The sequence below is a fragment of the Acidobacteriota bacterium genome, assembly GCA_021161905.1.
Lineage (GTDB): Bacteria > Acidobacteriota > B3-B38 > Guanabaribacteriales > JAGGZT01 > JAGGZT01.
In genome coordinates this window covers 1-45,154 of record JAGGZT010000045.1, presented here as the reverse complement: position 1 = coordinate 45,154, position 45,154 = coordinate 1, and the positions used below count along the sequence as shown (strand labels likewise).

32 protein-coding genes are annotated in these 45,154 nt (G+C 51.2%); 12 read left to right on the top strand and 20 right to left on the bottom strand.

The genetic code is table 11. The features are described from left to right. The 10 genes from J7L64_06350 to J7L64_06305 form a co-directional block, all read right to left on the bottom strand. A partial coding sequence (locus tag J7L64_06350; GenBank protein MCD6451963.1) for an Hpt domain-containing protein occupies positions 1–1,282 on the bottom strand: 1,282 nt, incomplete at its 3' end. After that, entirely contained in the window at positions 1,283–1,909 is a 627-nt protein-coding gene (locus J7L64_06345; protein MCD6451962.1) for a chemotaxis protein CheC, read from the bottom strand. A gap of 14 nt (positions 1,910–1,923) precedes the next feature. Further along, positions 1,924–3,873 (bottom strand): chemotaxis protein CheA, encoded by a 1,950-nt coding sequence (locus J7L64_06340; protein MCD6451961.1) that lies wholly within the window; start codon positions 3,871–3,873, stop codon positions 1,924–1,926. A gap of 19 nt (positions 3,874–3,892) precedes the next feature. After that, positions 3,893–4,255: a response regulator gene (locus J7L64_06335; GenBank protein MCD6451960.1), complete on the bottom strand. Its 363-nt coding sequence runs from the start codon at positions 4,253–4,255 to the stop codon at positions 3,893–3,895. A gap of 31 nt (positions 4,256–4,286) precedes the next feature. Beyond that, a complete protein-coding gene (locus tag J7L64_06330) occupies positions 4,287–4,742 on the bottom strand; it encodes a chemotaxis protein CheW (GenBank protein MCD6451959.1) in 456 nt (151 codons plus the stop codon). Further along, on the bottom strand, positions 4,723–5,268 hold the full coding sequence (locus tag J7L64_06325; GenBank protein ID MCD6451958.1) for a purine-binding chemotaxis protein CheW: 546 nt from the start codon (positions 5,266–5,268) through the stop codon (positions 4,723–4,725). The genes J7L64_06330 and J7L64_06325 overlap by 20 nt, the downstream gene beginning before the upstream one ends. Beyond that, positions 5,261–6,334 carry a chemotaxis response regulator protein-glutamate methylesterase gene (locus J7L64_06320; GenBank protein ID MCD6451957.1) on the bottom strand — a complete coding sequence of 358 codons (1,074 nt, stop codon included), beginning with the start codon at positions 6,332–6,334 and terminating at the stop codon, positions 5,261–5,263. The genes J7L64_06325 and J7L64_06320 overlap by 8 nt, the downstream gene beginning before the upstream one ends. After that, a complete protein-coding gene (locus J7L64_06315; protein MCD6451956.1) occupies positions 6,331–6,813 on the bottom strand; it encodes a chemotaxis protein CheD in 483 nt (160 codons plus the stop codon). The genes J7L64_06320 and J7L64_06315 overlap by 4 nt, the downstream gene beginning before the upstream one ends. 20 nt (positions 6,814–6,833) lie before the next feature. Beyond that, positions 6,834–7,652, bottom strand: a complete 819-nt coding sequence (locus J7L64_06310) for a protein-glutamate O-methyltransferase CheR (protein MCD6451955.1) — start codon at positions 7,650–7,652, stop codon at positions 6,834–6,836. A 141-nt stretch (positions 7,653–7,793) separates the two neighbouring features. Then, positions 7,794–10,463 carry a TonB-dependent receptor gene (locus tag J7L64_06305; protein ID MCD6451954.1) on the bottom strand — a complete coding sequence of 890 codons (2,670 nt, stop codon included), beginning with the start codon at positions 10,461–10,463 and terminating at the stop codon, positions 7,794–7,796. Between the two features lie 374 nt (positions 10,464–10,837). Between J7L64_06305 and J7L64_06300 the strand changes: the two genes are divergently transcribed. Together J7L64_06300 and J7L64_06295 are read left to right on the top strand one after the other, a co-directional pair. Then, positions 10,838–13,240, top strand: a complete 2,403-nt coding sequence (locus J7L64_06300) for a sulfatase-like hydrolase/transferase (protein ID MCD6451953.1) — start codon at positions 10,838–10,840, stop codon at positions 13,238–13,240. Continuing rightward, complete coding sequence (locus J7L64_06295; protein ID MCD6451952.1) at positions 13,241–15,784, top strand: sulfatase-like hydrolase/transferase; 2,544 nt, start codon at positions 13,241–13,243, stop codon at positions 15,782–15,784. 4 nt (positions 15,785–15,788) lie between these two features. Here the strand turns inward: J7L64_06295 and J7L64_06290 are convergent, their stop codons facing one another. Then, the gene (locus tag J7L64_06290) at positions 15,789–17,924 is read right to left on the bottom strand and encodes a GWxTD domain-containing protein (GenBank protein ID MCD6451951.1); all 2,136 of its coding nucleotides are present in this window, start codon (positions 17,922–17,924) and stop codon (positions 15,789–15,791) included. A 346-nt stretch (positions 17,925–18,270) separates the two neighbouring features. On the opposite strand from J7L64_06290, the gene J7L64_06285 reads away from it, so the two are divergent. Further along, complete coding sequence (locus tag J7L64_06285) at positions 18,271–19,527, top strand: HEAT repeat domain-containing protein (protein ID MCD6451950.1); 1,257 nt, start codon at positions 18,271–18,273, stop codon at positions 19,525–19,527. Beyond that, complete coding sequence (locus tag J7L64_06280) at positions 19,524–23,924, top strand: hypothetical protein (protein MCD6451949.1); 4,401 nt, start codon at positions 19,524–19,526, stop codon at positions 23,922–23,924. Before J7L64_06285 ends, J7L64_06280 begins: the two co-directional genes overlap by 4 nt. A 192-nt stretch (positions 23,925–24,116) precedes the next feature. On the opposite strand, the gene J7L64_06275 is transcribed toward J7L64_06280, so the two are convergent. The 5 genes from J7L64_06275 to J7L64_06255 form a co-directional block, all read right to left on the bottom strand. After that, positions 24,117–25,433, bottom strand: coding sequence for an NADP-dependent malic enzyme (locus J7L64_06275; protein ID MCD6451948.1), 1,317 nt, complete (start codon positions 25,431–25,433; stop codon positions 24,117–24,119). 123 nt (positions 25,434–25,556) lie between these two features. Further along, the gene (locus tag J7L64_06270) at positions 25,557–27,944 is read right to left on the bottom strand and encodes an FAD-dependent oxidoreductase (GenBank protein MCD6451947.1); all 2,388 of its coding nucleotides are present in this window, start codon (positions 27,942–27,944) and stop codon (positions 25,557–25,559) included. Next, entirely contained in the window at positions 27,941–29,629 is a 1,689-nt protein-coding gene (locus J7L64_06265) for an FAD-dependent oxidoreductase (GenBank protein MCD6451946.1), read from the bottom strand. The genes J7L64_06270 and J7L64_06265 overlap by 4 nt, the downstream gene beginning before the upstream one ends. Positions 29,630–29,637: 8 nt before the next feature. Further along, on the bottom strand, positions 29,638–30,372 hold the full coding sequence (locus J7L64_06260) for a hypothetical protein (GenBank protein MCD6451945.1): 735 nt from the start codon (positions 30,370–30,372) through the stop codon (positions 29,638–29,640). Positions 30,373–30,664: 292 nt separating this feature from the next. Next, positions 30,665–30,853 (bottom strand): hypothetical protein, encoded by a 189-nt coding sequence (locus tag J7L64_06255; GenBank protein MCD6451944.1) that lies wholly within the window; start codon positions 30,851–30,853, stop codon positions 30,665–30,667. A 160-nt stretch (positions 30,854–31,013) separates the two neighbouring features. Here J7L64_06255 and J7L64_06250 point away from each other — a divergent pair, with 160 nt between their 5' ends. Next, positions 31,014–31,205, top strand: a complete 192-nt coding sequence (locus tag J7L64_06250) for a hypothetical protein (GenBank protein ID MCD6451943.1) — start codon at positions 31,014–31,016, stop codon at positions 31,203–31,205. 388 nt (positions 31,206–31,593) lie between these two features. Here J7L64_06250 and J7L64_06245 read toward each other — a convergent pair whose 3' ends face one another. Further along, positions 31,594–32,226 (bottom strand): histidine phosphatase family protein, encoded by a 633-nt coding sequence (locus J7L64_06245; GenBank protein MCD6451942.1) that lies wholly within the window; start codon positions 32,224–32,226, stop codon positions 31,594–31,596. Positions 32,227–32,369: 143 nt separating this feature from the next. Here J7L64_06245 and J7L64_06240 point away from each other — a divergent pair, with 143 nt between their 5' ends. The 3 genes from J7L64_06240 to J7L64_06230 all read left to right on the top strand — a co-directional run bounded on the left by J7L64_06240 (position 32,370) and on the right by J7L64_06230 (position 35,231). Beyond that, complete coding sequence (locus J7L64_06240) at positions 32,370–32,891, top strand: nitroreductase family protein (protein MCD6451941.1); 522 nt, start codon at positions 32,370–32,372, stop codon at positions 32,889–32,891. A 125-nt stretch (positions 32,892–33,016) separates the two neighbouring features. Next, on the top strand, positions 33,017–34,372 hold the full coding sequence (locus J7L64_06235) for a glycosyltransferase family 2 protein (protein ID MCD6451940.1): 1,356 nt from the start codon (positions 33,017–33,019) through the stop codon (positions 34,370–34,372). A 244-nt stretch (positions 34,373–34,616) separates the two neighbouring features. Continuing rightward, complete coding sequence (locus J7L64_06230) at positions 34,617–35,231, top strand: hypothetical protein (protein ID MCD6451939.1); 615 nt, start codon at positions 34,617–34,619, stop codon at positions 35,229–35,231. Here the strand turns inward: J7L64_06230 and J7L64_06225 are convergent. After that, complete coding sequence (locus tag J7L64_06225) at positions 35,228–37,216, bottom strand: S9 family peptidase (GenBank protein MCD6451938.1); 1,989 nt, start codon at positions 37,214–37,216, stop codon at positions 35,228–35,230. The genes J7L64_06230 and J7L64_06225 overlap by 4 nt on opposite strands. Before the next feature lies 1 nt (position 37,217). Next, complete coding sequence (locus tag J7L64_06220) at positions 37,218–38,384, bottom strand: MFS transporter (protein ID MCD6451937.1); 1,167 nt, start codon at positions 38,382–38,384, stop codon at positions 37,218–37,220. A gap of 171 nt (positions 38,385–38,555) precedes the next feature. Between J7L64_06220 and J7L64_06215 the strand changes: the two genes are divergently transcribed. From J7L64_06215 to J7L64_06200, 4 genes are all read left to right on the top strand, one after another. Next, positions 38,556–39,497, top strand: a complete 942-nt coding sequence (locus J7L64_06215) for a tetratricopeptide repeat protein (GenBank protein ID MCD6451936.1) — start codon at positions 38,556–38,558, stop codon at positions 39,495–39,497. 283 nt (positions 39,498–39,780) lie between these two features. Then, a complete protein-coding gene (locus J7L64_06210) occupies positions 39,781–40,071 on the top strand; it encodes a hypothetical protein (GenBank protein ID MCD6451935.1) in 291 nt (96 codons plus the stop codon). A 51-nt stretch (positions 40,072–40,122) separates the two neighbouring features. Further along, complete coding sequence (locus tag J7L64_06205) at positions 40,123–42,663, top strand: hypothetical protein (GenBank protein ID MCD6451934.1); 2,541 nt, start codon at positions 40,123–40,125, stop codon at positions 42,661–42,663. Between the two features lie 14 nt (positions 42,664–42,677). Continuing rightward, on the top strand, positions 42,678–44,780 hold the full coding sequence (locus tag J7L64_06200; protein ID MCD6451933.1) for a M28 family peptidase: 2,103 nt from the start codon (positions 42,678–42,680) through the stop codon (positions 44,778–44,780). A 13-nt stretch (positions 44,781–44,793) separates the two neighbouring features. Here J7L64_06200 and J7L64_06195 read toward each other — a convergent pair whose 3' ends face one another. Then, the gene (locus tag J7L64_06195; GenBank protein MCD6451932.1) at positions 44,794–45,129 is read right to left on the bottom strand and encodes a hypothetical protein; all 336 of its coding nucleotides are present in this window, start codon (positions 45,127–45,129) and stop codon (positions 44,794–44,796) included. Positions 45,130–45,154 lie beyond the last annotated feature (25 nt).

The following is a 45,154-nucleotide window of genomic DNA, read 5'->3' as shown; positions in this document are numbered from 1 at the left end:
GATCGATCCCCCTCCCATCATCTGCCACCTCGATGATGATCTTTCCCCCCTTGGGCTCCGCGGATAGGGTAATCCTCCCCCTCTCCGGCTTGCCCCGCTTCCTCCTCTCCTCTCCCTCCTCGATCCCATGATCGATGGCGTTCCTTATGAGGTGGATTAAAGGATCAGAGAGGCGCTCGATGAGCACCCCGTCCACCTCGGTCTCTCCTCCTTTAATAGCCACCTCCACCCTCTTATTGAGCTGGGAGGCGATCGCTCCTGCCTGCCGTTTCAACTTGGCAAATATCTGCGAGATGGGTATCATCCTCGCGGTCACCATCTGGTCGAAGAGGGAGGAGACCCTCCGCTCAAGTCGGAGGAGAACTTGCTCCATCTCCCTCACCTCTTGGGTAAAGCCAACCTTCTTGATGAGGGCGGAGAATCGGTCGCGAAGCTTCTCCTTCTCCACCATCAGCTCGCCCAGCCGATTGAGAAGCTCGTCAAGTCGGGCGATCTCCACTCGTATTGTCCTTGGGGCTCCTCGAAATATGGGCTCCCTTTTTCCAGGGATCAGGGGAAGGAGTTCAGAAGGGGCCTTTCCCCCAAGGGAAAGCTCCTTTGCCAGCTTTTCTACTGAATACTCGGAAGGGGCGGAGAGGAAGAGCTCCACCGCCATCCTCCCCCCGGTCAGCGCACTTGGCACCAGAGCTATCTTAACGAGGGGAGAAACCACCCTCTCCTCGACCAAGGTAAGGAAACTCCGCAATCTCTTTTGAGGGAACTCATATCGCGCCCGGAAAAGGAGCCTGCCCCGAGAAAGCTCAGTGGAAAGCCTTATCCTCTCTCCTTCAGTAAGGGGAGAAATGATCCGCTCATCTATTTGAGAAAGGGAGGAGGTATTGGGCTTGATCTTCTTTAGCTTCTTTATCTTGGCGGAGATCCGCTGGGGAAGGTCGCCCTCCTCCACCACCTTGCCTTTAGAAGCCCCCTCGAACATCCGAGAGAGGACATTCACCCCATCGAGGATGAGAGAGCGAACCCCCTCATCCAGTGCTTCGATCCTTCCCCGAGCAAGGGCGATAAGCCTTTCCATCAAGTGGCAGAGGTCACTTATCTCGGCAAACCCATGGCTCCCTGCTGTCCCCTTCAGTGTATGAAGTTCACGAAAGAGCTCCTCAATTATCTTTGAGAGGAGAGAAGGAGAAACTCCCTTCTCCCACTGGGAAAGGAGGGAGAGCAGACGGTCAAGGATCTCTTCCCCCTCAAGAAAAAAGGACCTATCCCCCCTCTTCTCCTCTCCCATCTACAACCCTTTGCCCACGATCTCCTCGAGCTTATTCACCAAGACCTCAAGGGAAGCCTTCTGGGGGATAAGGATAAGGTAAGCGAAAAATGGGGAACTCTCCCCCTGCATCTCGAACTTGGTCTTTATAAGGAGGAAGGTATCGTCCTCTTTCAAAAAACTGATATAGGTCGAGGTAAGGATGGCAGCTGCCTGGTCCACCACCAACATCGGGATGGAGGGGAGCACCCTCAGGCGGAGAAAATCGCCGAGGCCAGTAAGACAGGAGGAAACCACGATGTTACCCACCTCTTTCAATAGGGAGATGTTTATCTCATCATCAAAATTGGGACTCTCTTCCTTCTTAGCCAGCAGGTTAACCATCCTTAAAGCAGAGCGGTAGGGAAGCATAAACATCGCCGCTCCATCGATACCGCCATTTAGGATAAAGATAACCGCTGTCTCCACCTCCTCAGGATTGCCAATTGCCTCTACTATATGCTCCACAGTATAAAAACCCACCTGGGGAACCTCGATCATTATCTTCCGCTTAGCGAGGTTATAAAGAGCGGTAGCGGCATGACCAGCACCAATGGAGGCGACTTCCCTGATCGCATCGAGGTGGGTGGGACTAAATTTATCCTTCATCTAACCCTCCTTATTCATTTCTGGGGGGAAACTGCTAACGATATTAATTCCATCACATCGAAGAGAAGGACAACCTCCCCTCCCCCCAATATGGTGGTTCCGCAAAAACAGGGAAGAGCGGTCCTTAGTGGAGGCAACGGCTTGACCATCACCTCCTCCTGGGAGCCAAAGGAATCGATGGAAAAGGCTCCCTTTCTCCCTTCGGCACCGACTATCAGGATGAACCCTCCATCATCACTGCCAGCCGGGGGGATACCGAGGAGCTCCCTAAGCTCGAGCAGGGGAACCAACTCCCCCCGGTGGGATAGGAAATCCCGTCCCTTGGTCCTCTTTATATCTACATCAGAACGCTCTACCATCTCTTCGATATAGGAGAGGGGAATAAGGTAATTCTCACCCCCTATCGTTATCGGAAGAACCCGGGTAATAGCCAAGGTAAGAGGAAGAATAATGGTGAAACTCGTCCCCTTTCCCAATTCGCTCTTTATCAGGAAATCCCCTCCAAGGGACCTCACCTGCTTCATAACTACATCGAGACCCACACCACGACCAGAGACCTCAGTAGCCTCGGTCAAGGTGGAGAAACCGGGCTTGACGATGAGCATAAGTCGCTCCTTCTCGCTCATCCCGGCAAGCTCCTCCTCACTAACCAACCCCAGTTTAAGGGCAACCTCTCCCACCTGGTTAACATCAATCCCCCTTCCATCATCTGCCACCTCAATGTGGAAGAAGTTCCTCCTTCTCTCCGCAGAAAGCTTAACCGTCCCTTCCCTTGGCTTTCCCCTTTTTAACCGTTCCTCCGGTGGCTCTATCCCATGGCTTAACGCATTCCGCATCAAATGGACCAACGGCTCGGTGATCCTGTCCAGAAGCATCCGGTCCAGCTCCATCTCTCGACCCTCGAGCACCAACTGCACCTCCTTGCCCATAGCTCGGGAAGCCTCTCTGATGAATCGGGGGAAGAGATCGAACACCTGAGCAACAGGAACCATCCGTGCCTCCATCACCTCCTCCCTGATGGAAGAGGTAAGCCGGCTCAGATGAACCACCGCTTCCTCAAGCTCGGAAAGACCCCGCTCCCTCGCCAACCTGCTGATCCTCCCTTGGGCGATGGTAAGCTCACCAACCAGGTTCAGCAGGCTGTCCAACCGGCTCATATCCACCCTTATGGAAGTGGTCTCCTCATGGAAGAAGGGAAGGAAACCAGCCTCTTTCTCTTCTTCAGCTCTCTCTTCGGTAGAAGGCTCTTCAGGGAGCACTTCAACCACCCGAACCTCATCCAACTCGGGCACGGTGGAGAGAACCTCTTCTATTTCGCCCTTTTGGGAACCGGTAGCGATGACGATCTCGAAGGAAAGGTCGAACCCCCCCTTCATAAGCTCGGGGAGGGGATGAGAGGAGCTTACTATCTCACCAACCGACTTAAGGCGGGTGATCACCACCCCTGCCCTCGCCCCTTTAAGCGGAGCCTTGGGAGAGATGCGGACCGAGACCTGAAAGACCCTCCTCTCCTTCGCCTTAGAAGGAACTGCTTCATAACTCCTAACAGAATCAGGGGCAGCGGTTCCTTCCTCCCTTTCTCGAGTCAACCCCTCAATGAGAGGGGTAAGTCGAGAGAGGAAACTGCTGATATCGGGAGCCTTTTTCCCCTTAGCCTCTGCCTCGACCAGCGCTTGGAGAAGGTCGAAACCGGTAAAGAGCATCTCCACGATCTCCGGGGTGGGATCGGCTCTTCCTTCTCTGAGGAGAAGAAGGAGACTCTCCAGCTCATGGGTGAGCTGGACGATCGGCTGATAACCCATCGTCCCCGCCATTCCCTTGATGGTGTGCACCAGGCGGAAGATCTCGGAGATATTATCCCTCCTCCCTGGGTCCTTCTCCAGATCGAGAAGAAGGTTGTTCAGGGCTAAGAGATGCTCCCTCGTCTCCTCAAAAAACAGCTTTCGATACTTGGAGATATCCATCCCCTCCTACCCGCTCTGTCTATTTGACCACCTTGGAGAGGGTGTCGAGGATCTGCGCTGGCTGGAAGGGCTTCACAATGAAATCCTTTGCTCCTGCTTCGATCGCCTCAACAACCAACGCCTGCTGTCCCATCGCACTGCAAACGATGATATTCGCCTTGGGGTCCTCTGCTATTATCTTCTTTATCGCCTCTATCCCTCCCATATCGGGCATAATAAGGTCCATTATCACTACATCGGGTGAAAGCTCCTTGTATTTCTCGATCGCCTCGACACCACTCCCCGCCTCTCCCGCGATCTCGTAGCCGGCTTTGGCTAAAATATCCGAGATCAAGGTGCGGGTAAACATCGCATCATCAACAATTAAAACCCTTTTCCCCATCTCTCACCTCGCTAATTATGTCTTAAAATGGCTACGCCCCCTTGCTTGCTAAGGAACCGGGGAAGACCTCCCCGATAATAGCTGGAAGATCAAGAAGGAAAAGAAGCTCCCCTGAAACCCTGACCGCCCCTTTGATGAACTCTGGCTTCACCTCTTCAGGAAGCTTCGCCTTCTCTTCATGCACAATTTTATAGGAGGGAATCACATCAAGGACATCTTCGACGAGAAGCCCAAGCTGAAGCCCCGCTAAGGAGATAACCAAGCCCATCCTTGAAGCACCGGCGAGAAGCCCAAGCAGAACCGAGAGTTTCGCCAAAGGAAGTACCGTTCCTCGAAAATTAGCCAGTCCAGCAAGATAGGGAGGAGTGCCAGGGACACGATATACCCTCTCAAAGGAGATAACCTCTTGAACAAAATGACTCTCCACCATAAACTGCTCCCCTCCCGCAAGGAGCCTCATCATCAAATCACTTCTTTGCTCGACCACCTTTCTCTCCCTTTCTCCTCCTCTTCTTCCTCAGAGGCTCCTCTCCAGAAAGAAGCCCCTCTAAACCGAAGAGTTCCAATCTCTCCTCGGTGGTAAGCACCCGGCGGAGATCGAGAAGAACGAGATACCTCTCTCCCCGCTTAACCACACCAGTGAGGTAAGGGGCATCAAGCCCTGGGAAGATGGTAGGAGGCTTCTTTACCTCCGAAGACTTGATCTGAACCATATCCTTAGCCTCATCAACTACCATCCCCACCTTCTCCCCATTGATCCTCACCACCACGATCCGAGCCTCCTCTGCAGCTCCTCCCTCTCCTAGCCCAAACCTCTTTCTCAAATCGATCACCGGAATGAGAATGCCATCGTACTCCACCACCCCTTCGAGAAACTCCGGGGTATGAGGGATATTTGCCACAGGAAGCAAGGGAAGAATACGAGCCACCTCAGAGAGAGGAACAGCGAATTCCTGCTTCCCCACTCGATAACAAAGAAGAGCAATCTCGCCCTTTATCCCTCGCTCAGCCACCAGCAGCCTCCCTTCTCACCCCATAGCCGAGATGCCTGAGGATTGCACTATCTATCTCGTCGAGGGAAAGAATATGGGAGACAGCACCAAGTTCAATCGCTGATCGGGGCATACCGAAGATGAGAGCGGAATCCCGGCTCTGAGCGATGGTCATCCCCCCTTTCTCCTTTATGGCAAGAAGACCAGCAGCTCCATCACGACCCATACCGGTGAGAACTACCCCGATGGCACTAACCCCAAAAGCCTTCGCCAAAGAGGTAAACAGATGATCCGCTGCTGGCCTCACCCCCCAAAGGGGAGGCTCTGAAGAATAGCGGAGAAAACTTCTCTCTCCATCCCTTTCGATCAAAAGATGATACCCTCCCGGAGCCACATAACCATAACCCGGATGGATCTCCTCCCCGTCCTCCGCCTCTTTGATCTTCAACTTACAAACCGCGTCAAGCCGTTCGGCAAACTGCCGGGTGAAACCAGAAGGCATATGCTGGACGATGAACAAAGCCCCCGGGAGATCCTTAGGAAAGGTGGGGAGAAGATTCAATAACGCCTGAGGACCCCCAGTAGAAGCGGCGATACCGATACCGAAGAAACCACCCTTTCTTGCTCCAGGGGAGAGCTCTTTCTCTTTCTTCTTCTCAAGCGGGTGGATCTTTATCGCCTCCACCCCAGCTGCCAATCTTATCTTGGTGATGATCTCGTCCCTTATCTTCTCCAGATCGAATGAGACCTCTCCTGATGGCTTGGCTATAAAATCGACCGCACCGAGCTCCAACGCCCGGATGGTAGCCCGAGCCCCCTCAGTGGTATAGGCGGAGAGCATTATCACCGGAAGAGGATGGCGTCTCATCAGTCGAGAGAGGGTGGACAAACCATCGAGGACCGGCATCTCTACATCCAGGGTGATCACATCGGGAGCAAGCTCCGCCATCTTCTCCAAAGCAGCTTTACCGTTCGCTGCCCTCCCTACCACCTCGAGATCAGAGGTTGAATTTATGATGTCGGATATAAGCTCCCGCATAAACGGGGAATCATCCACCACCAATACCCTTATCTTCCTGCCACTCATATCTCCTTCTCACCTACCTTAAAGGAACGGACAAGAACCCTCCCTCCCTCAGGGAAGAAAAACACCGTTCTCCCATAATCTCCGCCCACATCCTCTCCCACGATGGGTATCCCCAGCTCTGAAAGAACCCGCCTACAGGCTTCGATGTTTCTTTTTCCTATCTCTTGGGATTCCTTTGAGGCAAGGAGCGAGAACATATTGGCTCCACCGACCAACTTCGCCCTCAATTTCTCCCTCCTTGCCCCTCCATCGAGGAGCTCGGCTAACAACTTAGGGATAGCGGTTTCAGGGAAACGGTAGGGATGCTTCTTCGCCGAATTGAGATTGCCGTTGGGGAGCATAATATGTGCCATCCCCCCTATCCCTTTTTCTTCATCATACATAATGACCGCCACACAGGAGCCAAGACCATAAGCGACCAATGGAGGTTTCTTCTTCGCTATACCATAATTACCAATCCCTACTACGAGCTTCTCCATCAATTACCCCTCCTCGCTATCTACCTAAAAGGACGGCTATAAACCCGTTCCCGAACATCTATAGGGGAGAAAAGCTTACGCGCCTCCCCAGAGAGCGCCTCCACCTTTCCCAGAACGAGCACCCCCCGGGGAACAAGGCTACCGAAGAAGCCAGAGAGGATGATATCCTGTGCCTCTTTGGTAAGGTAGATAAGTACATTTCTACATAGGATCAAATCTACCCTCTGAGGATAAGGATCGGCAAGAAGATCGAGCTTACGGAAGGTAACCATCTCCTTTATCTCCGGAGCAAGATGATAGCGTCCCTCCTCAAAAACAAAATACTTTTCCTTTATCCTCTCCGGCGTCTCATCCAGACTCGCTGGGGGGTATATACCCCTTCTCGCCGCCTCAAGGCTCTTCTTGCTTATATCAGTGCCCAAAATCCTGACATCGATCTTCTTAGGCAATAGCTCCTTGGCCATTATCGCCAAAGTATATGGCTCCTCTCCGGTAGCGGAACCAGCACTCCAGAAAAAAAGGCGGGGTAGCTTCCTCTCCTCCGCTAAAGCCCCAAGTCTTGGGAAAACCTCCCGCTCAAGGAGGGAAAAAAGCTCATAGTTGCGGAAGAACTTGGAAACATTAATAGTAAGCGCCTCCTCCAATAGAGGAAGCTCTGCCGGTTCCTTAGCAAGAAGCGCTGCATACTCCCGGTAGCTTCTCACCCCTCTTGCCCGAAGCCTGGTGGCTATCCGCCTCTTCAAGCACTTTGGCTTATAAAGGTTGCAATTGAACCCGATATACCTTCGGATCCTCTCCTTAAGTTCGGCAAAACCAGCCTCATCAACCACCACCTTCATCACTCGCAAAGGTCATAAAAAAACATAATTACCTTTTTTATTTTATCGAACAATGGCGATTATGTCAATCGCCTTTTACCTATAGAGGGGACAAAAAAAGAAAAGGGGGAGCGAAGCCGCTCCCCCGGAATATCTCGGGTCTTAGAAGATGTAGCGGACACCGAGCCTGAGCCGACGCGGATAGACCAGGTTGGTAGTCTCACCGAAGTAGGCGCCGGTGAGGGTATTAATACCGGTAACCCGATCGGAGTTGAACACATTGAAGAAGTCAGCAGAGATGCGGAGATTGCCCGGTCCGATGGCGACCTGCTTCTCGATCCTGAGGTCGAGGTTGTAGCCGGTATCAAGGGTGTGGGAACCACGCGGTTCGACATAGATGGTTCTCGTACCCTGGTTCAGCCCGGTAACCCGGAGCCTCCGTGTCCAGAAGGCACCGGTCCTCACATCGAAGTAGGCGCTCAGGTTGATCCCCCAAGGAGCGAAGTAGGTGGCGTTCACCTTCACCATCACCGTCCGGGTGAGGCCAGTGTTCCCGTCGTAGTTCTTGTTGTACCTGGGATCATAGTTCATATCATCCCACTCGGAGCCACCACCCCTTGCGGTAGTGATGTTCCCCTTCGCCCGGGAGATGGTGACCGAACCCATCATCAACCAGTTGTTGCTCATCCTCTTGTTGGCGACGATGATCAACCCATCGTACTTCCGATAGGCACCAGGAGCGTTCATCGTTATCCAGAACCGCTCGCTGGGGTCAATACAGTTATAAACGGTGACCTGCTGATCATCGGAAGTACCAGTAACCCCATCTTCGCCGGGATCAGTGATGGTCATCGCCTGGTAGTTATCGGGGATGCTCCGATCGACATCGGAGATGATGTTGTGCTCATAGCGATGGACATAGGTCACCCGCAGGGAAAGATCGGGGAGTAGCTGGCGCTCGAAGGAGAAGTTTATCTCATCGACATAGGGTTGTTTGATGTTGGGATCGATATCCCGGGTAAGAACATGGGGTATGTAGAGGAACTGTTGCCAATCAGCGCCATCCCAATAGTAGCCGTAGATGTCCTCAACATTAGTAGAAAGCGCATAGATGTAGTCGTTGAAGATGGGAGCGTAGTAGCGGAAGAAACCACCCTTCACCGCGCCTTTGCCATCGCCGAAGAGGTCATAGGCGAAGCCGAGCCTGGGCGCCGGGTTCTTGGTTACCATCAGCTTATCCCGGTTCTCACCGGGGAAACCAGCAGTATCATAGTCGAAGCGGATACCAAGGTTCAGGGTAAGCCGTTCCTTAATGGTCCAGGAATCCTGAGCGAAGAAGCTCCACCGAAGGACCCTCGGCTCGATATCGTACCTTCCACCCTCGTACATCAGATAGGGAGCACCATTCCAATCGAAATAGGCTTTACCCTCAGGGTAACCACCTCTGTCTCTCATCCAGCTCCGCTCGAACTCGGCACCGAACTTGAAGTCGTGGTTATCGCCCTTCAACAGGAAGTTGTCCGCAAAGTGGGTGAGCGAAGCGTTCACCTGGTCCCTTCTCCTATCAGCATAGTAGTAGTAGATAGCGTTAACAGAGTAATAGTTGGTGACGAGATCGTAGTGAGGATAACCGCTACCGTTTGGAGTGAGGTAATAGTACCCTTTGAAGGCACCATAGCGGACATCGAGCAGGGTGTTCTGGCTGAAGATGGAGGTCCAGGTAGCGTTCCAGGAGTTGGAGGGCGAATCCTCAGTAACGGTGGTCTCGGGCGGGTTATACCTACTGGCAGCACGACCGCTTACATCATAGATATCCCGTTCGTAGAAACCGGATACCTTGTTGTTCCGGTTGAGCTGATAGGTGCCCTTGATGAAGTAACGGGGGCTCCACTGCTCCCGCTGACTCCCCTCGACAGAGAGGATGGAGACCTTCTCGTAGTACTTCTCCGCAGAACCGAAGAACCAGAACTTGTTCTTTATAATAGGACCACCGACGGAAGCACTCGCCTCGTAGCGCTTACGGACGGTACGGGGCTCGAGGCTGGGATCGGTCCAGTTCGACCAGGTGAGGGCATCGGGGAGGTAATCATCACCCTCGAAGTAGCCGGTTAAGGTCCCATGGAACTCGTTACCACCGGACTTGGTGACGATGTTGAATACCTGCCCGGTGAACATCCCGTACTCGGCGTTCAAGCCGATACCAGCGAACTGCACCTCCTCGAACCAGTCGTAGTTGGGGAAGACCCAGCGGGTTCCACCCTCGGTATCGGTAACATCGACGCCATCGAGCTGATAGGAGCTGGCTGCGGAACCAGCACCACCAAAAGCACTGGTTCCACTAACGCCAGGCGCGTAGTCCTCCACATCAAGGGCGAAGGTAGGCCTCGGCAGGTTCTCAAGCAGGTTCTTACTAAGGGTTACGCTCGCCGACGACTCCTTCACATCGACCAGCGGGCTCTCCGCAGTAACGGTGATCGTCTCCGCCACCGCCGCCACCTTCAGGGTGAAGTTGACCGTGGTGGTAACACCAGCGTGGATCTCCACCCCTTTACGGATAACCGTCTGAAAGCCCTCGAGCTCTGCCTTCACCTCATATACGCCCGGTGGAAGCGAGGGGAAACGGTAAACGCCAGTAGAGTCAGTGGTAGCAGTAAGGTCCGGTGTGATCAAGGCTGGAGAATTGATGGTAATGGTCACACCAGGAAGAACAGCACCAGAGGTGTCTTTCACCACACCACGCAGGGTACCGGTGATCTTAGCCATCTGGCCATAGGCAACGGCGGAGAAAAGAAGCCCCACCGCCACCAGAACGACCAATAATTTGGCTTTCATAACTTCACATCCCTCCCTTTCTTAAAGGTTTTGGGTTAACATTAGATATCTTTTAACTGCTTCTCTACCCCCTTTCTTAAAATATTAATCCATCTCTATTATACAAACAAATTTCGTGCCACCAAGTAGCCAGAATCCCCTTTTTTTATCCTCTGGAAATACAAAACTTAAGGAACCTTCTTTCCTTCTCCTCCTTTCCTCTTCCCCCTTCAATCCAAAAATTTGGATAAAAAATCCAAAAATCCGAATCAAAAAGGGACCTCTCATAGAACAATTATATATTAAACTGTGATATCAACCTCAGTCAACCCCTTTTTGTCTCCTTGACTAAGTCCTTCCTTTTCTGATATATTAAAAAAATAAGGAGGCGATCAATGAAAAGGATTGTTTTACCTCTGGTAATCGGCTTCTTACTCTCCCCTTTTATCCTCGCTCAGGAGGAGAAAACACCTCCACCAAGATATAATCTCATTCTTATAACCATTGACACCCTGAGGGCAGACCACCTCGGCTGTTATGGATACCAAAAGATAAAAACCCCTAACATCGACAAACTCGCCTCCTCCGGAATCCGCTTCGCCCGAACCTACTGCCAGGTACCCATCACCCTTCCCTCCCATACCTCGATAATGACCGGAACCTACCCTTTCGTCCACCAAGTGAGGGATAACATTATTTACCATGCTTCTCCCTCTCTCATCACCTTAGCGGAAGTGCTAAAGAGACATAGCTACAAAACAGGAGCGGTGGTGGGTTCCTTCCTTCTCGATTCCGAATTCGGCTTGGACCAAGGATTTGATTATTACTACGACAATTTTAAAAGAACAGGAGGGGCTACCTATACCCATATCTTCTCGATGGAACGACCTGCTTCAGAGGTAGTGAAGAGGGGGTTATCCTTTATAAAGGAGAATCGGGAGAACCGCTTCTTCCTCTGGCTCCACCTTTTCGACCCTCACGCCCCTTATAACCCGCCTTCGCCCTACGATAAACTCTATAAAGACACCCCTTATGATGGGGAGATAGCCTATACCGATCACGAGCTGGGAAAACTCCTCTCTCAGCTCAAGGCGATGGGACTGAGGAGAAACACCCTGATCGTCCTAACCGCCGACCACGGGGAGATGCTTGGGGAGCATAAGGAGATCTACCACTGCTTCTTCGTCTATGAGGGGGCAATGCACATCCCCCTCATAATCTCTCTACCAGGCGTTCTCCCTCAGGGAAAAGTAGTCCCAGAACTGGTACGGAGCATTGACATCCTCCCCACCATCCTCGACTTCCTCGGAATAGACTACAGAAAGGAAACAGGGGCTCAGGGGATAAGTCTTCTTCCATTAATAAAAGGTAAGAAGATAAACCTCTCCTCGTATGGGGAGAGTTACTACCCTTGGCTCCACTTCGGCTGGGGGAAGCTCCGCTGCCTCATAAAAGGGAATTGGAAATATATTGAGGCGCCGAAGCCGGAGCTTTACAATCTGGCACTCGATCCAAAGGAGAAAAACAACCTCTTCACCAAGTATCGAGCGGTAGCAAGGAGGCTCTCTAATGAGCTCAAGAAGCTCACCGCGGGCTACGATGAGGGGGCAGGGGCGATAAGACTTGTTCCCGACGAGGAGACGCTCAAAAGGATGATCTCCTTGGGCTACATAAGTGGTACCGTGGTCCGAAAAAACCTAAAGAAAAAACAAGGACCATTAGCTGACCCAAAGGATAAGATTGAGGATTACAATCGATACGAGCGAAACCTCATCCTCGCGAGTAAGGAGTTAGGTAGGGGAGAGGCGAGGAAAGCACTAAAAAGGCTCCTTCCCCTTCTCAAGATAAACGAAAACAGCTTCGAGCTCAGATATTACTTAGGAAACGCCTACCGTCAACTGAAACAGTATAAGAGGGCACTTGAGCAGTACGCAATTGCCCTAAAGCTATCTCCGGGTTTCATCAATACCTATTACCAGATCGGGAGAACCTATGCCGAGATGGGGGACTTCGCCGAGGCGGTTCGGACGATAAAGAAGGGGCTCGCTATTTTCCCCAACTCCCACCTTCTCTATTTCAACCTGGGAGTGATCTATCGTAATAATGGAAAGCGAGAAGAAGCAATTGCCACCTTTAAAAAAGCGCTAACGCTTGCCCCAAACGACCCCGCCACCTTGGGCAACTTAGCCGATCTCCTCCTCGAAACGGGAAGAAAAAAAGAAGCGATCCCAATCCTCGAACGGGCGGTGGCGGTCGGCTTCAGAAAGGAGCTCGCTTTAGCCAACCTTGCTCGCCTTTATGATGAGGAAGGAAAACATAAATTAGCGGAAAAGAAACTGACTGAGCTACTGCATACCGCCCCCAACTCTCCCATCACCCACATAGAACTGGCAGAACATAAGAAAAGGATGAAGGACTACCCCGGGGCAAAGAAGGAACTTACACTCGCCTTGAAGCTCGATCCCGCTTCGGCAAGGGCGAGGGCACTTCTTTCCGAAATCAAAGAGATAATGAAGAAAAAGGAAGAAGGGTACATTAGGATCAGACTGATAAAGGTGAACGATCTTGCTCTGGCGGAAAAAATAAGGAAGGAACTGGCAGGGGGAAAAAGCTTTTCCTCACTCGCTCGGAGGTATTCGGTTGATCCATCGAGCGAAGAGGGAGGGGATATCGGCTTTATCGCACCAGAAGACCTCCTTCCCGAACTCTCGAAAGTCGCCTTCTCCCTAAAGGTGGGCGAGATAAGCGGAATAATCAAGGCAAGGGGGGCTTACTACCTCTTAAAGAGGGAGGAATAGATGAATCTGACGAAAAAACAGAGGAAATTCTTAAAGAAGAATTTCAAGAAGATGTCGGATGAGGAGCTCGCCTCCCACCTTGGCATCCCGAGGAAGAAGGTACGGAAAGCCCTTTCCGAGCTAAACCTCATCCGGGATAAAGAAAGCTCCCCGAAGAAAGAAAAAGCCGTAGTAGAAAAGAAAGAAAAAGCTTTCCCTATTCCCCGAAAAACCATCCTCATTCTCGCCGGGGGAGTAGCGCTGGTACTCCTCCTCATCTTCGCCATCCTCCCTTCTCTACCCGGAAAGTCGGGTATCTCTAAAAAGGAACTAAAGGGGCTCATTGGCTCTGTCGATCGGTCAAAGCTCAATGTCCTCCTCATCACTCTGGATACCACTCGAGCGGACCGACTGGCTTGTTACGGCTTCCCCGAAATAAAGACGCCAAACCTGGATAAACTGGCTGAGGAGGGGATATTATTTGAGGACGCCCACTGCGATGTCCCCTTAACCTTCCCTTCCCACACCTCTATAATGACCGGTACCTATACCCTCCACCATGGGATGAAGGATAACGGCTACTACTTCCTCCCAGATGAAGCGACCACCCTGGCTGAGATCCTGAAGGGGAAGGGGTACACTACCGGAGCGGTAATGGGTGCGTATGTCCTTGACTCCAAATGGGGGTTAGCTCAGGGGTTTGACTTCTACTATGATAGCTTCGATATTAAGAAGTTCAAGTCATTCAGCTTAGGGGATATTCAGCGGCGAGGGGATGAAGTTCTGAAACACGGCATCTCCTGGCTCGATAAAAATAAAGGGGAAAGGTTCTTCCTCTGGCTCCACTTCTACGACCCCCATACCCCATACGATCCTCCGGAGCCGTTCAAGAGCGAGTATATGGGAAGACCCTATATCGGAGAGATAGCCTACACCGATATGTTAGTGGGAAAGGCTATCGACTATCTCAAAAAGAACGATCTCCTCGACAAAACGATAATTGTAGTGGTAGGAGACCATGGGGAAAGCCTGGGAGAACATAAGGAGGCGACTCACGGCTTCTTCATCTACGAAGCGACCACCCATGTTCCCCTCATCTTTCGCTTCCCGGGGAGGAAATATCGAGGGGAAAGAATATCGGAGCTTGTGAGGACGATCGACATCACCCCCACCATCCTCAACGCTCTCGGTATCCCTATACCTAAAGAGATAGAGGGGAGAAGCCTTATCCCCCTAATGGTTGGAAAGAAAGCTAAAGGTACAATAACCGCCTACTCCGAAAGCTACTTTCCCAGATTCCATTACGGTTGGAGCGAATTGAAAGCGATCCAGACCCGAAGGTATAAATACATCGATGCTCCAAAGCCAGAGCTCTACGACCTTATCACCGATCCTATGGAGCTTAATAACCTCATCGAGGAGAAAAAGGATATTGCGAGAAAACTTAAGCTCACCCTGGAGACGGTGATCAAGCGTTACTCCCAAAAGGGAAAGGCAAAACGGGTGGAGCAACTTGATCCGGAAACAATCGCTCGACTTCGGGCACTTGGCTATGTCGGTGCTGGGGCACCGGTCGGCTCCTATGAAGGGAAGCCACCCGACCCCAAGGACAAGATCCACCTCTTCCGGGCAATGGGCATTGCCCGGGAATTCCTCAACAATAAAGAATACCAACTGGCAGAGGAAAAGCTTAAGGAGATAATAGCGGAGGATCCAAACATCGTCGATGCCCACTTCACCCTGGCGACGGTTTATAAGGACCTCGGGGAGATGGATAAAGCGATCGCGGAGTTCAAGGAGACATTAAAACTAAAACCCGACTATTCCATCGCCGTCTTCAACCTAGCAAACACCTATCGCCAAATGGGAAAACTGGATGAGGCGCTCGCCGGCTTCCTCCGACTCTCCCAACTCAATCCAAAGGAATATACCTCCTATGTCCAGATAGCGGATATCTATATGGAGAAGGGGGATCATCAGTCAGCCTATAAATATTTCGTAAAGGCACTTTCCCTGAAGGAGGAACTTCCTTTAGCCCACAATGGGCTTGGCGTCATTTACTACAAACGAGGGGATTTAGCACGGGCGGAGAAGGAGTTTAAAAGGGCGATCGAACTCGCCCCCAAGTTCCCCAAGGTCCACTTCAATTTGGCACAGCTCTATGAAGACAAAGGAGCCTACGAGGAGGCGAAGAAGGAATACGAGAAGGAGATAGAATATTATCCCGATAACTACAAAGCCCACTACAACTTAGGAAGATTGTTAGGGAAGCTCGGAGACAGGGAAGGAGAGATCGCAGAGCTTAAGAAATCTATTGAGCTATCCCCCGATTTGGCTGTGGGCTATCTCTTCCTCGCTAAAGCATACCTCGATAAAGGAGAAAACTTAAAGGAAGCGATATCCTTAGCCAAGAAGGGGCTCTCTCTCAACCCGCCCTCATCACTTGCTCCCTTAGGTCACTACATATTAGCGGATATCTACAATCGCTTGGGAAGATACGAAGAGGCTCGCCGTGAGGTAGCCCTCGCTCGTAAACTGGAAACGGGAGGAGGAAGCAATCGGTAAAAAGCTAACCGCTATTTAGTTTCTTCTTTATCTCTTCCAGCTTCTTTGTAATCAGTGGTTGATTAGCTTTCTTCTTCAGGGAAAGTTCAAATATCTCCTTTGCCTTTTTAAGGTTTCCCGATTTTTGATACACCTCTCCTAATTGATTAAGCAAACCAACCGGAGCATCCCTGCCCTTTACCATCCGCGCCCGTTCGTAATAGCGGATGGCATCATAGTATTCTCCGAGGCCTCTATAGGATAGGCCAAGCGCCATCAGTATCTCATAATCATTCGGCGACTTGAGCACCACTGGCTCGAGGAGGTCTATCACCTCTTTATATTTCTTGCCATCGAGGTAAAGCTGAACAAGCTCCTTTCTCGCCGCCACGAAATCGCCGTTTTTCTTCAGCGCTTCGCGGAACTCTCGCTCTGCCTCTTCTCTTTTACCAAGGGCTAAGTACTCTTTACCCCTCTGGTAATTGTATAAGGAGGAGAACCCCGGGGGAAAATCCTTGGCATAGATATAGGGAGCAGGTAGCTTGGGATAAGGGGATATGGTGAACGATATTGGCTTCGTCTCAGCAATCTCCTTCCCCCCGGAGATAACGACCACCTTCAATTGGTACTCACCTGGAGGAAAAGAAAGGGGTATCGGCTTTACAATATTGAACACCTTCTCCTTACCCGAATAGTAGCTACCCAGAAACTCCTCCTCAGAGGAGATGAGCTTCTTCTGCTGCAGGATATCGTAACGGGCGGAAAGGGAATAAGGAGAGATGCTCCCCTCACGGGGCAGATACACCTGATAGAAAAGATAGAGCTTACTTCCCTGAGGGAAAAGGCTAATGGGATTGGCAAGAAACAGGAAGTTACCCATCTCAAATGGCTTCCGCTTATCGGAATACCGCCGGTTTGGCTTTAATACCTTGAAGGCAAGAAGAGGGGTTGAGACCTGTACCAGGTCGGACGATGGCTCAGGTACATCTATAGTACCTTCAACCACACCGTATTCCCGGGAGACATTGTTCCTGAGATACAGCTTAACCCTGTACCTTCCGGGAAGAATTACCTTCTTCCCCTCAAATACAAAGGAGGAGCTTCTCACCTTCTTAAACTCCTCCTCACTAAGATTGAGCTCTACCTCATCGTTTATCTTCGCTATTATCTTGCCATTGAGATCGGAAATATCACCAACGATCTCAAAAGCGCCATAATACTTATCTTTATATTTGCCAAGCGATACATTCTTCGGCTCAACTCCTAAAGCGAAGTGTAAGAAGTAATTCCCCAACTCATCCCGGAAGGTGTTCAGAGAGGAGGAAAGGGTGATAAGACGATAGCTGTACTCTACTCGAACGGTTGGTATTCCTTTCAAAAAATTGTCCACATAATCCGAATGGATCAACCTCTCGGGCAGGGTAGCTATCTTACCCAAAAGTACGGTCGATGCTAAGCTCGGATGAAGGGAGTAGAAATCAACCGGCTCCCCATCATCGAGAGAAAGGGCAGCTCGGGCGAGCTCCGGACTCACTTGACGAAGAAGCTGATAAGCCGCCCCCAGTCCCCGGTCTAAGGTCATCGATGGGAGCAATAGCTCCTCAACTCCATCGCGTATAGGGTCGTAGAGGACAAACTCCCCCACCCCGTTACGCTTGAAGAAGATAAGGTGGAAAAATGCAGGTAACCCAGGAAGCCCACCGGAATCGTAGTGCCAAAGCTCAATGGGGTAGGTGTACTGGGTATTATCAAACCGCTGGATGTCCCGCGGGGGACCAAGAAGGATATATATCCTCCCCCTATCGGTCTTCCAGCCCGGCTTATAGGTCTCCCGCCCCAAGAACTTATTGGCGTACTCAAATCTCTTGTAAAACTCCTCCTTGAACTCGTTTTTCTTCGTCCCCGGAGTGGGATCTCGCATCTTCCAGAATAACTCGATGAACTTGTCTCGCATCTTATCACTCTTCAGGGAGAGAAACGCTTCCCTCTCCTTCTTGGTGATTATATAGGTCACCTCTTCCAGCCACTTCCGGTGCTTCTTGGGAAGTTTCTTAATCGCCTCCTTCTCACCCGAAACAGCGGGAGATGCCAAACAAACAGGGGAAAGCACAAACGAGATAATGATTAATAACGCACCAACGAAGACCCAAAAACGCCTCATCTTAACTTCCTCCTCCAAATATCAATTGTAATTGAAAAGTGAGCGAAGAGCAAACCCAATAAGGACCTCTAAAGGTCCAAATAATGATAGGGATCAACCGATAGCAGGGTTCCTAAGCCTGGCTTTTACCACCTCAAGCTCTTTAAGGGCGAGCAGTTGGTCAGGATCCTCCTTCAAGGAGAGCTCAAACATCTCCTTCGCCTTCTCGAAATCCCTTAACCGATGATTCTTGTATCTCAGGAGATACACCTCGGGAGGCTAAGCAGATTAAGGCAGATCCCCTCCTTGACCAGGGGACATCTTCCTAACTATAATGGGACGAAAACCATCCGGATGGAGCCTACCGATGAAAGGAAGGATCTTCTTATCATTATTTTTTATACTTTTTCTTTCCCTGCCGCTGATGGGGGAAAAAGTAGAGAAAGAGAGGCTCCCCTTTGATAAAGCGAAGAAGGTGATAGAAAAGGCAGGGGGGGAGCCAGATTTCAGGATAAGGCTCAGCGCGGTTAGGGCGGTTTCCCCGCTTCCCTCCTTATTTCTCCCCTTCCTCCTCAGGATGACCGAGGATAGAGAAGAGGTGGTAAGGGCGGAGGCGGTGCGCGTTTTCTCCTATCTTGAACCGGGGGAGGAAAAGGTCATCCCCCGGCTTTCTTTGCTCGCGAAAAACGACGGTAGCTGGCTTGTCCGCTATCACGCGCTTCTTGCTTTATCCAAGCTTTCTCCTGGTATTGGCTTTCCCATCGCCCGATCTTTTGCCAGGAGTTCAGAATATCAGTTGAAGATCGCCTCCTGCTATACCCTTTCCCCGAACAAGGGGAAGTATCCCCTTGCCCCTCTTAAAAAACTCATAAAGCACCCCGACTTCCGGGTTCGCACTGCTTCTTATTCAGCCCTCCTTGAGGCAGGGGATAAAAAAGCGGAAACGGAGCTTAAAAAACTCCTCTCTTCGAAAGAGCCAGAGGTAAGAAGGGTGGTGATCCTATTAATCGGCGAAAGGGGTGGAGAAAAGGGACTTAATCTAATAGAGAATATGAAGAAGGATAAATCGGCTCGAGTAAGGGAAGCCCTTGCCTCAGCCCTCAAGGAAAATGGGCGTTGGGGAAAGGAGACAGCGAAACGCCGGGCGGAGATATTGGCTTTCCTCATCAGCGATAAGAAGCCTGAGGTAAGGCTTACTGCTATCTCCTCCCTCTCCTCCCTGAAGAGGAAAGAGGACATACCTCTCTTCAACAAGGCGTTAGCCGATCCTGAGTGGAGGATAATAACCGAAGCGATAAAAGCACTTTCTCTCTTTCCCTCTCCCATGGTGGTGAAAGCTCTAACCCCCTTCTTGAACCATCCCTCACCCTTGGTAAGGGGGGAAACCGCTTTTGCTATGGGGGTAATCGGCGCCAAAGAGAAGATACCCCAATTAAGGGAGCTTCTCTCCGACCGGGAGAGAGAGGTACGGATAAAGGCATCAGTAGCCCTCGCCCTTCTCGGCGATGAGAAGGGGATGAGGAGGCTAAACAACCTCCTTACTAAAGGAAACAAGGAGGAGCAGATCATCTCCTCATCCCTAATCATCAAAGCCATTGCCCTAACCGGGGGAGAAACAAAATGAGAAACCTAAGGATATCTCTGATCCTACTTGTGATAGCCCTCCTTTCTTTCGGGGTAAAAGCGTCTTCCTCTGAAGAGGGGAAAGCTCCTCTTTCCCTCTCCTCCCTTTACCGGATAGGGAACCTCCTTCAGGACAGAAACAACGATGATGTCCCAGACGGGATAAATGGGGTGATCGTGCTCCCTGAAAAACCATCCCCAGCGGAGATAGCAACAGGTGCTGAGGTCGCTTTACGACTCGGCTTTGAGACAACGGAGCTCGACCTCCCCATTAGCGCCACTCTTGACGAGGGGCTTAGGGGGAGGAAAATCCCTATAATCATATCCCCTCCCAACACGCTCCTCTCCTCACTCGGGGTGAAGGAAGAGTTGGAGAAGCTCTCCCCCGGCGAGGGGATGGTGCGCCTTCTCCAATCCAAGGGAAAACCTTTCATCCTCATTATCGGGCGGGATGAAGAGGGTTTGAGGCGGGCGGGGCGCGGTCTCTCCTTCCGCCTCCCCTATCTCTTCTCTCCGAAGAAGGGAAAAATAAGCGAGGTAGAGAAAGAGGTCTCCTCTTTCCTCAAAAAGGAGAAGATCGCCCCTAAGACGGTTCGAACGGTCAAGGCGATCTATGGAAAGGGGGATGAGCTCCGCCGGCTATCGCTCGAGGTATCGCTTAAGGATGAGGAGGATCTTAAAAGGGCAAACATCATTTTAAGGGAGCTCGTCTCCTCCCATTTTAAGGGGAAAAGGGAAAAGGAGCTTTCGTTTCCCCGTCTTTCCGAGCTCGAGCTGATGCTCTCTACCAAGGGAAAAGAGGTATCGATCGTCATCCCTCGAGTGGGAGGTTCCAAGAAGCGGGTGCTTCCTCCACTTGAGGCGAGCGAAGGGAAAAAGGATTTCGATCTTTCCACCTTCTATAGCCTCGAGGGTATCTACAGCGATACCAAGGATAAAACAGGAAGGGGAAGTCTCCTTCCCGAAAGAACCGATACCCGGATAATCTTCACCGAAACCTCCCTTGAGATAGCCCAGGGGGTTCTCGCCATCGCCTCCCGCATCGGGCTTTCAGCAACCGGGATCATCTTCCCCATCGCCACCTTCAAGGAGGAGCTTAAAGAGGGTGAACCCATCACCAACCCGATCATTGTGGGGAAGAGGGATGAGCCACTTATAAAATCCCTTATAAAAAAGGGCAGATTGAACCTTCTCACCCTTAAAGGGGATGAGGGGCTCCTCGGCATCGTTCCCAAGGGGTGGAGGAAGAAGGAGACAGTGCTCATCGCAACCGGGAAAACGGATAAGGGGGTGAGAAGCGCCTGCTATTTCCTCGCCCACCGTCTCCCCTACCTGGGGAAGGCTGAGCTCGGTGGGACCACCCTCGAGGATGTGGAAGAGGAAGCGCTTCGCTTCTTCACTGCCGACGAGATAGGAGGCAAGGGAGCGACCGCGGGACAGCTCGCCTCGGCAATAATAAACCTTAAAAAGCTTCCTCTCTCGGGGAAACCTCAAATAAAACTATATCTTGAGGCGCCAGGAAAGGGGCTTCCGGAGAAGTTATCCACCCTCATCGAGGAAAGATTCGGGCAAAAGGTAAAGGTCTCCACGATAAGGAGGAAAGACCCGAAACCGATATTCAAAAAGAGCTTCCAAATACCCTGGGAGGGAAACGAATTAATCAGGCTCGTCTCTCAGGTGAGTTCAAAGCTCTCCCCGGAGAAACCGGTTCTCATCTTCGCATTGGTGAGTGAACCACCGAAGGTGAGGGCTGAACTATCCTCAAGGATAGAAAGGATATTGTTAGAACAGGGGATAAAGAAGGATAAAATAAAGATCACCATCCTGAATGCCTATAAACCCGGCTTCAGCTGGTTGGCTTACGGGGTACTTCCCAAGCTCAAGAGATATAAAGGAAAAATAAAGAAGATAGTGATAAGCTACCAGAAGTTCCCCAGCGTAAGGGAGCCCTATGAGAACAAAAGAGCACGCCGTTATGACAAGGAGCTTCCCAACCGCTTCCTGGCTGAGCTCTATCCGATAGACGATGTCTTCGCCCAAGAACTTGGGATAAGCCGGGATCAGGTAGTATTCAAGGAAAAAAGGTACGATAAAAATAAACCCATCTACCAGATAAAGGTGGTAGATGAGAGAAAAAAGGAGATCACCATCGATTCCTTCTCCCCACCCCTAAAGGAGCAGGATTATTTCCGCGATTACCCTGATGCCCCAGGAGAACTCCTTCCCCCATTTCTTTCTCGCAACCGATACTATGGGAGGGTCCGCGTCCCCACCGGATTCGTTGAGGTGAAACAAGGGGAAAGATCGATCTTAAAGAAGAGGATCAAAACCGATTTGGAGCGGGTGTGGGAGATCTACCAGAGGGAGCTTCTCCCCACCTTCAGAAACCTCGTCCTCAAGATCACCGGTTTCCCCCGCGATTCAAAGATAAAGGAGAAACAGCCCTTCTTCAGCCTCCTCAGGTTCGATCTCGCCTTAAGCGAAAGCGATTTCCCCGTTTATCCCCTGGGTGGGAAGATGAACTACACCTACCGCGATTTAGCCCCGGAAAACCCAAAGGGGATAAGGCAGGAACGGATCTCCTCCCTCGAGGCGATCTCGGAGGACCTCTACTTCGTCACCCTGGATTTCTTCAAGGCGCTCGGCGAGGAGCTCTTGGGTCCCCAAAAACCCTTTACCACCCCGGGGCTGGTGCTACCGGTAGTCCATCCTGACGAGAGATATTTAGGAAGAGCGGGGAGATTTTCGGTATCGTTCAATGTGAACCAGGCGGACTTCCCCAAGATGGTCGTCGGGCAAAAAGAGGTAAAGCTCTCCGGGGTCAAGTTCCGGGATACCGACCTTGAGGGGCGTAAGCTTTCCTTACGGCTTAGAAGGCCCTCCACCATCGGCTTGGTGATCAAGGGGGAGAAGGCACACTCCCTACTTCTCCGGCTCTTGGTAGATGATGCGGAAAAGGGAGGAGAAATGGTGGACGCTCTTAACCTCCTCAAAAAGCAGGGGATAGCCCAGGAGGTCTTCAATTATCCCGATCTATCCCGGATGGAGTTCCTCATCCTGGACGGGAAAAAGATGTTAACGAGAGGCATAAAGGTAGCGCAAAAGGTAAAAAGCGTGGTTCAATCCAAAAAGGAAGAGGAGGAATACCCCGTCCCTCTCGATCGCCCCATCGGCTATGAGGAGTCGGTAGGGATAATGAGGAAGCTCGCTCGCCACCCCGGAGTTATCCTCTTCCCCCTCTCGGAATCCTACCAGGGGAGAAAGGTCTATGGGATGACGGTTACCCTGCCCAAGGTGGGGATGCTTCGCTCGATACCGAAGCTGATTACCTATAAACCGACCTACTTCGCCTTAGGAAGACAACATGCGAACGAGGTAACCTCGACCAACGCCATCCTCAAGCTTATTGAGCTTATTACCAGCGATAAAGATTACCTGAAGCTCCTCAAAAAGATAAACCTCGTCGCCATCCCCATAGAGAATGTAGATGGAACAGCGATCCACGACCAACTGCGAAAGATTACCCCGCTATGGATGCTCCATGCGGGAAGGTACAACTCGGTTGGGGTAAATGTCTCCTATCCCAAATTTACCGTGGAAAACGGGAGATTCGTCTTCTCCAAACCGCCCAAGTATCGCGAAGGGCTGGCGAGGCTCAAGATGTTCCGTCTTTTCCTTCCCGATGTCTTCGGCAACAACCATACCTTTCCCTCCCACGAGTGGGTTCAGCCATTCGCCGGTTATGCCCCACCGGACTTTCCCAGTTATCTGATCCCTCGCGCCCTCTTCTACACCTTCCATGGCTTTCTGGGAACGAAGCGAAGGATAGATGATCCGGCACACCCGGGGAAGATGATCGAGATAGCGATACCCGACCCGGACTACCCGGAGACACTCGCCCTTGCGGTGGGGCATCGAGAGATGATCACCACCCTCCTGGCAAACAACCGCTTCCGTGATCCGGCGGGCAGGACGATCGACTGGTGGAACGAGGAGTTCCGGAAGGTATATCTGAAATACGGAGAGAAACCACTTCCCAAGCACTTCGAAACCGCCTACTATAACCATCTCCTCGTCTACTTCCCGGCGAAGAACAAGAGCCCAAGCTCACGCTCCTTTATGGCTCGCTTCCCCAACATCACCGGTCTCGAATGGGTAACGGAGACAGCGGATGAAACCCCTTACGGAGCCTACTGTGAGCTCGCCTCGAGGGCACATCTCATCTGCGATGAGGCAACGGCGAGGATGCTTGCTACCTCCTCCTTTGAGATAAAGAGGGAGGGAGAGGAGTATCGAAACGGGGGGAGGCTTACCATATATCGAAGGCGTCCGGTCATTCCGGCGAACCTTCCAGAAAAACCGTGGATAATATCCGGTGAGATCAAGCTAAAATATTAAGGGGAGGTGAATGTATGAACAAAAAGAAGAAGATGGTGCTCAAAAAACACCATCGAAAGGAAAAGGCGAGAAAAAGGAAATTGGCCGCCTTGAGGGAGCAACTGGAGAAGGGGAAGAAGTCTTAGTTTTCTAAAACATCAAAAGAAAAAGGGGAGGAAGAAGATCTTCCTCCCCTTCTGATTCCACCCCTTTTTATTTCTTCGGGAGTATTCCGTGCTTCTTCCAGATCTCCTCCATCATATCGTAACGCTCGCGGTTCACCTCGACCAGCTTCTTGGTGTGCTCGTAAACCTCCTGATAGGTGACCTTCTTCCGGGCAACACCAGTCTTCACCGCTGCCTCGGCAACCGCTGCTGCCTCAGCGGGCATCACCTTGGGATCGACCGGGTGGGTGATGATGTAGTCTTCACGGACTTCGTCATCGGGAATCAGATTAGCAAGGGCATGGGCGGCAGCATAGAGCATCTCTTCGTTCACATCGGTAGCCTTCGCGTCGAGGGCGCCGCGGAAGATACCAGGGAAGCCGAGAACATTGTTGATCTGGTTGGGATAGTCGGATCTGCCGGTAGCGATAACCTTGGCACCTGCCTCGAGCGCCTCCTCAGGCATGATCTCGGGTACCGGGTTAGCCATCGCGAACACGATCGGATCCTTCTCCATCCGCTTCACCATATCCTTGGTCACCAGCCCGGCAACCGAAAGGCCGAGGAACACATCGGCACCCTCAAGGGCCTCAGCAATACCGCCTTTTTTCTTCTCCCTATTGGTGGTACGGGCGATCTCCTCCTTGTAGGGGTTCATATTCTCCTTTCTTCCCTCGTAGATGATCCCCTTGGTATCAACGAGAACCGCATCCCGTACGCCAGCGCCCATAATCAGCTTGGTCACATAAATACCGGAAGCTCCGGCACCGGAGACAGCGACTTTAATATCCTCAAGTTTCTTTCCCACGATCTTCAAGGCGTTGATAAGACCGGCGAGAACCACTACCGCCGTCCCCTGCTGATCATCATGGAATACGGGGACATCGAGCTCTTTTCTCAACCTGCTAAGGATATCAAAACACCGAGGAGCAGAGATATCCTCCAGATTGATCCCACCGAAGGTGGGCTCGATCCACTTTGCGAACTTGATGATCTCCTCGGTATCGGTGGTGCCGATACAAAGGGGGAAGGCATCGACACCGGCGAGCATCTTGAAGAGAACCGCCTTACCTTCCATAACCGGCATCCCCGCCTGGGGACCAATATTACCCAGACCGAGAATAGCAGTTCCATCGGTCAACACCGCCACCAAATTGTCCCTGGCGGTGTAGTCGTGGACCTTCTCCGGATCCTTTTCGATGACCTTGCATGGTTCAGCAACGCCAGGGGTATAAGCAAGGGTGAGATCATAGGCGTTCCGTGCCGGAACCTTACTTATAACCTCTATTTTTCCGCCACCGCTGAAGTTATTAGCATGATAAGCTAACGCCTCTTCAACGGTATACTTTACAGGCTTAATTTTCATTTTACCCTTCTCCTTACTACTATAAAGTTAACGATAAAGACCTCCCATAAAAATTAACCTGCTTCCCCCCTTTGGGGAAGCAGTTTATTCTATCTCCCTCCACTCCTGAAATCAAGTAAAATTTTAGGGTTTATCTTTTCCCCTAAGGAATAACCCAGCCTTCATCCCCGCTGCCCGTCCTGAGACCACCGCATCTCGCACCTCCATCGGAGCCTCGGCAAAACCAGCAAAGAAAACACCGGAGGAAGCGGAAAGAGAGGGGAAAAGTGGCGCTTCAGGTTTGATGAAACCCTCCTTGGTGGTCGTTAGTCCGAGGATGTGGGCAAGCTCCACATTCCTTGGGCTGGGAAGGACTCCGGTGGCAAGAACTATCACATCCGGGGAGAGATTCAACTCCTCACCAGCGATCGTCTTAAACCTGAGCTTAAGCACCTCGGCGGAGTCAAAGGTAGGGAATTTCGAAACCCGGAAGAAACGCACCCCCTTTTCCTTCGCCTTCTCGAGATAATCCTCGGCAAAGCCAAAGAGGCGAAGACCAGAATGGACTATCGATACATCGGTATCTGGAGAGAGCTCCTTAATCTTAAGCGCATTCTTTACTGCCGAGGGGCAACAAAGCCTGCTACAGTAGGAAAGAGTATAATCCTCGCTACCGCGGATGCACTGGATCATCGCCACCCGGCGAGCGGAAAAGGTCCCCTTAGCAAGCTTTTCCTCAAGCTCCCATTGGGTGATCACCCGAGGGTCTTTTCCATAACCACAGACGGTTGGGGTACAGACCTTCCCCTCGGTAGCTACGAGGATGACGCCTACGGTAAGGGGTTCGTCACTTTGAGAGAGTTTGACGAGGAAATCCCCCTCCCTTTTTGATACATCCGCCACCTCTGATCTCAGATAGATCTTTATATTTGGGTCCTCCTCAACAGCGGATATTAGCTTTGAGACAGCAGCCTGTACATCTTCTTCATAAAGGGTGAAGTAACTATCCTTAAAGAGACCTCCTAACTCTTCAGCCTCAGCAACCAGATGCACCGGATGTCCTAATGAAGAGAGGGTCAGGGCAGCCTCAAGCCCTGCCACCCCACCTCCGACAACCAATGCGGAGGAGGAACTGGGCATCTTCCTTTCCTTTCGAGGATCAAGGTGAAGGCTCTCCTCCACTTTAGCTACTATCTCCTCTTCGTCCCTCAATTTGGAGGGGTTGACGAAAAAGATCGCCTCTTCCAAAAATCCTACCCCCTTGGCGAAATGCCTCCTCTCGAATACAGCTTCAGGAAGGACGGTGATAAGGATCAACCGGGAGAACCCCTTAGTAGACACCACCTTCTTTATCTCCTTAGTGGAGAGGAAATCTCCAAGGAAGGGGAAACTCCTCACATAGGAGACCTGGGAAACAGACCTGATCCTCCCCGAAATCACCCTGGGATCGAGTTTAAGATGACGGAGGGAATGCTCGCATATAAAGACGCCCACCCCTCCTTCTCCAACCGTTTCCTCCCCCGTGGCTTTGGTTGAAGGTATCTCCTCTCGAGCAAGGCGAGGAGCAACCACCGCAGCTGCCGCTGTTCCTTCCCGCACCGCTTCTTCCACCCCTTTGGGACCGGTGAATGTCCCTGCCACCACTACCCGGGGGTTATCGGTCTCGATCGGGGAGAAAGAGGTAGTCTCGGCAAAACGATACCGATTTAGCTTGATGCCGAATAAAGAGGCGAGCTTCCTCGCATCATCTGGGGCACGGAGCCCAGTCGCAAGCACCACCGCCGAGAATCGAGCTCGTTCTTTTCTACCCTCCCCATCCTCATAGCGAATGATGATATCCTGATTCCTCTCATCCTCCTCAAGGGAGGTGATCCTCCCGTATATAAAATCTACCTTACTGAGGGATTCAAGAGAACGGAGATAGGCCTCGGAACCAAAGCCATTGGTCCTTATATCCCGGTGGAAGATAGTTATCTCAGCTTTGGGGTATCTCCTTATTATTGTCCGTGCTTGCTTCAAAGCACTATTACAACATATGGTGGAGCAATAGGGGGCACCAATACCCTCTTCGCGCGAACCAACGCAGAGGACGATCCCCACCTTAGCCGGAATCTCTCCATCTGAGGCTCGGAGGAACAACCCTCCGTAAGGACCGTCGGGATCGAGCATACGCTCCACCTCCAACGAGGTAAAAACATTGGCAAACTCCCGGTAGCCAAATTCCTTTTTCCTTCCCGCATCGAATTCAGAAGCGCCAGGGGCAAGCACCACCGCCTCAACTGCGAGTGTTATCCTCTTCTTTTCCCGGTTATAATCTATGGCGGAAACAGGACAGACAGTGGCGCATAAACCACAACCAATGCACTTCCTGCAGGTAAGGCAGCGAGAGGCTTCGGATACCGCCCGCTCCTCAGGAAAGGTAAGCTCAACCTCGTTAAAATTACCTCTTCGTTCGGCAATTGAGAGGTGAGGAATAGCTTCTCTCTTTTTGGGAATATCTTTATAATCCGGGATGAACTTCCGCCTCTTCATCTCACGCCCTCCTTTATATAACGGTCGATGCCCTTAGCCGCCTTATGGCCTGCGGCTATCGCCTCGACTACCGTTCTTGGTCCAGTAACCACATCGCCTCCAGCGAATACACCTGGACGTGCAGTAGCCATCGTCCCCGGGTCGACCTCGATGGAGTTCCAACGGGATATCTCAAGCCCGTGATCCTCCCCGAGAAAGGAGACATCCGGCTGTTGGGAGATAGCCGGGATGATGAAATCGCAGGAAATGGTGAATTCAGAACCCGGGATGGGGACGGGACGCCTTCTTCCGCTGGCGTCAAGTTTGCCCAACTCCATCCTCACACACTCCATCCCAGTAACCTTCCCATCTCTCCCCAGTATCCTGGTCGGTGCAGCGAGAAAATGGATACGAACACCCTCCCGCTCCGCCTCAATCACCTCCCAGGGGTTAGCAGGCATCTCCTTCCGGGAACGACGGTAGAGGATGGTAACCTCGGAAGCACCAAGCCTAAGCGCCACCCTAGCGGCATCGATCGCTGAATTTCCGCCCCCGATAACGACCACCTTATCCCCGGGCTTTTCCTTTCTCCCCAAATTCACCTCACGGAGGAACTTGATGCAATCGACCACTCCCGAATACTCCTCCTCGCCAGGCACTCCAAGTTTATATCCCTCATAGGCACCGGTGGCGATGAATATAGCGGAGAAACCCTGCTCGAAAAGATCATCCAGGCTGAGATCAGGACCGATGGGGGTATTGAGCCTTATCTCAACCCCCAGCTTCTCGATATATTCGATATCGTGGGCAAGGACATCACGGGGGAGCCGAAATTCAGGGATGCCGAGATACATCATACCACCAGCCACCTTCTCCTTCTCAAAGATAACCACCTGATAGCCCATAAGGGCGAGGTCATGGGCACAGGTAAGACCGGCAGGACCAGATCCAACCACCGCCACCTTAAACCCGTTCTTTTCCTTTGGCTTGGGGTAGGTAAATTCCCCCCTTTCTCTCAACGCTATCTCGTAGTCGGCGACGAACCTCTTCAGGGCTTCTATCGCTATCGGCTCATCGACCAAACCTCGATTGCAAGCGGCTTCACAGGGATGAGGACAGACCCTGCCGCAAACCGAGGGAAGGGGGTTCCTCTCCCTAACCACAGCGATCGCCTCGGCGAACTTCCCTTCAGCGATGAGACTCACATAACGCCTCACATCGATCCCCGCAGGACAGGCAAGGGAACAGGGCGGGGTCTCCCTTACGATCCCGAAATAGGGGGGGTAGCTTGCTCTGTCTTCCCTATCCACTGCGGAGCGCTGGAGAAGCCCTTCCTCAAACTGGGAGTAAGGCTTGATGGGACAAACCCGAGCACAAGCGCCACAGGAGATACAATCGTCATTAACCAAGGTGGGCTCCTTGGAAAGGGAGATTATAAACCCATCCTCCTCCTTCTTCACCTCCTCTATAGACCCATTAGAGATGATATGAATCCGGGGGTTAAGAACAGCCTTAGCCACCCTCCTCGCAAGGAGAAGACGGGCAGGAAGCTCGGAGGGAGCGACAAGGGAAAGCTTTTCTCCCCTTCCCCCAAGCCTCTCCTCCCGCTCAAGTAGATAGACATCCACGCCGAGCTCAGCTAAATCGAGCGCTGCCTCCAGCCCGGCGATGCCTCCGCCGACGACTAATACACCCTTTTTCTCCATCTTTCCTCCTACTTCCGGTTAATCCCTTTTCTACCCCACTTCGGGGTAGTACCCTCTATCTCAACTATATCAACCTGGTTTAGCCTTCTTAGATTAGAGAGCTGCCCCAAAACCTGGGGGCGGGGTAAAGCGGTGAGCTTAGCCAGTTCGGGAACAGAATACGCCCTCTCCGCCAATAAGGAGAGAAGCTCGAAAGCGGTAAGCTCATCAGAGATGACGCTATAAAACATCCGTTTGAGCTCGAGTTGGGTGAATCGCTCACCAAAGAGATTGCCCTTTTCTGAAAGCTCATCCCGTTTTCCTAAAAGGAAGGGGAGCTTCCGTGCAGAAAGCCCTTTTTTCGCCGCCTCGATCTTCCTCTTGAGCCTCTCCTCAGAAATCTCCTCAAAAAGCGAAGGGAGAGGTTCAATCCTCTCCAAAAAATCCATAACGAACCGATCGACCTTCTCCCCACCCTTACGAGAAACTTGACAGAAGAAGAACCTAAGGGGAGATATCCCCAACCAAGAGATAACTGCAGAGATAAGATCAGCCAAGCCTTCGCTTCTCTTCCCTTCAGGGTCTTCAGTTGACAACACATCCCCCAAAAAGATACCATCTACTCCCCTGAGAAATGGCTCAAGAAGAGAGGCAGGAGGAAGCTCTGCCATTGTATCCTCAAGCCAAAGCTCCACCGATGAGGGGAACTTTTCCCTCTTCCCTATTCCCCAAGTAGGGGCAAAAACGACTACCTTTTTCTCCATTGAACTCTCCTCCCCTTCAGGATCAAAAACCATCTCCTTAAGTGCCTCAGCTGAAAAACACAGAGATAGAACCTCCTCTTCTTTCGAAAGCCCATCGCTCACCCTGATGATTGGGCAAAAAGTAGAAAACGGAACCTTATTTTATATCCCTTAATGAAGAAAAGGTCAAGATTTTATTTCAATGGGACAAAAGAAACCTCCCCCTCTCTGGGAAGGGGAAGGAGGGGATCGGCTAAGGAAAATGGGGGCTCGGGTAAAGAAGCCACCCGAGCCCCAAAAGTTCGGGAAGAAATTACACCCCGAGGATCTTGTCCACCTCTTCCAAATCGTGTTCCCTCACATAGGGGATACCAGTGACCTCGGCAGCCTCCTTGGTAAGGGCGATGAGATCATCACGCCCTATGCTATCCAAGGTGAACTTCCGAGCACCAGCCATCAACTGCCTGAGACCGGTAGCCAGCCGATCGGCGTAGGTATACATTCCAATGGCACCAACGGGTAGCCGCTCGAAGTCCTTCCCGTACTTCGCCTTGAGCTCAGCAGCCTTGACATAGATCTGCTCGATGTTGTTGCCGTACTTGGAGACGGAAGGAGGAAACTTGCCCTCCCTGATCCCCTTATCGATTCCCTTGGATATTGAGATGAGAGTAATCTACCGGATAATCCTTGGTGGCACCAGCGGTCACTTTAGAATACGGCTGAGGATAGAGCACCTCTCGTCCCCGGAGCGAAGAGGTTCACACCTCGCAGCCACCGGGGCAGCCATCCCAAACAAACGGGACAAAGACCGGATATGGGAGCTACATCAGGAATGCGGTTCTTTGTTCCCGTAGCCAAGCTTGCATTGGGTCTCTGAAAAGTTATCTTTTACCACCTCATTACATCGGTTTATTTATTAAGCCTTTAAAACAAGGATTTACTTCCTCGCCTAAATTATTTTGCTCTTTGGGCCTCACCTCCTATTACTCCATTTTTTACAATAAATTACACCCGAAATTCCCCCTTCTCTTAGTCCCCCAAAAACCGTTTGTCAACAAAAAGCCTCTTTTTCAAAATTCTTATGGATTAAAATCCCTGGAGGCTTGAAAGGAGAGGAAACCTAAAATTTAAGGTAGTAAAAACTCCATGAGTCCTCCGTCTCAAACTACAATATCCTTTTTCCTCTTTCTCCATTAAACAAAAGAGGAGATTGTTATATCAACTCACCCTCTCCTGTCAACCCTAAAAATTTTTCCCTAAAGGAGCTAAGTGGGAGGTATCGTTGAATAAGATGAGCTCTCTCAACCTCTCCCTCACCCGAACGATGGATAAAGAGGCGTTCATTACCGGAAATGACCGATAATGTCTGTTATCGATCTCCAAGAGATGGAAGATGGCGAGTCGGACCACCATATCATGGGTGGCGATGAGGATCCTCTCTCCTCTATGAGTGGAGAGGAGTTCATCGATCTTCCTCCCCACCCGGTCCCGTACCATATCCACCGTCTCAAGCCCGGGAAGATGAACCTTAGCCGGCTCCGTCTCCCAAAGCTCCTTCTCCTTGGGATATCTCTCTCCCACCTCTTTCCAAGTAAGTCCCTCCCAAGGACCAAGCCTTATCTCTCCGAGCTCGGGATAAAGCTCGAGTCTTCCTCCAGGATGATGTCCCAGTATCGCCTCCACCGTCTCCTTTGTTCGTCTTAAGGGACTGCTGGCAAAGAAATCTATCTCCTCATTCGCCAGCCGTTTCCCGAGGAGAGCAACCTGCTTCCTTCCAACCTCATTTATGGGTTCATCTATCCAACCCATAAACCTCTTCTGTCGATTGAATTCGGTCTCTCCGTGGCGGACAAGGAAGAAAATGGTAACCGTCATTACCAACCAACCTCCTTCATAACTTATCGAAGTTTAATTCTACGACAAAACGAAGGGGAAAAACAACCACTATCCATCTTGACAGGAAGAGTATATATTGGGTAAAAAGAGAAGGTCTATTGTTTTTCCTTAAGGGGGGAGAGATGGAATTCTTCGAGGTAGTGGCTAAGAGATGTTCTGTGCGAAGGTTTCTCGCCAAGGGGGTGGAGGAGGATAAGCTGACAAAGGTCCTTGAGACGGCAAACGCTGCCCCTTCAGCGGGCAACCTCCAAGCCTACGAAATCTATCTAATTAGGGACGAGGCGTTGAAGGAAAAGCTCGTTGATGCTGCCTACGGACAACTTTTCATCGCCTCTGCCCCGGTGGTTCTCGTCTTCACCGCCAATAGAAGACGTTCTGCAGCGCGGTACGGCTCGCGGGGAGCGGAACTCTACAGCCTTCAGGACGCCACCATTGCTGCCAGCTATGCTCAGCTCGCTGCTGTCGCCTTGGGACTCGCCACCGTATGGATCGGTGCCTTCAATGAAGAGGAGGTGGGAAAAGCCCTTTCCCTGCCAAGGACGGAGCGGCCGATAATCATTCTTCCCCTGGGTTATCCTGCGGAGGAGCCACATCCTACAAGAAGGAGAAGACTCGAGGAGATCGTCCATAAGGTGGAAGGATAGAGATGAGGGAAAAATCTGTTTATTCCTTGACAAGGGGGGTTTCCTTATATATAAGGGTTCATATGAGAGGATAATCCTTAACTCACTTAATTTTCCCCTTAAGAATATAAAGGAAGAAGGGGGCAATGAATCATCGATTAACCACTGAACCGACGGTAAAGAAGTTAGAGCTGGTAAAGGAGGGGAGCTACGAGAACCTCCTCAAGCTCTCTATTTTTATGTTCATTAGTCTCATTATCCTGCTTGCGGTGGTAACTGGCTCATTTCAGAAGGCGGACTATTGGTATCACCTTCGCTATGTCCCACGCTATTTCACCCTTCCCCTATTCCTCTACGCCTGTATGGTGGCGATACATCTCCCTTACCGCGCCTTCCTCTGCTTCCGTTACCGTTCCTTCCCCATAAAGGAGAAAAAGAGACTTCCCCGAGTGACGGTGGTAATCCCCGCTTACAACGAAGGGGAGATGGTGGAGAAATCGATCCTCTCCGCTGTCGCCGCCGATTACCCCAAGGAGCTAAAGGAGATAATCTGCATCGATGATGCCTCCAAGGACGACACCTGGTATTACATCGACCGGGCGAGAAAACGCTATCCCGATCTGGTGAAGACGATAAGGTTCAAAGAGAACAAAGGAAAGAGGGAGGCACTTGCTGCGGGAATGAGGATCGCTAAGGGCGATATCATCGTCACTATGGACTCCGACAGCGTGATGGAGAAGGACGCCTTGAGGGCGATTGTCGCCCCCTTCGATGATCCCAGGGTGGGCGCTGCCACCGCCAAGGTAAAGGTATATAACAAAACGGAAAATCTCTTAACCAGGATGCTCGCCGTCCGCTATACCTTGGCTTTTGAATTCTTCCGTGCCTCCCGCTCTGCCTTTAGAACGGTCTTCTGCTGTTCCGGCGTGCTCTCCGCCTACCGGAAGACGGTGATCGATAAGATACTCGAGCCTTGGGTGAACCAGATATTCTTAAACCAACGGTGCACCTATGGGGATGATCGTTCCCTCACCAACTTCGTCCTTCGCTCAGGGTACGACACCGTTTATCAGAAGACCGCGGTGGTCTATACCACAGTGCCCAACAACCTGAAGAAGCTCGCCAAGATGTTAACCAGATGGCACAAGAGCTTCATTAGGGAGAGCATTATTTTCGCCACCTTTATGTTCAAGCGCTATCGCCCCAGAAACCGGATATTACCTATATTCGATTTCGTCCTTTCGGTAACCCTCATCCCCTTCCAGTTCTATGTTCTCTTCTACTCGATGAGATATTTCTTTATCGACCCCGTCCTTATCCTTCGCTTTCTCGCTATGATAAGCATAATGGGTTCCATCTATATCCTTCTTTACATAAAGTTCGAGAAAAACACTGACTTTGTCTTCGGGATGCTTTATCCCTATCTCCATGTATTTGTCCTTATCTGGACCGTTCCTTATGCGATAATCACCTTCAGGGACACCTCCTGGCTTACCAGATGAGCTCTGTTGAATATAAAAGAGAGATATTTTAAAAAAAAAATCAAGGATATCTTCCCCCTGAAGTACGGTATCCAAGCAAGAAAGCTCGCTTTTGCTGTTTTTTGGTCTAAACTATAAATTTTTACCTCGGTATGTCGATATAAAGATAATGGAACCTCCTTCAGAGGGAGGTATTTACCTGAAGAAGAACAACTGATTACCAAATATGATGGACACCTCACCCGTTATTTTAGCTGATTTCCCTATGGAGATAAAAGAGAGGGACATCCTCCACCTCCTCGGCTATCGGAGAGCCAAGACACCACCCCCACGGGTGCTTAAATTGGTGGAAGAGGTGGTAGCCAGAGCTTCGGAGCTAATCTTCCCCCGGGCGGTCTATCGCCTCATACCTAAAAAGGAGTACCCAAAACATACCCTCTTCCGGGAAACAGAGGTAATTGGCCTCGCCATCTGCACCGTAGGGGAGAAACTCGATGAGGAGATAACCAAGCTTTCGGAGAAGGGTAGGATGCTCGAAACCCTCATTCTTGATGCTCTCGGTTCCGAAGCATTGGAGCGGACAGCTGACTACACCAACGCCCATATCTGCCATCGAGAGGATATTGCTCACCTCCACCCTTACCCGAGGATAAGCCCAGGCTATGGTAAATGGGAGCTTGAACAACAGCGGATCATCTTCTCCTTTCTCCCGGTGGAGAAAATCGAAGTAATGCTGACCCCAGGGCTGATAATGGCTCCCCGGAAGTCGCTCTCTTTTGCGGTACGATTGATGAAGAAACCCTACCCCTATCCTACAAAACCCTCCCTCTGCGATACTTGTCACCTAAAACATTGTCCCTTTCATCAGAAGGAAGGCTAATTGCCAACTTTCTCCCTTTCAAGGTAATTATCGAACCAGGAAAGAGCACGCCTTAATACATCTATCCGATGAGCGGGCTCCCGGGAGATACCATGTCCCTCCCGGGGATATCTCACAAATTCAAACCTTTTCTTGAGCTTCTTCAGGGCGGTGTACATCTCAAGTGAGTTGCTGATGAAGGTATTAGCGTCCGCGTCCCCGTGGAGGATGAGCACCGGGGTCTCAATGTTCCTCACATAATAGAAGGGAGAGCGCCTTAGATAAGGATCTAGTTTCTCCCAGTAATAGTAACCTAAATACTCCTTCTCGAAGGTGGGGATGTTCGAATTGGAGAAATCGGTGATGAAGTTGAAGATGCCGTACATCGATACCGCTGCTTTGAACCTTTTGGTCTGGGTTATCGCCCAGTTGGTCATATAACCGCCATAGCTTCCTCCCATTATCCCCAATCTATCAGGATCGGCGATCCCCAGCTCAATCACCTTATCCACTCCAGCCATAATGTCGCGGAAATCGCCTCCGCCGAGATCGCCCCGGTTGATGGTGCCGAACCTATTTCCATATCCCGAGCTCCCCCTGAAATTCGGAGCCAAAACCGCATAACCGGAAGCGGCAAATATCTGCATTCCCCTATCCCGAAACACATTCCGCACCCTACCATGAGGTCCTCCATGGACGATGACGATAAGGGGGTATCTCACCCCCGGCTTATAGTCCACCGGTTTGACCAAGACCCCTTCTATCTTAAGCCCGTCCGAGGAGCGCCAGCTTATCACCCCCTGCTTCCCTATCTTCCTCTTGGAAAGATCAAGGTTCAGGGCGGTGATCTTCCTCTCTGCTCCCTTTCCGGAAAGCGGCAGGAGGAAGACCTCGGGAAGGCTTTTCTCATCCTCACGAACGAGGAGCATCCTCTTAGCCATCCGATCGATATCGAAGCCGTAATAGTTCGCCTTCCCCCTGGTTATCCGCTCCACCTTTCCCCCTGGTGCGGGGACGCGGAAGATATGGGTCTCGGTGCCAAGTGGTGCTTCAAAGTAGATGAACTTGCCATCAGCACTCCAGCGGAATCTGCTTATCGTCCGATCGAAGGAGGAGGTGAGCGGTCTCGCTTTACCCCCAACTACCGGGATTATGTAGATCCTCTCGATGGAGGCGGCAAAGGTGGGATCAACCGGGGCAAGGTAGGCGATGAACCTTCCATCAGGGGAAAAACGGGGCATCCGCTCAGGACCAGGAAAGCCGGTAAGCTTTCTCGCCTTACCTGTCTTCACATCAAGGAGGAAGATATCGTAGTTCAAATAATCATCCCTATCTCCGGTATAGTTAGTGGTATAAGCGACCAAATCACCCTTCGGCGAAGCGACTATCTCCCCTACCCCGTAGTCAGCGGTGGTTATCTTCCTCTTCTTTCCCGATTTCACATCGATGCTGAAAAACAGGATCTTCCTTTTGTCCTTTCCCACCACCCGGGCATCAAACCCCTTCTTTTTCTCCTTTTCCCTCCTCTCCCGTTCCTTCTTCGGAAGGGGCTCCCGAGTGGTATAGACGATGGTGTCTCCAGATAGCCAGGAGAAGCTGATCACCCCTTCCTTCTCCTTGGTCAACTGCCAGGCCTCCCCTCCATCATCCCTGATGAGGAATATCTGATTCTTCTTTCCTACCCTGTTTGAGAGGAAGGCGATAAGCCCCCCTTCCGGTGACCACTTGGGGGAACTGTCCCGTTTCTCCGAGGTGGTCAACCTTATAATCTCGTTTTTCTTGAACCTTATGAGGTAGAGATCGGGGTTGTAGTGGTTCTTGGCAAAATTGACCCGATTTAAAACAAAGACCGCGCTCTCACCCTCAGGGGAAAATGCTAAGGAACTTATCGTCTTCACCCCCACCATCTCCTCGATGGTGATCGTCTTCTTCTCCTCAGATAATCCGGAGAGGGAGAAGAAGACAACACTAACTAAAAGAAACGAGAAAAGAAATCGCCTTTTCATTTTACCCTCCCAAAGATATCCCTACACTCCTCTTTACAAGTTTGAGAAAGAGCCAAGTTCCTAAAATGCTCACCACCCCAGCAAATAGGAAGGGGGCGGAGATATTGTAAGAATCAAGGAGCTTCCCTCCAATGAGGGGACCGCTTGCCAAACCGAGGCTCATCGCCAAATTGAACAGGGACATCGATTGTCCCATCCCCTGCTTCCTCCCCGGCTCTACCATCATCGCGGTAGCCGCGGGAAGGGCGATCGCTGAAGCAACACCGAAAACAACGCTTACGAGAAACAGGGTAAGGAAGGTATGGGCTAAAGGGAGAAGAAAGAGAGCTAAAGAAACAAGCGAAGCCCCGATAAAGACGAGCTTCTTCCGTGATTTCCTGTCGCATAATCTCCCGAAGTAATCCTGAAGAAACGAGGTAAGAAGTATGTTCACCGCTACCAGAACACCAATCCCCATCTCCGCCACTCCCGCCCTTCTGCTAGCAAAGATGGGGAGAAAGGAGGCAACGATCCCCCGGGCGATCGAGTTGGTGAAGCGAAATGCCATCACCCCTTGGATCGTAGGATGGATGAGTAATTTCCTATAAGAAAGATGGCTCCTCTCCACCTTTTTATGATAGCCGAGTTCGGGAAGAAAGAAGAGAACGAGGAGGAAAGCGAAGAAGGATAACCCTCCCATCAGATAAAAATCCATCCTGAAGCCGAAGAGATGGGCTACCACCCCGCCCATCAATGGTCCAAAGCCAAAACCGGCAAAAAGGAAGAGGTTCATCCTCCCCATAAGAGCCCCCTCCTTCCCCCTCTTTGCCATATCTCCCACATAAGCCATAGAGATGGGAACGACCATCGCCGCAGCGAAACCCTGAAGGAAACGGACTAAGGCGAGCGCCTCTCCACTCTCAGCGATCACATAACCCAATGACACCAAACTATAGATGAAGAGCCCCAGAGCGATGAACATCTTCCTCCCAACCCGGTCGGAGGCAGAACCGATTATGGGGAGGAATATCGCCCGGGAGATGGAGAAACCGGAGAAGATCACCCCGATGAGGAACCCACTCGCCCCAAGCTTCACCGCATAGATGGGGAGAAGGGGTGAGATTAAACCGATACCAATCATCGAGGTGAATATGGATAACCCTAATATAGAAAAAGCCCGCTGTTCCAAGGTATCACCTCAACCATTTATCCTCTTAAAATACCTGAAACAGGAGACCGTTTCAATCTCTAAGCATCAGCCCTACCTTTTTAAGACGGAATTCCCTCTCTACTCCTTGACAAAAACCCGCCGGAGGAGCACAATTAAAAGGAGCTTGAAATTTTTAAGGAGGATGTGTCGATGAAGAAAAGCGTAATTTTCCTTGCGATAGCCATCATCGTACTTGGTGCACTTAGTGTAGCGGCTCAGGAAGGAAGAGGCACGGGAAGGGTCAGGGGAAAGGTTCTCGATGAGAAGGGAAAGCCGATCGTAGGTGCCAACATAACTATGGTCAGCGACGAGTTCACCGCCACCTTTAGTGCAGTGAGCGATAAAAATGGAGAATGGGCGATAATGGGGTTCTCCGGTGGGATGTGGAAGATAACCGCCTCCGCCCCGGGTTATGCCCCCAAAACCAAACTCGTACGCCTTACCCAGCTTGCAAGAAACCCCTTGATCACATTCACCCTCAAAAAGGGTGAGCCAGGCAAGGCTGCCCTTGCTCCTGGTTCCAAGAAGATATTCGATACCGCTCTCGAAGCCTATAATGCGGGAAAGTACGATGAAGCGTTAGCCGGTTTTCAGAAATTTTTGGAGAAGAACCCCACCCTTTACCAAACTCATATCAACATCGGCAACTGCTATCGGAAGCTTAACAAGTATGAGGAGGCAATAGCCGAATACAAAGAGGTTCTGAAATATGAACCCACTTCAGTCCAGGCACTGACCAACCTCGGTGAATGCTACGCCAAGGAGGGACACCTGGATAAAGCGAAGGAATACTTTGAAAAGGTAACCGCTCAAAGCCCCAACGATCCCGTTGTCTTTTACAATCTGGCTGAGATCTACTTCAACGCTGGCGCAGTGGACGACGCCATCGAAAACTACCAGAAGGCGCTCGAGTTAAAGCCAGACTGGCCTCCCGCAATAATCAAGCTCGGTTATGCCTACTTGAACAAAAACGACATCCCGAAAGCGGTAACCTATTTCAAGAAATATCTTGAGGTCGCTCCTGATGGTCCCGATGCTCCGGTGGCGAAACAGCTTTTAGAGCAGTTTAAGGATCAACCACCCAACAAATAAACAAACCAACTCTTTCTTAATTTCTCCCCTATAGGGAAAAGGGGGGATTTTATTGCCTTTTCAAGGGATCATCATATGAAGAAAGGCTCTTTTTCATCGATAGGGGAAGTATATTCCAGCTGGGGAATAAGGGCGCTACCAGGTATTGGAATGTTAAGGGGAAAGAGCATCTTCTTCTACAGCCGTCGCATAGGGAAGGCACCCCAGGGCTATTTCCCGGACGAAAGATATACCGACTTTCCTGCGCAAACAACCATCTTGGCAGCCGCTAAGATTATAAGGAATGATCAGTGGTGGCTGGGATATTGGGATCATAAGCGCCCTCACCTCCCAGAAGCATGCTGAGGTGGAAGCAAATGGAGAAACGCTCTATAAGGAGAACAAACCCCCACCCAAGTATAGCACCGTTACTCCGCTCTTCAAGTATAAACCAGGGTCTGTTTTCTCCTTTGTCTGGATCCAAAACCATTCCCTTGTCCCCTATTTGGACTATCTCAACGAACCCTGGGGCGTTTCCATCGTCCCTCAGGGCGATATCCTCTTGGCAAAATTCAGTTATAGATTTAAAATGTAGTTCTTGGTAATAAGGGTGCTTATAACCCAATAACCATTTAGAGAGGGAAGGATGGAAAGAAAAGGTGTTTTGTCATTCCTACTTTTTATCGTCTTTGGAATTTCACTTATCAGTCTTGCTCAGGTTCCGAAGCCGAGCGAGGTAATCGGCTTCACCATTGGCGAGGACAGGAAACTACCGGAATGGAACCAGGTGGTTAAGTACTTCAATCTCCTGGACAAAGCGTCGGACCGAGTGAAGGTAATGGAGTTGGGAAAAACCACCGAGGGAAATCCGTTCATCTTGGCTATCATATCCTCCCCGAAAACGATCGCCAATCTCGATTATTATCGGAGAATCCAGGAGAAACTCGCCGACCCCAGAACGATAGGTAAAAAGGAAGCAGAAAAACTTATCCGAGAAGGAAAAACGATCGTCCTCATCACCTGCACCATCCACTCTACCGAGATAGCGAGCACTCAATTGGCGATGAAGCTCGCCTATCGCTTGGCATCGGAGAACAGTCCCGAGGTGCGCCACATCCTCGACAATGTGATCCTACTTCTCGTCCCCTCGCTCAACCCAGACGGACAGGTGCTGGTGGTGAACTGGTACAAAAAGACCCTGGGAACACCTTACGAAGGAACCTCGCCTCCGTTCCTCTACCACAAGTATGTGGGACACGATAACAACCGGGATTGGTACTTCTTCAGCCAGAAGGAAACGAGGCTCACTGTGGGAAAGATCCACAATGTGTGGCATCCTCAGATAGTTTACGATATGCACCAGATGGGCTCCTCCGGTGCCCGGATGTTTCTCCCTCCGTTTATCGACCCGATCGACCCCAATGTGGACCCCATCCTGGTGGCGGAGATAAACGACCTCGGCACCTCAATGGCGGCAGCGCTCATCGGAAAGGGGAAGAAGGGGGTACTCATCAACGACATATTCGATGCCTGGACCCCAGCCCGCTCCTATCAGCATTACCATGCTGGAGTACGCATCCTTTCGGAGTTAGCCAGTGTGCGGATAGCTACTCCAATAGTCGTCCCCAGGGAGAGGCTAAAACGGGGAAGAGGGGGAAGGAACTACCTCCAATCATCCTGGAAGTTCCCTCTTCCCTGGGAAGGTGGTGAATGGCATATCAGGGACATCATCAAATACGAAGAGATAGCTGCCTTCGCCTGCTTAAACCATGCAGCGAACTTCCGCACCCGCTGGCTCAGGAATTTCTATCTCATAGGGAAACGGGCGGTTACGAGAAAAGTCCCACCCTACGCTTACATAATCCCCCGAGGCCAAAAGGACCCAGCAACAACCGCAAAATTGCTCAATGTGCTCCGAATGGGTATGGTCGAAGTGGAAAAAGCCATCTCCCCATTCCTCGCCGATGGGATACGCTATCCCGCGGGTAGCTATGTGATAAGACTTGCCCAGCCCTACGGCTCCTTTGCCAAGACCCTGCTCGAGGTGCAACATTACCCCTACATCCCCCAGTATCCAGGAGGACCGCCGAAAAGACCCTATGATGTCACCGCTCAAACCCTCCCCTTCCTTATGGGGGTGAGGACGGTCGAGGTGAAAAAGCCTTTTACCGCCGACCTTGTTCTCGTAGATAAGATAAAACCACCCAAAGGGAGAATAGTTGGGAGAGGAGGCAGGTACTTCGCCTTCTCGCCGGAGACGAATGTAAGTTTCATCGTGATGAACCGCCTGCTCAAAAAAGGGGTAACCATCTACCGTACCAAAGGAAAACTTGTCATAGGAAAGGAGAGCCTCCCTCCGGGAAGCATCATTGTAAAAAATGAGAAAAAAGTAGCAGGGGATATAGCGAGAATGAGCGAAAAATTTCCCATCACCTTTTACCGCTTGAGAAGGCTTCCCAAAGTGCCTCTGATGAGGGAGGTTTCCCCTCGAGTGGGGATATATAAAAGCTATGTCCCCTCGATATCCGAGGGCTGGACCCGGTTCGTCCTCGAGCAGTTCGAGTTCCCCTATAAGAGCATTTTCAACAGGGATATAAGAAGAGGAGGACTTGCCTCAAGGTTCGACGCCATCATCCTCCCGGACCAAAGAGCAGAAACGATAATAAAGGGGCTTCCTAAAGGGAAATACCCTCCGAAGTACACCGGTGGTATCGGCAATGAGGGTATAAAAGCCCTTTCCTCCTTCGTTGAGGAGGGGGGTGTCCTCATCGCTATGGGTTCAGCTACCGAGCTTCCCATCAAGTACTTCCCTCTACCGGTAAGAAATACCTTAGCTGGGCTTTCCTCGAAGGAATTCTTTATCCCTGGCTCCATCCTCAGGCTCGAGGTGGACAACACCCATCCCATAGGATACGGTTCCCCGCGAAGGACCTATTGTATGTTCCGCTTCAGCCAGGCTTTCTCAGGGGATAAAGGGGAGACAGTGGCAAGATACCCGGCAAAGGATATATTGGCAAGCGGGTTCATCCTTGGAGAGGGACACCTGGCAGAAAGATCTGCTCTGATGGTCGTTCCTTATGGGAAGGGAAAGGTGGTATTGATCGGCTTCGATGTCCTCTATCGGGCACAGGCTTACGCCACCTTCCGTCTTCTCTTCAACTCAATATATCTTTCCACTCTTAAATAAGGAGGGTTGACGAAATGAGGAAGAAGTGGGTAATAGTCATTGGTCTAATCATCGCCCTCGCCGCTTTCATCCCTTCGTACGGGGAGAAGCGAGCAGGGGAAGCACCGCCCCTCCTCATTCCGGACAAGCTGGTGCCGATAATCCTAAACGAGGTCTCAGGGGAGATCCCCTTAAACAACGAGATAATGCTCGCTGGCATCAATCACAATCGCCCCGCTTCCGAATACCTGAACCATTTCTACGAATCGGAATATATGCTGAAGAAGCTCAAGGAGTATGGGATCGAAGGGAAAATAGAGAAGCTTCCCTCTAACAAAGGGAGAAAAACCTGGGATGCTGTCTCCGCTGAGCTGTGGATGGTTAAGCCGAAGCTGGTCAAGCTCACCTGCCTCGATGATGTCCCCGCCTGCCTCGCTCCGGGAAGCGCCTCCGCTGATGTTACTGCCGAGCTCATCTATGTAGGACCGGGAAACAGGGAGGAGTTCTATAAAGGTAAGGATGTAGCGGGAAAGCTTCTCCTCGTTGACGGCTCTCCCTTCTCCGCCCTCCGCCTGGGGATAGTGAAGTACAAGGCAGCAGGTATAATCTGCTTCTCCTCATCCCATCCTGAGTACGACCCCGATGAGGTCGGCTGGAACTGGCTGGGAGGATGGGGTGGAGGGATGAGCAGTACCTTCGCCTTCGTCGTCTCCTCCCGGATGGGGAACGAGCTCAGGCGGATGCTTGAGCGGGGAGTGAAGATAACCCTCCACGCCAAGTGCAAAACCACCAGTTATCCTGAAAACAACGAGGTGGTGGTAGCCCTCATCAAGGGAACTGAGCATCCTGAGGAGGAGCTATGGTTCACCGCCCATCTCTTCGAGGGATTCGCCAAACAAGGGGCGAACGACAACATCTCGGGAAGCGTTGCTATCCTCGAGGTGGCGCGGACGATAACCAAGCTCGTCCGTGAGGGGAAGATACCTCCTCCGAAGCGCTCTATCCGCTTCCTCTGGATAAACGAGTTCTCCGGAACCATCGCCTACATCAAGAAACATCCGGAACTCCTTAAGCGAGCGTTTGCGGTGATCAATGAGGATATGGTGGGGGAAGGACTGAGGATGAACAACGGCATCTTCCGGCTCAAGTGCACCCCCTGGTCCCGTCCCAGCTTCCTGAACGATGTGGTGGCGAATGCAATCGAATATGTGGGGATGACCAACCGTGATGATATCGAGGGAAGACCCCATGGGATCCTCAATCCGATATACTCCCCCCATGGAAGCCGTGATACCTTCTATTACAGCATCGATCGTTACTTTGGAGCGAGCGATCATGCGGTATTCGACGATGGAGGGGTGGGGATCCCCGGCGTGATGCTCATCGTTTGGCCCGATATGTGGTACCATACCGATCGCGATCGTCCGGATAAATCGGATTCCACCCAGCTGAGAAGGGTTTGCTTCCTCTCCACCGTTTCCGCCCTCTTCCTTGCGAATGCGGGGGAGAAAGAAGCGCTCGCCCTCGCCCCCTACATCCTCTCCCAGGGGCTTTCCCGCATCGCTTGCGATATGAAAAGGGCAACGATGCTCCTGGCAAAGAGCAAAAAGGAGGAACTTGCCACCAACTATAAGGAAGCGGTCAACATCGTGCATCAATCCGTCCTCAGGGAGAAAGAAACCATCGCCTCAGTCTCCTTCTTCGCCAAGAACAGCCCCAAGGTATCGTCCCTAATCAACTCTCTCTCGAGGAACCTTACCGCCCGGGAGAGGATAGCGCGGAGGGATCTCTTCGCTTTATATCGCTCCTTAGCAGTCAGGTTCGGGATGAAGCCGATCCTGCCGAAGCTAAGCCTCGAGGAGAGAAAGGCGGCGCGGTTGATACCTAAGAGAACAAAGGACTTCGAGGGCTATTTCGACTCCTTCCTCTTCTATATGAGGATAGGAAAGATGCCCCAGCTCAGGCTTCCGAGGATGGCGACATTTGAGATAAGAAACTTCATCAATGGAAAGAGGAGCATCCTCGACATCCGAAATGCGGTCTCTGCAGAATATGAGCCAGTACCACTCGCCGAGGTAACAAAGTACATCAAACTCCTCGAGAAGGCGAAATTCGTGACCATAGAAAAAAAGAAGTAGCAGAGGAATAGGGCTAAAAAATAAGGGGTGCCTTCTTAAGGCACCCCTTTTTTTCTAAGTGTAGCTTGGCTTTAACCCTTCCTGCTCTTATCCTCACATACCAATCATCCTCGGATACGCGAAGGAGTAGAGAATAGTTTTCATCCCCTCCCCGAAGTTCCCACAAGATGTAATATCTACCCTTACTCGAAATGAAGGAGGATTTCAATATCCCATAGGAGGTCGCTACAGCGGTTTCCTCGACCGCCTTCTTCCCAAAGCTAAACTCGGGGTATTGCCCAAACGATAACCCAGCAACAAGAAAAACAAGAGGGACGGTTAGAAAGATAAACTTTACTCCCTTCTTCATCTACCTTCCCTCCCTATACTAAAGG

Coding starts and splice junctions, on each gene's coding strand:
- J7L64_06255 (MCD6451944.1), bottom strand. CDS start 30,853: ATGTATACCTACGCCGATCGGCTGGCTACCGGTCTCAGGCAGTTGATG.
- J7L64_06280 (MCD6451949.1), top strand. CDS start 19,524: ATGAGAAACCTAAGGATATCTCTGATCCTACTTGTGATAGCCCTCCTT.
- J7L64_06245 (MCD6451942.1), bottom strand. CDS start 32,226: ATGACGGTTACCATTTTCTTCCTTGTCCGCCACGGAGAGACCGAATTC.
- J7L64_06270 (MCD6451947.1), bottom strand. CDS start 27,944: ATGAAGAGGCGGAAGTTCATCCCGGATTATAAAGATATTCCCAAAAAG.
- J7L64_06250 (MCD6451943.1), top strand. CDS start 31,014: ATGAGAGTAATCTACCGGATAATCCTTGGTGGCACCAGCGGTCACTTT.
- J7L64_06265 (MCD6451946.1), bottom strand. CDS start 29,629: ATGGAGAAAAAGGGTGTATTAGTCGTCGGCGGAGGCATCGCCGGGCTG.
- J7L64_06320 (MCD6451957.1), bottom strand. CDS start 6,334: ATGAGTGGCAGGAAGATAAGGGTATTGGTGGTGGATGATTCCCCGTTT.
- J7L64_06335 (MCD6451960.1), bottom strand. CDS start 4,255: ATGGGGAAAAGGGTTTTAATTGTTGATGATGCGATGTTTACCCGCACC.
- J7L64_06230 (MCD6451939.1), top strand. CDS start 34,617: ATGGAGATAAAAGAGAGGGACATCCTCCACCTCCTCGGCTATCGGAGA.
- J7L64_06305 (MCD6451954.1), bottom strand. CDS start 10,463: ATGAAAGCCAAATTATTGGTCGTTCTGGTGGCGGTGGGGCTTCTTTTC.
- J7L64_06295 (MCD6451952.1), top strand. CDS start 13,241: ATGAATCTGACGAAAAAACAGAGGAAATTCTTAAAGAAGAATTTCAAG.
- J7L64_06310 (MCD6451955.1), bottom strand. CDS start 7,652: ATGAAGGTGGTGGTTGATGAGGCTGGTTTTGCCGAACTTAAGGAGAGG.
- J7L64_06260 (MCD6451945.1), bottom strand. CDS start 30,372: ATGGAGAAAAAGGTAGTCGTTTTTGCCCCTACTTGGGGAATAGGGAAG.
- J7L64_06200 (MCD6451933.1), top strand. CDS start 42,678: ATGAGGAAGAAGTGGGTAATAGTCATTGGTCTAATCATCGCCCTCGCC.
- J7L64_06275 (MCD6451948.1), bottom strand. CDS start 25,433: ATGAAAATTAAGCCTGTAAAGTATACCGTTGAAGAGGCGTTAGCTTAT.
- J7L64_06300 (MCD6451953.1), top strand. CDS start 10,838: ATGAAAAGGATTGTTTTACCTCTGGTAATCGGCTTCTTACTCTCCCCT.
- J7L64_06215 (MCD6451936.1), top strand. CDS start 38,556: ATGAAGAAAAGCGTAATTTTCCTTGCGATAGCCATCATCGTACTTGGT.
- J7L64_06290 (MCD6451951.1), bottom strand. CDS start 17,924: ATGAGGCGTTTTTGGGTCTTCGTTGGTGCGTTATTAATCATTATCTCG.
- J7L64_06205 (MCD6451934.1), top strand. CDS start 40,123: ATGGAAAGAAAAGGTGTTTTGTCATTCCTACTTTTTATCGTCTTTGGA.
- J7L64_06285 (MCD6451950.1), top strand. CDS start 18,271: ATGAAAGGAAGGATCTTCTTATCATTATTTTTTATACTTTTTCTTTCC.
- J7L64_06225 (MCD6451938.1), bottom strand. CDS start 37,216: ATGAAAAGGCGATTTCTTTTCTCGTTTCTTTTAGTTAGTGTTGTCTTC.
- J7L64_06315 (MCD6451956.1), bottom strand. CDS start 6,813: ATGGAGAAGCTCGTAGTAGGGATTGGTAATTATGGTATAGCGAAGAAG.
- J7L64_06195 (MCD6451932.1), bottom strand. CDS start 45,129: ATGAAGAAGGGAGTAAAGTTTATCTTTCTAACCGTCCCTCTTGTTTTT.
- J7L64_06210 (MCD6451935.1), top strand. CDS start 39,781: ATGATCAGTGGTGGCTGGGATATTGGGATCATAAGCGCCCTCACCTCC.
- J7L64_06240 (MCD6451941.1), top strand. CDS start 32,370: ATGGAATTCTTCGAGGTAGTGGCTAAGAGATGTTCTGTGCGAAGGTTT.
- J7L64_06340 (MCD6451961.1), bottom strand. CDS start 3,873: ATGGATATCTCCAAGTATCGAAAGCTGTTTTTTGAGGAGACGAGGGAG.
- J7L64_06345 (MCD6451962.1), bottom strand. CDS start 1,909: ATGAAGGATAAATTTAGTCCCACCCACCTCGATGCGATCAGGGAAGTC.
- J7L64_06235 (MCD6451940.1), top strand. CDS start 33,017: ATGAATCATCGATTAACCACTGAACCGACGGTAAAGAAGTTAGAGCTG.